We start from the raw sequence: 57,671 nt of genomic DNA on the forward strand, positions 1-57,671 counted from the left end.
TCATTCTTTTTAAACGACGAAAAAGAACGAACCAAGAAAACGTCGCCCCAGCATCACACTTAATCCTCAAATCCTAAGCCGATATAGTGCAACCGTCTTGTAAGGCACATCCCTGTGCCAGACAAGACTTAGCCGACATCCTGTCGGCACATTGCATATCGACTTATGCCTTTCGGGTGTGATGGAGGGGGAATAAGTTGTCTGTTAGCTGTCCACAAAGCCATAAGCAACATAGATGTTTGAAAATATTGCAAAAACTATCAGCGTAGAGTGTCCCTAGTCCACAGTACAAATAGTGTTGTGGGAGGCGGTTCACCCGCCGAGAAGTATGTTTTTCGGGTGATGAGAGAGTGCCTTGTCATTAGGCATCAAAGAAGCCCATGGATGGGGTAGAAACCTGTCTGGAGGACGATCTGACTTAACTCATAGTCTCGAGTTAATGTTGAACTTTTCTGACTGTGGAGCAATCGTATATTGCTCCACACCAAAGTTATTCAGCTAGTCATCTAGCTTTACGGCTCCAGCTATCCTATCTATTTTCACCGAGCCTGAACCTGACTCGGTAATGGTCAAGGAGCCGGCATTTACCACACGAATATTTCCAGCACCGTCTTCTATTTGAACGTGGCCCTTCACTGCTTCGATATCCGTATTGCCCGAACCATCCACGATAGTGACATCGCCTTGGGCGTGACGAACTCGAATATTACCGGACTCATCATCGATTTTAATATTGCGTCCGCCTTCAACAATCAGTGAGCCAGAGCCATCGATGATATCAGCGTTGCCGCTAAAACCGCGAAGGGTTAGATCGCCAGACTCATCTTCTATTTTGATATCCGTGCCGCCAGTCACATCAATATTACCCGAGCCATCCTCCAACTCTAGTGTATCGACTAATCCCTTTATGGTTATGTCGCCAGAACCATCGTCGATAACAAGTTGCTGGACGTTAGTGATATGGATATTGCCACTGCCGTCATCAATTTCAGCACCTTGAATATCTTCTAATGTGATATTGCCAGAGCCATCATCTAGTTTGATAAAACCTTTGATATTTTTGATGGCTATATCGCCCGAGCTGTCATCAAGCGTTAGCGCAAGTTGACTTGGCATGGTGATGGTTAAGTCAATTCTAGGGCTATTATTGCGATACCACTGTACACCAGAACTTGTATCTGAATCGGCCACCAACATGGCGGTGTCACCGGATTTTTCCAGTGTAAGTTGGTAGTTCTCTGCTTCTGTGGTTAACACTGAAGCTTCCACTTGGATCTCTTGTTGGTTATCGTATCCAATGATCTGGATATTACCCGAGGTGGTATTTGCATCAAGTTTGCTTAAGTCTGCAGCGTTGAGTTGCAGAGATTTATGGAGTGTTTTGGTGGCGGCTGCGCTTGGAGAGATATGTACGACACAGCCAGATAAAAGGCTAAGTGCAGTTAAACAGGTGAAGAGCGTTTTCATCGTTGTTATTTTCCATAGTAGTGATGACATAAGGTTACCATTCAGCAATAGTTATACCAGAGTGAAGTTATAAAAAAATCAATAGATTAAGCAGGTAGCGAACCTTAGGGTGGTCAAAATAGCGAAATCAAATAGTGAGCTGAACCAAAAGTTTGCAGATGTGATTGTCATATGGCTGTAAATCCGACAATGTAGTCTGGCGCTATTGTTTGTTGATTTCTTTGGCTGTGCAATGAAAGACATAACGAAGACAACCGAGCTACACGCTGTCAATCCGAAATCATTCGTCGACAGTCACTGTAAACCAGATGCTGCTGTTTTTTTGGGAGTAGGAAGTGCCGCCAGCGCTGTAACTCTAGGGTGTTCTGCCTGTGTATTGACCCATAAAGGCCTACCTTGGTTATTGATAGATTGTGGCTTTGATACGGTGTCGCGTTATAAAAGGCATTTTTCGTCATTACCCGATGCTGTGTTTATCACCCATCTTCATTATGACCATGTTGGTGGATTGGAGCAGCTTTACTTTCAGGCTGCATTGAGTCAGCACCAAATCACGTTATATGCTCCAGCAGAGCTAATCGTTGGGTTGTGTAATATGCTTGCTTACACCGGACTGAGCGAAGGGACTTGCGGCGTATGGCAGGTTTTTCGTTTATTTCCAATCTCTGAAAGCTTTCTTCATCGTGGGCAGCGTATACACAGTTATGCCGTTCGTCATCATGAGCCCAACAGTGCTTTTTCGTTACATCTCCCAGGTCACCTGTTTTACAGTGGTGATACAAAGGCGATTCCTGAGCTGCTCCATCACCACGTCAGTAACGGCGAGGTTATTTTTCATGACTGCGGTCTTGCAAATAATCCCAGTCACTGCTCCCTTAATGAGTTGTTGATGAGCTATCGTGAAGACATCATTAAAAATATTTGGGTCTATCATTACCAGCATCAAGAAGATGTTGTGAAGTTTGAACGCGTAGGACTCAAAGTGGCTATCGCTGAGCAGCCGATTGCGCTTTAATTTTGCGACTGAGAGGTTAAATAGGCTTTTAATTCTCGAACAAACTCGCTGCCGATCTCATGGTGTATCGCTTTTATTTTTTCGGCGCACTCAGTGGTGTTGTTATCAAGTGCTGAATATTCTAACGCCTGCAGATGTTCAGCTAGTACCTCTGCCCCCACTGCTTTGGCGGAGGTTTTGAGGTAATGCGCTTCGTCTTTTAAAGCTTGAAAAGCACGAGTTTGGTATGCAGTTTTAATTTTTGCACAACTAGATTTCGATTGCACTAGAAAGTCGGTGTAAAACTTTTTCGCCGTAGCAAAATCATCACCGATTAAATCGATAAGCACCTGAGGGTTGAGAGTTTTGCTCATTGTGTAAAGTCCATATCTAACCATTTACCTAAGGTGTTTTTAAGCTCTTGTAGTCGCACCGGTTTGCTAACATAGTCATTCATGCCACTATCTAAACAAAGCTCTTTATCCCCTTTCATAGCGGCGCCTGTGACGGCAACAATAGGAATGGCACTGCGCTCTTCTGTGGACTCAAATGCGCGAATTAACTTAGTTAATTCATAGCCATCTATCTCTGGCATATGGCAATCCGTCAACAAAAGCTGATATCGCTGGCTTTTATACATCGCCAAGGCTTCTTTGCCGTTATTGGCAATATCACAGGAAACTCCAAGTCTAGAAAGCTGTTTGACGATGAGTTTTTGGTTAAAGGGATTGTCTTCTGCAAGGAGTATATGTTGCTTACCACTCGTATCCGATTCATCATCGGTAGGGCTAGATACTTTATCGTCTAGTGAAAGTAGCGCATCTAGTTCACTGAGATCGTTTAATTCACCTAAATCAGCCTCGTCACTTTGCTGACTTGCTTTAAGTTTACTCAGTAATTGACCGATGGCGTATTGAGTCTGCGGTGCAATTGGTTTTGGTTTTTGTGTGGTTAACGCTGTACTGTTCAAGTTAGCAAACGCCTTTTCATCAACAAATACTAACTCTGGAATAGGTGAGCGTATTTGCTCTGCAAAGGGGGCTGCTTGCGTTGTGACAGCACGAACAAGTGCAGTATCGTCAGTCTCTTTGATTTCACTGGGTGACTCGATGACTTTGATCTCATTGCAAAAATGCGTGCAGGCATTGTACAACTGAGTCAGCGCCAACGAACTTTGCCAAGGGATATCACTTAACCAATAGAGTGTATTAAATAGAATATTGGGTTGATGTTGTGTTCTTGGGCGCCAAATAGGAATGGTAATGGTAAAAGTTGAGCCTTCACCGGATTTACTTTTTAAGACGACCTTGCCGCCCATTAAGTCAATAAGCTTGCCACATATTGCAAGCCCTAACCCCGTACCACCGTATTTTCTCGTGATAGAGCGTTCGGCTTGTGTAAAGGGGGTAAACAGTTTTTTTTGTACTTCTGGTGCAATGCCAATGCCATTGTCTTCTATCTTAAATATCAAGTGAGATAAGGCTACGCCTTCACATGCCCAGTGCACATTGATGGTGACTTTCGCGCCGCCTTCTCTATCTGCAACGCTAAATTTGATGGCATTGCTGACAACGTTAAAGATAATTTGCCGCACTCTATTTTCATCGCCAATCACTTCTAGCGGTAGTTTTATGTCCTCATGCACCGTTAATTTTACTGATTTGTCGCGCGCGTGGGCTTCGAAGGTTTTGATGATGTTATTGAGCATTTTAGAAGGGGAGAAAGGATAGCTCTCAAGCTCCATTTTCCCTTGCTCAACTTTGGCTAAGTCTAAAATATCATTTAATATTGAGACTAAATTATTGGCTGAAATAGACGCGGTTTCTAAAAGCTCTTGATTGTCTTCATCAAGCTCTGATAACGCCATGAGATCTAAGGAGCCGATAATGCCATTCATGGGGGTTCTGAGTTCATGGCTCATCATGGACAAAAAGTCTGATTTAGTGCGATTGGCCTGCTCAGCTTTAATAATAGCAGCCTCAAGATCAGCGGTGCGCTCTGCGACGCGTTGCTCTAATTCTTGATTAATGTGCTGGAGTTTTTTCTGGGCAATATATACATCGGTTTGATCGATAACAACGCCGTCAATACGTGCTGGCCGACCCTGTTCATCAAGCCCCACAACACCTTTGGCATACACTACAACAATATCTTTATCGTTGAGCAAGCCGCGATAACGCTGCTCAAAGGTTTCACCTGAGTTTAGCGACGCTTCTAGCGCTTGAGTAACACGTGCTTTATCGTCGGGGTGAAGGCTTGCTTCCCAAAGATGCAAATTGCCAATATCGTCTTCCGAAAGCTTAAAAATTTCATTCGCTTGATGATCCCAATTCCAGATCCATTGATTCGCCACTCGTATTGCTCGCCAAGTGCCTATTTTCCCCGCTTGCATGGCAAGTTCTTTACTTTCTTCTGCATCATGTAACGCAACTAGCATGTCTTTTTCGTGAGTACAGTCAGCTAAAATCCCATAAACACTGTGTGTGCGAATACAATACTTAACTTGTTCTCCCTTAAATTCAAACCAATGAATTGTTCCCCTTACCTCAAGCCGGAACTCAAAATGCAGCATAAGACCTTGTTCAATATGGTGAGCGAGTAGCTCGGCAAATAGTGGCTGATCTTCGTGATAAATCATGCTTTTTAAGGTGTCCCAGTCTAGTTCTGCCGAGGCTGGGAGGCCTATCAGTGATTTGAATTTAGGAGAAAAATACGCTGTCTTATTAAGGAGATCGTAGCACCAAACCCCTAGGTTTGCGCTGTTGACGGCGTGGCGCAAAATTCGAGTTTGTTCGTCTTCCAAAGGATTTTGACAATAATACGTAGAGAGCTCGGCAATATGTACAAATATTTCGTTGCTGCGAACATCATAAAATGACAGTAAAAATTGTACATTTGGCGATGTGCGCAACGACACTTGTACCAAAGAGCCGTCAGCAATTGTTTTTTGCTGCTCTTCTACGCATAAAGGAAAGATAAATAAGTCTTCAAGGTGCTTATTGATGACGTTATCGACAGGTGCGAACAGTTTTTCCGCAACGGCGGTTGTATGACTGACATACCATTCAGATGTAACAATCAAAATTGGCATACTGTCTTTAAGCGCAGTTAGCATCGTATCCCCCATAATATCCTCATAAAACAATATAGCAGTTCATGATTAACTTGCTGGATTTATGGTCAATCTAGTGATGTTTAGGAAGATGGGTAAAGGTTGTAAATTGTAGATACTGAGGTTATAGAGTTTTGCCTAATGCGTGATGGTGAGGAATATAAATCAAAGTAGAAAGCCATCGCAACCTATGAAGTCGTCGATGTATTGATTAAGAGAGTCTTATTCTTAAAAGAAAAATAGTCAGCAGTGTAAAGCAATATTTTGCTTTCCTCTAACCGTACGAGTACCACATACTCGGTGGTTTACACCGCCTCTACATTGAGTCTTTCTGCGAGTAGCTGGCGCTCAGTATTTAGTCCTCTGTAGTCTCGAAGTCCTGCGAGAAGCGCCCTGATTAATACTGTATCTGGGTTTTCACCTTGTAGTTGAGCCTCCAACAGAGCGATTGTATGGTCTACGATCTCACGCTTTTGTGGTGCAAGCTTTAGCTTTTGAGATTTTTCTTGGAGCTGTAAAAAAGCTTGTTGGACTTTTTGTTCGTGGAGTTGTCTTTTTTTAGCTTCGATCTCTTTTTGGGACGGAAAATCCTGTTCGGTTAACACCGGCAACAGTGTTTGATTTGGTAGCGCTGTACAAATTGAGTCCATGCATGATACCACCCAATTAACCAGCTTTTCAGTGTCGAAATCAATACCTTCGATCACGGGAAGCGAAAGGTAGTTAGCTATAATGCCATCAAGCGTCATCGCGAGATCGGTTTTCCATGGACGAACTTGCTCGCCATAGTTTTCAAGTAAAAAGCCTTCTTGTAGCGTAAGCCACGTCAAGCGAAACTCTTGATAGAACATGATCAAGTTATTTGAAAAGCTCAGTGACTCCTCCTGTAATAAGAGTTGAAACATCGCTTGGTACTGCTGTAAATCTTCGTGCTGGAAGCGGATTTGTTGTTTTAGCTTAGCAATTGGTGTCAATTTATCACTTTCTAATATTGCTCTTATTTTATCTAGCAGATCCGCTGTTTGACGCTCAAAAACGGCTAATAGTAGTTCGTCTTTTGACTTAAAGTGTAGGTAGATAGCACCTTTCGAAATGCCCACTTTATTGGCGATGGTTTGCATGCTAAAGGCACTATCGCCCTCTGCTAAAAGTAACTGCTCCGCGCATGCCAGTATTAATTTCCGCTTATCAGACATAGCTCCTCCTGTTCACATTGCAGTATACAGTCAATTCAAAAATGACCAATAGGTCAGTTTTAAATTGACTAAATTTAAATTGTGGTCAATTATTGTATTATCTATTCAACGGGAACATCATAATTATGAACAATACATCATCTTTAATACAGCTAGTCAGGCGCACGCGGCCAAGCCGCCTATTACTATCCACTTTGGTTTTATTTACGCTTATCTCTAGTGTTTTAGGTTTGTTGGTGCCTTTGCAAACGAAAAAATTACTGGAAGAACTTGGAGAACATGGTCATTTTTCAAATGAACAGGTAGTCATATTAATTATGGTATTAGTATTTTCCGCTGTGCTAGCAGGGTTAATGACTTATATCATGGGTAAAATTGGCAATGAGCAAAAGCTTAAATTACGCGGAGACCTTTTTCAGCACCTCATTCGTTTGCCTGTTTCCTTCTTTGATAATACTAGGGCTGGGGAGCCCGCGAATCGCATCGTAAAAGACACTGAAATTATTGAAAACCTTGTGAGCGAGCAGTCTGTGTCTTTTATATCTGGTGTGGTTTCATTATTTGGCTCTTTTATTATTCTATGGTTTTTAGACTGGCAAATGACACTTGTAATGCTTGGTGCAGTGACGGCTAGTTTTCTGATTATCTTACCGTTTTCCGTGAGGCTAACGGATCTGTCTAAGTCATTACAAGATACTGAAGCCTCTATGCTAGGAAGGTTAACCGAACTGTTTGCCAATATCCGCTTAATAAGAGCACAAGGTGCAGAGAAAACAGAAGCTAAAAAGAATGACAATGAATTGAAGTCACTCTATAAAACCGCAATGTCAGAACATACGCTTTTAGCTACCATGGGCGCATTGGTGAATTTAGTGATCATGGCTTCTATAGTGTTAGTTCTAGGGTTTGGCGCATCAAGGGTTGCCAACGGTGCGATGACGCTAGGCGCTTTTGTTGCGTTTATTATGTTTTTACTGAACATTGTGTTGCCGATGGGGCAGTTAAGCATGGTGGTAGCCGCGTTTAATAAAGCAAAAGGAGCGGCCGTTCGTATTAATGAGATCTTAGCAACGGCACCAGAAAATGAAAGTGGTCATACAATTAGCCTGACTGATAAGTCAATTTATGTTCGCAATTTATCTTTTAGCTATGTTGATGATAAACCGGTATTTAAAAGCTTGAGCTGTGAATTCTTAAGTGGAAAAACGACCGCGATTGTTGGGCCATCAGGAGTTGGTAAGTCTACACTTTTCGCTTTGTTGCAGGGCTTTTATCAGGCGAGGCGTGGTTACATTGAAATTGCTGGGCTTAATGTTGAAGAGCTAGACCGAGCCAATTTAAGAGCGCAAATCGGTTACGTTGCGCAAGAGAGCCCGCTGTTGTGCGGCACCTTATATGAAAACTTGGTCTACGGTGCTTATGAGACAATAGATGATGAACAATTACAGCATGCCATTGCCACGGCCGATTTAGCAGAGTTTATCGCGACACTACCTGATGGGTTGAGTACTCAAATTGGTGAGCGTGGCATTACTCTGTCTGGCGGACAAAGGCAACGAGTTGCATTGGCGCGAGCACTATTAAAAGACCCTGCATTGCTGCTGTTGGATGAAGCAACGGCAAGCCTTGATTCACAAAGTGAAGCCGCTATTCAAATTGCCCTGAGAAATGCAAAAAAAGGTCGTACTACTATAATCGCTGCGCATCGACTCAGTACGGTTATGGATGCTGATAAGATTATCGTTATAAACAAAGGTGAGATTGAATCACAGGGAGATCATCAGTATTTGATGCAACACTCTTCGCTTTACCAAAGCCTAGTGAACAAACAGTTCAGCCTTCAAACTGCAAGCTAATAACTTTGGTTGAGGTCTGTCAGTTGGGTAGGTGGAAAGTGGATGAACGGTAATGTCATTGGTAAAAGATTAAATTAGGGCCTGTTGACCTTTGCTGTTTAATTTTTGTTCTTCTGAGTGTGTTTTAGTCGCGACGCTCGACTTGCCGCCTAGTGATCTAGGCAAAAGTTGAGCAACAATGAACAAAGCGCACTCAGGTGAACCCAAAGGGCAGCGCTTGATTGGCATTTCTTCTGTGTTGCCCCACAAGGATGTGGGGTAAGGTGACTTTGCAGGAGCACAAAGTCTTTATCGCCTGACTCACATAGAACAACTATGCTACGCAGGCTCTGCCTTGTATAAATACCAATCAAACTGCTGCAAAAAAAACTTGAAAGATAAACCGGCCCTAATGCTTTTTGATGTTTTTTAAAAATGATATAGCACTAAAAGTTTAGATGTGATAGAAAGTAACCATATTTAACTAAGTGCTATTTTAGTTATTGGTTAAAAAGGATTGGTTTTTAGGGAAGACAAATTAATTTTCGTAGGTTTGTTTATGCCCCATAGAGCATCACACACAAGTTCGCATACCTCTATCCCGCTGATTGTAGCGCTAACAAGCGTGTTGTTATTACTGACTTTACTGAGCTTTCCAAGCAAGAGCAAACAGCCTGTAGCAACCAAAGTAGCAGTTCATAAGAGCGGCGCGATAAAGCATGAAGTCCGCCCGACAGAATTAGAATGAAAAATTCGTATTTACCTAAAAGTATCTAATTCACACCATCACCTTACACTTTGTAACAGTTCTGCTTTACTAATTTTTATTTATGTAAAACATATGGTTAGTATCTTTGGCTAACCCCACCATAAAGTTTCCGTCGGCATTCAGCCTATCATCTCACCTCTATAATTTGCTTATTATTTCTAACTCGGTATAGTTTGACGTCGGCCAGAATAGTAATAATATTGCTCGGTTTATGGGCGCAGGACAAATTGGCCTTACTTCTCAGAGGCAGGTATGCAATTAATTCAGTTAAAGTCAGATGACCCACAAGTAGTCGCGGTGTTTTCTGAAATCGATAAGCTTATGAATAGCTTATATCCAATCGCAAGTGCACAGTCTTTATCAATAGAAGAAATTAACCAACCTAACGTGTATGCCGTTGGCTTACAAAATGAAGAGGGCATTGTAGCGTGCGGTGCGATTGTAAAGCAGTTTGATAAAACCTTATACGGTGAAATTAAACGCTTGTACGTAAAACCTAGCTATCGAGGTAAAGGGCTTTCTAAACGTATTATGCAAATTTTGCTTCACTACGCGGGTGAAGCGCAGATCCCACTTATTCGGCTTGAAACCGGCTCTAAGCAAGCCAGTGCGATAAGTCTTTATGAGAGCTTGGGATTTGAGCGATGTGAACGCTTTGGTATGTACCGTGACAACCCGTTAAGTGTCTTTATGGCGTTATCACTGAAATCTTAACCTAGCAAAATAGGGATTGTCGGTATCGGCAGAGATACTGGCAATCTCTGCAAGTACCACAGTGACCGTTTGATTTTCTCGCTCTAAAACTAAACACTCCTGTTTGCCGACTATAGCCGTGTTTTCGCAGCTGCCATGCACAACTTTACCACCTTTCATCTCAATAGTAACTGCTAGGCGCTTTAAGCACGCCAGTTCGATATAATCATACTGTTGGCAACTGAGCATAGATACGTCCTTATTGAATAAAGCCACCTCTACTCACAGGTGGCTTTTCGAACTTAACTTTAAAGAGACTTAATTCCCATATTGTAAAGCGTAAAGCCATAAATATCGGCATACTGTTCAATCGTCTTGCTTATCGGTGTGCCTGCGCCGTGTCCAGCATTGGTTTCGATACGAATAAGCGTCGGATTAGCACCTGTGTGTTTGCTTTGTAGCTCAGCTGCAAACTTATAAGAGTGTGCTGGTACTACGCGGTCATCGTGGTCACCTGTTGTGATCATCGTTGCTGGATAATTTACACCAGCCTTTACGTTATGCACAGGTGAATAACCTTTCAGGTATTCAAACATCTCTTTGTTGTCTTCCGCCGTACCGTAATCGTAAGCCCAGCCGGCACCAGCAGTAAACGTGTGGTAACGCAGCATATCAAGTACCCCTACCGCAGGTACAGCCACTTTGAATAGGTCTGGACGTTGCAACATTGTTGCACCTACTAACAAACCACCGTTCGAACCACCGTTAATTGCAAGCTTTTCACTTGAAGTATAATTTTCAGATACTAAATATTCGCCTGCAGCAATAAAGTCATCAAAGACGTTTTGCTTTTGCATTTGAGTACCTGCTTTGTGCCATTTTTTACCATACTCACCGCCGCCACGTAAGTTTGCTACTGCATAAACCCCACCCAGCTCTAACCAAGCTGCACGTGTCGGGCTAAAGTAAGGCTTAAGACTGACATTAAATCCACCATAACCGTACAACAGCGTTGGATTGTTACCATCCAATTTCAGTCCTTTTTTATGGGTGATGATCATCGGTACACGGGTACCATCTTTTGACGTGTAAAAAACTTGCTTAGACACGTAAGCATCTGAATCAAAATCTACTTTATCCGAACTATATAACTCGCTACGGCCTGATTCTGCATCGAAAGCAAAGATAGATCTCGGGGTGTTGTAGTTAGTGAATGAGTAATAAAGTACCTTGTCTTCCTCCTCACCGCTAAAGCCACTTACAGTGCCTACACCTGGAAGCGTAATGTCACGGATCAGTTTACCTGTGAAGTCATACTGTTTTACCAATGAAATTGCATCTTTGATGTAAGTCGCAAATAGGTAACCTGACCCTGTTGAAACCGATAGTACATTGTCGGTTTCTGGGATCACATCTTGCCAGTTTTCTGGTTGTGGCTGCTTCGCATTGACTTTAACGATACGGCGATTTGGCGCATCTAAGTTAGTGCTTAAGAACAATGTGTCGCCTTCACTGTGGATCACGCTGGTATCAGAGTTGGTATGATCTAAAATCGTTACCCAGTCACTATTTGGCTTGCTTAAGTCACGAATAAATAGCTTGTTACCTGAGGTTGATACCGCAGCAGAGATCACCAAGTATTTTTTATCGTCTGTTACACCACCATAAACATAACGGTGCTTTTGCGCATCAGTGGCACCAAAAATGACCTTATCTTGATCTTGAGGTGTGCCAATCTTGTGGTAATACACTTTATGTTGGTCAGTTTTTGCAGAAAGTTCACTGCCTTTAGGTTTGTCATAGCTTGAGTAGTAAAAACCTTCATTACCAAACCAAGAGATACCACTAAACTTCACGTCGACCAGCGTTTCACCAACCTGCTCTTTAGTCTCGGCGTTTAGTACAATCACTTTACGCCAGTCACTCCCACCTTCGGAAATTTGATACGCTACTAATGAAGCGTCTTTACTAAAACTTAATCCTGCAAGCGATGTTGTGCCATCGTCACTCATGGTGTTTGGATCTAAAAATACCTCAGCTTCACTACCTTCTTTTTGGCGGTACAAAACACTTTGGTTTTGCAATCCATCATTTTTGTAGAAATAGGTATAGTTGCCGTGTTTAAACGGTTGAGAAACACGCTCGTAATCAAGTAGTTCAGTGAGGCGTTTTTCGATGTCTTTACGATATGGAATCTGCGATAAATATGCTTGAGTAGTCTCGTTTTGTGCTTTTACCCACGCAGCGGTTTCTGCGCTTTTATCGTCTTCTAACCAGCGATATGGATCCGCCACTTGCGTACCAAAGTAGTTGTCTACCACGGTGCCTGTTTTAGTCATTGGATATTTCACAGATTGCGTCAATGCCGCATTATTAGATTGTTCATTTTCGGTATTAACACATCCGACAAGCGCAAGAGCAATGGCTCCAGCTAGTATCTTCTTTATCATTGTGGGGATTCCTATTGGTTCTTATTCGCTACTATCTCGCCGCAGTTTCTTGCGTCTTACTCAGTAATAAAACTTTTCGATACGGCATTTTTCGTTAAGCATTTATCAGTGTTGGACATGATTATGCTACTAGAATTGCTGTGGATTGTAGTGAAGCTGGTGTATTTGTCTACAAATTGTAGACAAATACACGAGTAAGAAGGTTAAATTGAAGTTGATTTGGCGTAATTATTATTGCCTTTGCATAAATATTGTGACTTCAGCCATTACAATACCGAACTTTTCAATATAAGAGCGGTTCATGAGAGTGGTTTGGTCAAAAGACCACATCCAATCATCAAAGTGTACTTCGTAGCTGGTGTCGTCAACGGGTAAGTCCATTCTATACTGCCAATTCATCGCATTGCCGTAGGTTTCACCGGATGCCGAGTTGAGAATATCGTCGGCGCGGCCTGAATACTGGTTGCCTGATGCCTTTGTAATAGTCCAAACTCGTGTTTTGACGCCATCACCGAGCAAATAGTTAAAGGACTCATCTAAGACAAGCTCTGACTTGTTGTTAATCGAGCCCTTAATATCGACAGTAAACTGCTGCACTAAGTTGCCATCTCTGTCTTGGACTATTCCCCATGCTTTTACATCACCAACAAAAAACTCATAGGGGTCAAATTGCGGTTTAAGTGTCGAGTATTTATTACCGTCAATGCCCGAACTGCATGCCGACAATAAAAATAAGGTGAGTACTGCAAGAGTGATGCGCATTGTTTTCTCCTTAGGCTTGAGGCCACTTTGAGTGCTATTGCTTTTGATATGTGAGCCAAATAGCGAAGATGAAATTAATTGGGAAAAAACCATATGCTATTTCCGCTTTAGACCTAGAAGCTCGGCTCGCATGGTTGGTTCGGATGTTTTTTCACCGAGCCAAATATTGAAAAAACGGGTCGTAAATTCCGAATCTTTCACTTCGCCAATAAGGTTTTTATCTTGGTAAAACTGTGTAGTTCCTTCGGGGGTCCTCACGCCAAAAAGCACGGTCCCTTTAGAGACATTGGGGAAGATTTTTTTCATTTCTGCGAGCCATCGCTCACCTTGACTCGAATTATTAAACCCTTGCTTTTCCATCTCTTTTAGTGAGCGTTTTGCTATCTCTTTGCCGTCAAGCGCGCGTAAATAATGTAGTGCCAGTACAAAAGGCTGGTCTTGAGAGTACGCTCCTTGGGGGGCATAAAGGCTGGCATCATAAACATCCCAAAACAAATAGGTCATTCGACTTGTTTTGCCGACCTGCTTCGGGTTTTCGATAAATTGATTTACAAGATCACTGGTGCTTGCGAAACCCTGAGTGCTGAAAAGCAAAATCAAAAAGGCAAAGATGGCCCTTTGCATACTAACCTCTTCCTATATAAAAACGGTTAGTCTCTTATACGAACGAGCTGGAGAGTTTGTTCACTTTGCTGCTGCCTGAAAGGTGCTGTCATCCCCCTTTACAATTTGTTAAGCTGACTAAAACCTACATACAGGAGCCATTATGAGCCTTTCAATTCGCCCAGCAGAAGTAGCTGATGCCGCGACAATACTGCATTTTATCAACGAACTTGCAATTTATGAGAAAGAGCCAGATGCCGTGCTCAATACCGTGGAAGAAATAGAACAGAAATTGTTTGGTAAAGAAGCCAGAGCGCACAGCGTTATTTGTGAATTAGATGGTGAAGCAATTGGGTTCGCAGTATATTTCTTTAATTATTCTACTTGGCTTGGCAAGCACGGGCTGTATCTTGAAGACTTATATGTGTCACAAGACAAACGCGGTGTTGGTGCAGGTAAAGGGATCATGAAGTACCTCGCAAGACTTGCACTACAAAAGGACTGTGGTCGCTTTGAGTGGGTGGTGCTTGACTGGAACAAACCATCAATCGATTTTTATGAAAGTATCGGTGCTAAAGCACAAAACGAGTGGATTATTTATCGCTTATCAGGGCAAGAACTCATCGATTTTGCTGAGTAAGTATAGTGGATTGAGAGGGCTATTTAGCCCGCTCAATCTCATGTTTTTTTAAGTTATGGTTACTTATCTACGTGGCCTAAATCACGCTCAGGATCTAATAAATCTCTCACTCTTCTTTTGAGCACCTTGGCTTCTGGAAAACCACCGTCGACTTTTCGGCACCAAATTAACGTATCATTGTAGTAAATTTCGAATACGCCTTTACTTGCTGGTGCAAGTGCAACTTGCTTTAAATCGTCGGAGAAAGTTGAAAGCAACTCTTGTGCAAGCCAAGAAGCTCGCAGCATCCATTGGCAAAGCACGCAATAATGAATTGTAATGATCGGTTTTTGCATGAATTTACATAAACTTGAAGGTTGTGATTGGATTTTAGCACTGTGATTTATGATGTGGCTAGTATGAAAAAAACGGGGGTTACCCCCCGAAATTATCCAGGGAGACCTCAATCATAAGGTCAGACTTTAAGTTACGGGTTATTCACATAGTAACAACCCTTTTGTGGTAAGTTGGGGGGGAGACGTGATGAAAATTAGGATTCTAGTGATCGTTTCTATATTGATCCAAAGCTGCGTTCAAATTATCAATCCAGCGTTGTCTATTTTTAAATTCTGATTGGATTGCTTGGCGTTGAGTCGATGTTAGATCAGGATGCCAAATTGAGAATATAAGTACAATTCGGTCACGGTCGCTGCCATTATGTGCCATATGCAAATAGGAGTCATCAAAGATGGTGAGTTGATGCTCTTGCCATGAAACACGCTCGCCATTGACGTCTAGGTAACAGTCATGGGGAATATCTATGGCTAAATGCACTGTTAAGCTGTGGTTCGAAAGGCCGTAATGTGGAGTGATGGTTTGGCCTTTGGCTAATTTAGAGTAAAACACTTCGTATGGAGATGCTGTTAAGCCATAACAAGGTACTTTCTCTAAGGCTTTTTTAAGTATAGGAAAGTGCTTTGACACTGAAACGTTTTCCACTCCCTCTTTAAAAAGGGATAACGCTTGCCAGTTGTTACTGTTTGCGAGCATTGGAAATGCGCTTTCATACTCTTTACCCGACAAATAAGGCGTAAGGTGTGAAGATGCGGTATTAAACGTAGTGTGAAATTCTTTGATGATGTCGGGGATCGTAGCGTTAAAGCTTTCATACCATGCAAATTGTTCCGCAGGCCAGATAGGATGAGCACTTAGATTCGCAACGTAAAAAAGGTGTGGTGCTTGGGTTGTTTCGAAGGGTTTACTACTATATTGCACCCAGCGACCGGACTCAATGCTTGGTGCTGTACCAAGGTTCTTCTCCATACACTGCCAAGCTTTTTGGAATCGCTCAAGTGTTTGAGGGGCGGTGCTATTGGCGAGTTGAAGGCGCTTAAAGCTACCTGTGAGTGCTTCACATAGGGTGTAACATACGAGTGCTGTACTGTCTTCTCCCTTCTTCTCTAATAAATGTCCAAGGTAGAGATACACTAAGTAGTTTTTAGGTGCCAGAGTAAGGCAGTGAAAGTAGGCCTTTTCACTTTCAGGTAACGCGCCAATTTGCTCTAAAATTACAGCAACCCGATAGCTTAGTTCAGCACTTTGAGGATAACTATCGATTAGCTTCGATAATAGTAATGACCAACTATTTTGTGGCTCGCACTCGAGAATTGGCTGTAAAAGTGAGTCTATATTTAGTGGTTGTGTCTCTTCGTTTGTCATTAAAGTGGTTTCTCTTTCTATTTATTAACAACGCCAATATCGAGTGGCAAAGTCATTCGATAGTTATTACCGGTAGGGTTAAATGGCTGTGTTCCATGCCAAAAATAAGAGGGGAAGATCACGATTTGCCCTCGTTGAGGTTTTACGGTTTTGAATGGTGGAAAATCGTAGGGTGGTGCCAGTGGTGGCCGCCCAAACTCAATGACACCATTGTTGCTATCGTCATTTGGCGTGTTGATATATAGAACTACACTAATCCAACCTGCGGGGTGAATATGGCTTACGTGGAAACCTTGCTCCGTCAGTTTGACAGACCATGAGCCTGTAATGCATTTCTCTTTGCGTAAATGAGCTAAAAAGGGATGCTCTGGATCTAAATCTAACTTATTAAGGCATTTATCTATATCTCGCAGCAGTTGAGTTCGAGCTTTGGAGATGATTTCGATATCTCTATTAAGCAAGCCTCCTGAAATTTGTGAGCCATTTACTAAGGTTTGTTCACTTGGTGCTTGTTTGCCTTGATGAAGTGTTAGTAAGCATGACTCCAACGCTTTAAGAAAGTCTTCAGTGTCTTGATAGCCGCTCGGAGCACCTAAGGTTGTGGTCAGAATAAAATCAGGGTTGCATAGAGCGTGGTGCTTTTTTTTATCGGTAGCTTGATATACTGCGCTTAGCCAAGCTAATGCAAGTTGTGAGTTGGGCTGTGCTTGCAACACTTTTTCGAGCAGGGATTGTGCGGTACTGAACTTTCCAAGCTGGATTGCAAATTTTGCTTGCTCACATATCCTGTCGTAATTAACGACTATCTTATTGGCATTATCGAAATGCTCAAAGGCTGCATTTAGCTCATTGTTTGTGGCCGCTAGACGTCCTCTTAACGCGAGTAATGTTGCTGAAGTATCTGCGTAACCCGACGCCTGTATACATTCCTCACATAACCTGTACTGATTGGTATTCCAGTACAGTTCAGCTAGGCACTCTATGAGTTCTAGGCGGTTATTTGCTGACTCCATCACGGTTAGTAAACTGGTAGCAAAAAGCTGATGCTGCCCACTTTGCCAATAAAGCTCGTTAATTGCTTTATGTATGATTGGATTGTATGGGGCTTGCTTCAATGCCAGATTGTAGGCTTGTTGTGCTTGTTCAAATTGACCATTAGCAAAAAAGCAGTCACCGAGGTTGTAAAGCGGTTCATAGTGCTCTGGTGCTTTTTGATGTACAAATTTAAAGCATTGAATTGCTTGGTCAAATTTAGCCTGTAACTTATAGCAAAGGCCTAAATTGTGTATTGCCCGAAAGACAACCGGAGAGTGTTGGGGAACTTGTTGATAGTAACTGATCGCCTCACTAAGGTTTCCTCTTGTTTTTTCAACGTCCCCGAGTATTTTGGTGAGTTGTCCTGAATCATCTAGAGATTGTCCTTTGAGTGCCCATTGACTTGCCATGTCGAGCCGGTTTTGTTCAAGATACAGCAGCGACAAGTTTTTAAGTAAATCTAGATTTTTGGGCTCAGCTTCATACAGCGCAAGGTAATGGGCTTCAGCTTGGTGTAAATCACCCGATAGCCAGTAACATTTGGCTAGATGAGTTAAGATTTCAGTTTTAAGTGGGGCGAGTTTCGCGGCATCACTTAATGAAGTTATTGCGCTTTGCCACTCGGCTAGTGATTTATAGCAAATTCCCAAAAGGTAATGCAGATCGGGGTGAGGCGAGTCAATAAAAGGCTGTAGCTTAGTTAACGCTAGTTGATATTGTTTTTGTTGGATCAATTTAAAAGCATCTTGAACTGCAATAGTAATTTCGGGCGCTTGCTTCATATTATTTTTTCTTAAACGGACAATTTGACTGAGCTGCATACTTTTTATTTTAGCCAAATTCGACTTAGTTGCGAGTAGGGTGTTGTTATTTTTAAGTTTTGTTGGTTTTGATCAATTTTTTAGTAAACGCGATGGAAAACTTAGTAACTTACTGTAGATTAAGGGACTTATACAGCAACAACAGAAAAGGGAGCCGAAGCTCCCTAGTCTTTCAGTATCAACTGATTAGAACGTGTACACAGCACTCACGAAGTAACGTGGGCCAATTACGTCATACAACTCTGGGAATGTATTTGCTTGTTGCTGAGCATCACCTAGAGCTGTTGGTTCGGTGTCTAGCGCATTTTTAACACCAAATGTTGCTTGTACATGGTCTGTGAAGTGATAGCTTGCGCTAAGATCAAGGTACCATACAGCTTTAGATGTAGGCACAATTTCGTTTTCGCCAGTGTCATCATCAACTTCGCTCATATATCGCACTAGTGCTGACACGCTTAAGTCACCTGAAGTCCAAGTGAAGCGGTTATTACTCTGAAACTCTGGTCGAGGGGTAAGACATGTGTTACCGAATTTACCTTCACAGTAATTAGTTTCTGTAAAGCCAACACTTGCTGTTTTAAAGTACTCATCAAGAATGGTGTTCTTTGAATTAATACTCAATGTTGATCCATTTTCGCCGATACCAAAGTCAAGCTCAGTTCTCCAATTGAAGTTAACATCATAACCCTTAGTACCTAGTTCAGCTATGTTAGCATTGAGTGCCGTTACAAGGTCTACGTTGCCATCAGGACGACGAGTAATCGCTTGACAGAACTCAGAGCTTGGATCTTTAAGCTGGTTGTAACAAACATCCAGAATATTGTTTACGCCACCACCTAGTACATCGATAGCATCATCAATTTGAATATCGAAGTAATCGATAGTCACGTCAAAGTTTTCTGTAGGTGTAATAACAAGACCTAGCGTGACCGTTTCCGATGTTTCTTCCTTCAGCTCTGGGTTTCCGCCAAAGCTCCCCTCGATTTGCGCGTTTGCTTGCTCGAATACACCGACTTGAGAAGATGCAACACCGTGAGCTTCACAAAGTGATCTATCTGTTTTTCCTTCTACGAAACCATCAACGCTACATGGATCGGTTGCGCTTGGGAAGCCATTTGCTGCGCCTTGGAATAGTTCTGAGATGTTAGGTGCACGTACAGATTCTTGATAACCCGCGCGGAACGAAACGTATTCATTCACTTTCCAGTTTAGCGTTGTTGCAAATGAAGAGACGTTACCAATGTTTGAATAGTCAGAAAGACGCCCTGCAAACCATAGTGTAATGTCTTCAGCAAATGCCGCATCTGTCACTAATGGAATGTCGATTTCTGTGAAGATTTCATCAACACTATAGCTACCAACGGTTGGCTCACCAGCGTTAAAGCCCAAAACATCACCAGATGCTAAGAATTCATCAGGACGGAAGCTCGAATCATCAAAGCGGCTTTCGTAGCCAATTACGAAACCTACCGGCAAATCAGCAGATGGCACGGTAAATGGTAATTCACCAGCAAAATCGACGTGGAAGATCTCTTGTTTGATATTTGTTACGTTAGATGCACCAACGTTGATAAAATCAATCGCCGCTTGTGAAATATTACCTTCACCGAATATGTTCAATGGTGCACAACCGCCAGATGTATCTTGACATGCGCTACCGTCATCAGTAACTAAAATTGCTTGTCTGAAGCGTGTTTCAGAAACGTCATTATTAAGTAGATTAGAGCGATCTAGTTCAGAGCGGCTGTAGTATGCGTTGTAAGCCCAATCACCAATAAAACCATCAACACCTACTAACACTCGCATAGCGTTACGTGTATCAATTGATTGACGTGGCCCGTTTTCAACCATACGGCGACCAATTGTAGCGAATGTAAAGTTACCATTAGCGTCAAGTTGACTAACCATGTTACCTGTTGGTTCACCTTCAGCATCAAGTTCAGGTACTAACGCTTTCATTGCGGCTTGAACATCTGCACCAAAGAATGGGCTGTCAGGGTTAACCACCAAGCCATTTACGAACGCTGGAGTTGGCGCTAGCTGTGATGGTACTTCGTTGCGAATAAATGATAATTCACTATATAAGCGAGTTTCATCATTGATGTAATAGTGTGCAAAAGAGTTAAGCGTTAAGCGCTCTTGTGGAAGTTGTAGGTAGTTATCAGGGGCATAGTTAAATGCATCGGCTGATGTATACGGTAAGCCTTCACCATTAGGACCAAAGCGGCCTAGAGTTGTACCGTTAGGAAGCGTAGGGCCGGAAAATATACGAGTGCCAGGAATACCTGATGAGCCACCAGGCACTAAACCTGTATCGCCTTCCGTGAGCGTTACGTTAGTAAAGTCTCTATCACCCTGAAAGATTGACTCACGTTTGGCGTAACCAATATAAACAGTTGCATTACCTTTACCGTCGGCAAAGTTTCCACCTAAGGTAAGGTCAGTGTTGAACTTTTCACCATCGCCCTCTTCTGTGATGTCGTATAACGCAGAAATTTCTGCACCTTCAAAGTCATCTTTCAAACGGAAGTTTACAACACCAGCCAGAGCATCAGAACCGTATACCGCACCTGCACCACCAGTGATGATGTCTACGCCTTCAATAAGAGACGCAGGGATAGTGTTTAAGTCGACAACACCTGTTTGTGTTGCTGGGACCCAGCGACGACCATTAACAAGAACAAGAGTACGCTCATCGTTTAAACCGCGTAAGTCAACACGAGCAGTACCATCACCCGGGTTATTTGAGCTTGGGCCAAAAGAAGGAACTGTCAATGGTAGCTCGGCAAGCTTTTGCTCAACGTTTAAGTTACCCGACATGGCAAATTCAGAACCGTCTAGTTCGATAACTGGTGTTTTAGCAGTTAAAGCAACACGTTGAATACGAGAACCTGTAATAGAAATTCTTTCGACTTCTTCATTAGCACCATCAGCTGCTTCTTCGGCTGATGCTTGGATGCTTAAACTTCCGCCGATTAGGCACGCAGAAGTGATAAGCATACTTAACTTAGAACGCTTGAATTGTTTCATGATATCCCCTGATAGGTTTGTTTTAGATACCCTCGGCAAGTTTAATAACTCATCACAAAGGCTTATTAGTATCACGACGAAGTTATGACGGAAGCTTGGAATATGCCAGTTGAGATACGTAAGGCGATGGGAATCAGTGACGACAGGCGAGAAAAAAAAGATCAAATTTAATTTGCAGATTACATAGTGACAATCTATAACAATAATATGTTAACTATTGTGAAATAGGATACAAAGTATTAGTATCCTTGTGAACCTGTTGATGTGTTTAAGGTGATGAATGAAAAGAGTGACGATCTCTATTCCTAGCTATTTGTCTGAGCTTGGCGTCGAAATAAGTACAAAATTAAAAGAAGTCGCAGTTTGTTCCCAGTTTGTTTATTATCAATCTATTGTTGATGTTTTGGAAACTATTTCGGCGGGTGAAATCGACTGTTTGTTAATTGATATTTCACATGATATTGACCTGGGAAAGCAAGAATCAATCATAAAAAATTTTGACTCTGTGCCAACTATTAAAATAACGACAGATGTTAAATTAAATGCTTCTACAACAATGAGTGTTGATGGGAAAGATACAGAAGGTGCTCTGATCACCAATATTCTTCAGCTAGCATTCTTGGATTCTAAAGAAGCTTCATCGGAATTTGTCCCGAATCAAAGATTGATTGTAAAAGACTCGGGGCATATTCATGTGATAAAAGTGGAAGACTTAGCTTGGGTTGGTGGGGCGGGAAACTATGTTGAACTTCATATGATCAATCGGCAGCGTTCAATCTTGCATAGGGACACGATGTCATCAATGGAAAAAAGTCTTAAAACCTTTGGCTTTTCTAGGATCCATAAGTCTTCACTCGTTAATTTAAATGCTATCAGTGAACTTAAGACAAGAGATAATGGAGATTACGACGTTATTCTAGAAAACGGAGATTCACTCCACCTTTCGAGACGTTATAAACAAAACTTGTCCTCTCTTTTGCAGCCAACATAAGCTGACTGTAGTGTCAGCTTACTCCTTTGGCAAAATGGACGAATTCACTAAAGATAGAGTCTTTAATTAGTCTGTCAGGTGTGAAGGCGTAATAGTTTTGATACGTACTTTCGATAGTGCCAATGAGGCAGACATCATAGTGCCGTTGCAATTCTGATTTTATCGAAAGTGGGGCAGGAAAAATGCCAAACCCCTGTTGACCTAATGCCTTCATCAAGGCACTGTCATCCACATGACCTGCGACTTTTATTTCTATATTTTGCTCTTGCAGCCAGAATTGAATCGAGTTTGTTACTGGGCTGTGTTTCGCGGGAAGAATGATTGGTTGCGCTTGTAATGACTTTGGGTAGTTTGCCCTAAGTGCGTCACAACTAGAAATTGAACCATAAAAGCCAATCTGGCTTTTGCCTATCTCGTGACAAAATACCTTAAATGGCATATTACTATCAAGTGGTTTGTCCGCAAGTACGATATCGAGTTTATGCATCGCCATCTGAGCCAATAATTCCGACTGCTGACCATCGATACAGTGCAAGTTGGCAACTTGCTCATTTTCTATCAAAGGCGCAAGCCACTTTGATACTAACGATTTTGGAATAGCATCTGAGATACCTACTTTTAATGTGCGATGTATGGCTGTTGCACCATCTTGTGTTGTTTCTAACCATTCTTTGGCAATCGAAAACATATCGTCCGCATACTGCTTGGTCAAAATGCCGAAGTCAGTCAACCTGAGTCCTCTTCCTTCTCTTATAAATAAAGGTTTCCCTAGCCGATCTTCTAAGCTTGATAGTTGCGCGCTGATGGTTTGAGGCGTCAAATGAAGGACTTTGCTTGCACCTGCGATGCTGCCTTCATTGCTTACTTGCCAAAAATAGTAAAGGTGGTTGAAGTTTATGTTCATACTGTTCGTAAAAATCTTGGGTTTAACCGGGGAGAATCAGGAATTTTCTGCGTTTAACAGTAGCTAATTCGAACATTTTAAGCAAGTATAAGTTCTTTTGTAATCGCCTTTCGGAAGGTGAATAGAAAAACAGAACTTGACTTGTGGATGGTGTAGGTATTGAAGGCTATTAAACGTTAACTGTAAGGACCAGCTCGACGTCCACAAAAATATGAAAGGTTTATATTTGATGTAAAGAGCATCGTACTATAATGCTCTTTGGTTTCCAGTTAGTCTAGTGAATTTGGCAGCTTGTGATATACAGCGTTTTACAGTTCGACGACGGCATCCCACCTGCTATGTCCTTTGTCTTATTCTGCGGTAATATTTTGTCAGTATCTAATTCTTTTAGTTTTTTGGATTTTAGACTTAGTTTCACTTTTTACTCCTTTCGAATAGTTGGTTAGCAAACTTAGATTCGTTTGTTTTTTGAACAATGTCAACTCAGCTTACTGTAAAAATCATCCAAAAATATAGAAATATTATCAATCGGATAAAAATTAAAGCGAATTTTAGTTCGTAAAAATCTTACTTTAAGTTAGATATAATCAGCTTTTTTCTTTTTTTGAACATTAGTAGATTTGATCTCACGGCACAAACAAGTAGTAGTTGAGAGAATGTACCGGATAGCGTAAGCGTTTTTAGTTCGAGTCATTCTCAGTTTCAACAAAGTTATATTTGATGCGATTGTCTGAGGTAATGATGAAATTGAACCTTGTTGGTGTAAATGAGCCGATAGCGGTGTCTAGTAAAGTCACTTTTTCTAAAGCAATAAATGAAGCGTTGTGCGGCTATGCAAACAATATTCGAAAAATAAATGTACGAATTGAAAAACACGTGGACAAGCAGATTGGCAAGTTTACCTTATGCCAAATTGAGCTTTTATTACCCGGATTACCAACATTAAAGGTCAAGGCAAAAGGTAAAACTTTGCTGCAGGCATTAAATCGGGCATTACGCAATTGCAAGCAAATTTTAAAACAGAATTATTTTAAACTCGGTTAGTTTTCAGTACCGAGTGATTCCATTCCCAAGCACTTGCAGCGGCAAGGAAGCCGCGCAATTTTTCTTAAAGATCCTTGATAAATTACCGATATGTAGGTCAAAGGAAATCATATTGGCCAAAGATAATGAACGTGAACTTTTTAATTCACTCACCAGCTCAATCAACCACGAGTCAGATGGAGCAGAAAACCAAGGTTGAAGAAACGACAGAATCTAAACCACTCAGACTATCAGAAAAAGATATGTCTAAGTTATCTGGAGAAGAGGTAAGAGAGGAGCAGGAAAAAGCAGCACTACCACCTCACATTCAAAAAATGGTTGAGAAGCTAGAAGAGCTCAGAGAGAAAATAAAAGAAGAGCAAAAATTACTCGAAGAGCTAAAAGCAAATAACGCTTATTCAGATGAAATGAAAGCGGAGCTAGTTACACAAAAACTTGAATATATTTTACGTATGCAGAATCAAGTTATTGAATTAACCCAAAATATCCAAAAAGCTTTAAAAGAAGCTGGGATAACTGATCCTGGCATCTTGCTTAAAGCGTTAGCTTAAAAACCCAACCAACAATATTTTACCTTGTGCCATATTTGGACGTTGGCAACATAAATCTATGCGCATGTTTGCGGCGGACTTATACAAGCGTTTTAACTTAGGAAAAGGCTTAGTGACCAACTGTAGGGTTTTTACTCTAAGGCTCCTTCTGGTTATGCCGTCTAGAAATGCATAAGACGTAGAGTTTAGTGCTGAGTGGCAGGCGCTTAACATGTCGTCTGTTATCTGATGTTGATGAATCGCTTCAAACCCAGCTTGATCAGTTAAATTCCCTGTGGATGCGGCAAGCACACAGACAGAGTACACATCAAATATTCCGATTGCGCGAACTTTCTGGCTGCTCGGATCTTCGTATGCGACCATGACACACGGAAGGTTATCGGGATTATATTCCATTTGATGCACCTGATAGAGTCTCAGCTCTGTATCAATATGTTTGTTCATTAGCTTTTCAAGTTGCCCAACTTGAGGCAAGGGCACGCCTTTATGTAGCGTATGAATTTCTCTCGTTTTGCTGCTTTCTTCTGCGGCTTTGACCAGCGGCATGATTTTGTTATGAAGGTCGTCGTCAGCAAACGGCTTTGACAGTACAAACGCCGCTCCATAGTCAAGGGCGAGCTTAATTTGCTCACGATCGTCGACAGTCGTTACCATCGCCATAGTGACATCAAGCTGTTTTTGTTTAATTGCTTTGACGAGAGCGAGTCCTGAAATATCGGGCATATGCCAGTCGGTCAATACAATATCTGGATGCCAAGAACCGATAATCTTTAATGCTTCTTTTGCGCTTTGTGCTTTCTTTATCAACAGCTTGCGATATCTAAAACGCACTAAACCGCGACGAATAATCTCAAGTGTTGCTGCACTGTCATCCACGAGCAATATCTTCACACATTACCACTTTATTGAAAAATATAGATTTATTATAGGCACGATTTTTAACCAATACTAAAATGAAAGTAAGAAAATAATGAGTACGTAATATGTTTCTAGGCAAACTACCAGTTGATGTATTTATCTATATGGCGGTGAATATCGGGCTATTGATATTAGTTTTTTGGTTTTATATTTTGCTGTTAATCCTTCGAGAATTTAGATTGTTTGCAAAGACGGCTGGTGGAGCTGGGACATCCAACGCAGAGCAACAGTATCTACTTCAGCATTGTCGCGATGCAATTAACAAGTCAATGAAGTTTGTCGAAGATAACCAACACACCATTCAAGAATTGGCTAGCTTACAAGTCCACTTAGAACAACAATTAGCTGAGGTTAAACGTTCAACACAGGATCATATCTCGCCAGAAGAGCAAACTCGCATGGATGATTTAAACAGTAAGTTGCTTAAATCGCATCGGCTAATAAAAAAACTTCGAGGAGATTTGTCGAAAAGTTTAGAGCGACTTAAACAAACGAGAAGAAAGCTCTATGACCAATATGAGTCTACAGAGGAACTACAAAAAGAAAATGACACATTAAAGCAGCAGCTAGAAGCTTCTAAGTCTGTGGGAGGTACGTCCGAGCAAGAACTGGAGCAACTGGTCGCAACCTTTGAAAAAGAGCGCCAAGATATGTCTCAAACTATCAATGAATACAAAAGACAAATAGCCGAACAAAGCCAGGCTCTGCAGCAGCTAATGGTTCAAGAACAAGAGGTTGAAGATGGTCCAAAGTTGCAAGCTATTCAAAAAGAGTTGGAGCAAACCCGAGAAGCACTTGATCACTTGTCCAAAGAGAAGAAATTTATAGAAAGCCGATATTTGGAAGTCGTCAAGAATCAAACCAAATAGTTAACAAAGTGTTTTATTTCTCGTGACATTAGTCTTGAGTTTGTGTAAGGTTTAGGCACTCACATTACCTGTTTTGCTTTTTATTTTTTGAGATTTGCTTCACTTGAAAAGTGACGAGAAAGAGACACATACTCGGTTCCAAACTCTACCAAGTGACGTTAACGCTAGTTGAGTGAATAGCTGTGAAAAGTACTTGTAAAGTGCATATTTCTCAATAACTAAGGCAGTGGTAAAAGGATTATTTCATGGCCTATATTCCAGATACGAGTGCTCAAGACTCTGAGGTTGAAAGACCTAAAAAAAATAAAATATTGATAGCGGTAGTAAGTATTCTGATATTAATTACTGTTTTCTTTTTTGCATCAATTGTTGAGCAGTGGGCAAGTGGTCAAACAGCAGTTTCAAGCGATAAAATTCATATTTCAGCAGTTAAACAAGGTGACTTTGTTCGCGATATTTCTGTTCAGGGAAAAGTCGTCGCAGCACGGCGTCCGACAATATATAGCCCTGCTCAAGGGACTGTTACCTATTTGGTCGAATCGGGAGATAGCGTTATTGAAGGCCAAACCCTTGCCGTAATAGATAGCCCGGAATTAAAGAGCGAGTTTGCACAGCATCAAGCTAAGCTAAATCAGTTAGATACTGAACTTCAGCGACAGATCATTCAGGCTAAAAAACAAGACTTAGCGCAGGAAAACTATTTAGGTAAGGCTACCGTTGTATTGAATGCAGCTAAGCGTGAAATGCGTCGCTCTGAAGATGGTTTAAAAACTCAAGTTGTCAGCGATATTGATTATCAAAAAGCCAAAGATGATCTCGAAAATGCGCTGCGGGAATATCGCTTAGCAATTAAAGAAGTTGAATTGCAAAAAGAAAGTCAGAAGTTTGAGATTCGGACCAAAGAGCTTGAACTTGAGGCACAAAAAGTCAAAGTAGCTGAGCTTGAAAGGCAAGTCGATGCGCTTAAAGTTGTCTCACCAGTAGGGGGGCTTGTTGGTAATTTAGTAGTCGAGCAAAAAAATTCTGTGGCTAAAAATCAGCCACTATTAAGCGTAGTCGACCTCTCTAAATACGAAATAGAGGTACAAATACCTGAGAGCTATTCAGATGATTTAGCTTTAGGAATGTTAGCCGAGGTGAACCTCAATGGTGATGTTTATAGTGGTGAAATCGTTGCCATTTCGCCTGAAATTGAAAATGGCCGCGTTGCCGGAAAAATCCGATTTAGAGACGACACAATTCAGGGATTAAGGCAAAACCAAAGGTTAACAAGTCGAATTGTACTCGAACAAAAAGAAAATATTGCCTACCTACCACATGGTCAATATTTGGAAGCATACAATGGCCAGTTTGCTTATGTGGTAAAAGAAGGCACGGCTGTCAAAACGCCAATAAAGATTGGATTGAGAAGTATTGGACAAGTAGAAGTACTATCGGGGCTTAATATCGGCGATCAGGTTATCACCTCTGATGCACGAATCTTTAAAGATGCCCCTAGTGTGAAAATAATTCAATAAAGGAGCTGCAACATGCTATCCATGCGCCACCTATCAAAAGCTTACTATACAGACACAATAAAAACTCAAGCTTTGCAGCCATTTGACTTGAGTATAGAGCAAGGAGAATTTGTCGCCGTTATTGGTCCTTCAGGCTCGGGCAAAACAACCTTTTTAAATATCACCGGCTTATTAGAGGACTTCTGCGATGGCAGTTATGAGCTGGATGGTGTCAATGTTGAAAAGTTAAGTGATAAAGCCAAGTCAAAGCTGCGTAATGAAAAAGTCGGCTTTATTTTCCAAAGCTTTAATTTAATTCCTGAGTTAAACCTTTACGATAATGTTGATATGCCCTTACGCTATCGCAAATTATCATCAAAAGAGCGCCACGAGCGGATCATGGATGCGTTGAATAAAGTGGGTCTTGCATCTCGTAAAGCGCATTACCCATCGCAACTGTCTGGAGGTCAGCAGCAACGGATAGCAATTGCTCGAGCGATTGCTGGTAAACCGTCCTTTCTACTCGCCGATGAGCCAACGGGCAACTTAGATAGTAAAATGGCCGATGGTATTATGGAACTGCTCAAAGATATCAATGCGCAGGGAACAAGCATTGTGATGGTGACTCATGATGCTCAACAGGCGGCAAAAGCTCAGCGTATTATTGAAATCCGTGATGGTATGTTGAGCGAGAGAAAGAACTTCGATAAGGCCATTGCTTAAGGATAAGTTATGCTTAGTTACTATCTCAAATTAGCGCTTATCTCATTACGGAAAACGCCTTTTTTATCGTTGTTAATGATTATGACAATCGCGATTGGAATTGGCGCAGCAATGACAACTTATACAGTGAGTTATCTGCTACAAAAAGATCCGATCCCTACAAAAAGTGATCGCTTGTTTAATGTTCGATTGAATAGCTACGGCCCAGATAAGCCGTTCAATATTTCCCAAGGGAAAGAAGTTCCACCTTTTATTCTTACTTATCAAGATGCAGTAAATCTACAAGATGCGAAACAGGGCGTTAATCAAACGCCTCTTGGTAGTTTCAAAATGATGACTCGCACCACAGAGCAGTCAATCAATGAAGCGAAAATGACCCCAATTAGAAGTGCATACCGTGATATGTTCAACATGTTTGAGGTGCCGTTCAAGTTTGGTGGTGCATGGGATGAGATTGCCGATCAGGATGGGCTGCAAGTTGCAGTGATCAGTAGCGAGCTGAATGATAAGTTATTTGGTGGAGAAAACTCCGTCGGTAAGTCATTGCTCTTAGGGGACTTACAGTACCGAGTGGTTGGTGTTACCGACGATTGGTATCCCATCCCCAAGTTTTTTGATTACAGAACTCGTGCATTCAACAAACCTAGAGACGTTATTGTCCCATTTCAAACGCAAATCAATAACGAGTTGTGGACTGGCTCAGACGTGTCTTATCAGTGCTGGAAAGAACCCGCTGATGACTCATTTTCGGCAATTTTAGCATCTGAATGTGTGTGGGTTTCGTATTGGGTGGAATTAAGCTCCGCGTCAGAGCGTGATAATTACATGGACTTTTTGGTTAATTACTCGATGGAACAAAGAGAGTATGGTCGCTTTTTACGAGAGCCTTTACATCAGTTATTTAATGTGAAGGAGCAATTAATTGAAAGAAAAATTATCAAAGATGATGGCAATGTAGCAGTGTGGCTTGCATTTGCATTTCTTGCGGTTTGTCTGCTGAACTGTATGGCAATGATGGTCGCAAAGTTTCATGGTAAAGCAGGTGAAGTTGGGCTTCGTAGAGCGGTTGGGGCTTCTAAGCAAGATATTATCGCTCAGTTTACTGTTGAGACCTGTATTATTGGGCTCTTGGGCGGGATACTTGGGCTGCTACTTGCGCAAATTGGCTTGAGTGTCACTGCGCAATTATACAGTCATCTTTATGCTGAGATGCTTGAGATGACCGCAGGTATCGTCATCATGACGATTGTATTGGCTGTGGCGAGTGCTGTAACTTTTGGTTTGCTACCGACTTTACATGCGGCAAAAGTACAACCATCTAGTCAGCTAAAAAGCCTGTAGGAACATGACCATGAGAGATTTATTGCCAATTTTAAAAACCTTAAACAAAAATAAGGCTTCTCCGCTACTACTGATATTGCAAATTGCGCTGACATTTACAATTTTGGTTAATGCCATATATATGATGGTGCTTAAAGAACAAGAATTGGTGCAACCTACAGGGTTGGCCGAGAACCAGTTGTTCAGCTTTAGAACTAATTTTGAAGGTAGCGATGAAGAAAAAAATGCAGCTCTTGATACCGACCTTGCCGATATCCGTGCACTAGCCAGTGTTGAAAGTGCTAGTACGATAACCAGTTTGCCACTCATTAATTGGGGGCGTTCACTCAATGTCGCGTTGACGCCTGAAAAGGAAGCTCGGATTACTCATGCTGGCTATTATGGTTCTGACGACACCATTATAGATACGCTTGGACTAAGGGTGGTTGCAGGTAGAAACTTACAACATAACGATGTGGTGCATACGTATTTTGACGGCCATATGGAATCAGCCAGCGTGTTAATTTCGCAGGATTTGGCTCATAAAATCCGTCCTAACGATTGGCGCAGCGTTGTTGGAGAAACCATTTACGTTGCATTTGTGCCGCAGAAAGTGGTGGGAATAGTAGAGACAATGAAGTCACCTTGGCGGTTTTGGTACGCTTACGATATGACTGTAATAAGTTCGGTTAGAGAACATTATGAAGAAAGCATCATAGTAGTAAAAGCAAAGCCTGGCCAAAGAGCTGTGGCAATGGAAGAAGTTCAAGCCTTAATGCTTACAAAGCCTGGTCGTCAACTTGATGCCTTTAAATCCTTCGAGCAAATAAAAACGGAAAACTTACAAGCGGATTATGCGGTGAGCCAAACGCTAAAAGCGGTGATCGCAGCTCTGGCGTGCGTAACAATGCTGGGTATATTTGGGCAGGCAAGATACACCGTTTATAAACGTCGTAAGCAAATCGGTACTCGTCGTGCACTTGGGGCAACTCAGGCCGATATTCTACGTTACTTTATGATTGAGAATGCGGTGGTGTCTTTATTTGGCATTATACTGGGCATAATCATCGCAATCACTGCGAATATTTATTTGGTTAATTACTTTGGGCTCACCAGTGTACCCAGTGATTATTTGATTGCAGGTGCGGTAGTAATGTTGCTCGCAGGTCAGTTGGCGGTGACTTACCCTGCTATGGTTGCTGCAAGAGTGCCGCCAGCTATCGCAACTCGAACAGCATAGCTACACACTCCGCGCTTACCGCTGCTATTTCAAGCCCTCTGTTACTTTGCTAAAATGGCAAACGGAGGCTTGAAATTACTATGCTTAAAATCTCAAATAATGTCACTCTAGCAGAGTGGGAAATCGATATTTCCGCTATTCGCGCCCAAGGTGCGGGTGGACAAAACGTCAATAAAGTCTCCAGTGCCATTCATCTTAGGTTTGATATCAACCGCTCAACACTGCCTGATTTTTACAAAGCGCGCCTGCTTGCACTTAAAGACTCTAGAGTAACCAAAGAGGGTGTCATTGTGCTTAAAGCACAGAGCTTTCGTACTCAAGAGCAAAATAAGGAAGATGCCTTGGAGCGGCTAAAAACACTGATCCTAGAAGCCACTAAAGTTGAAAAAGCACGCAGAGCAACCAAGCCAACAAAAAGCTCGCACAAGAAACGTCTGAATCAAAAGACCAAACGTGGCCAAACCAAATCACTGAGGGGGTCAGTGAACTGGTAAAGTGCCTAATTAAATTTCATGTTACTTCTTTTTTCAATTCAAAGTACCTAAATAACCTGAGGTTTGGATAAGGAATGAGTTCTCTCATTGTTTTTAACTCACGTTAAATTATTTCCCTATCTAGCCGGGGATAACTCCGCTCTCGTGTACTGTTACTGCTCTGGTACCTACATTCGGTAGGTAAGACGAATTTACACAGCGATAGCAGGCTATTGGATGTGAATTCAACGCAGTTAACGCTAAAGCTGGCTGCTAGAAAGGCATCAATTATCCGAAGCTCAGATTAAATGGCAAAGCTGGAGGCGATGAATAAAGCTGCAAGTTTAAGGAAGAATTCATCATAATGTTATAACTAAAACTCCTAAGCTTACGGCTATGATTACACTAAGATGAAATTTTTTAACTTTATCGTGAGGTATAGGTGTAATTGAACTTACCTCTAATTCCACTTTAAGAGCACATGAGCGTGCAATCGCTGCGAATTGTTCTAGTTGCTTTTGACCTGCAACAAGCGCTTGATGATTTCCAATACAGAAAACGAGATATGCTAAAACTATTGCGATAGCCTCTACATGTGTTGAACTCGATGGTATTTTACCACCTATAGCGAATCCACACATCGCTAACGTTACGACGCTAAAGTAGCCCCAAAGTTTGTCGACTTGAGAATATTGTATTTGGTAAATATTTATTGCTTCAAATGCATGTTTTAGGTCGCACATAGTAGGTTCCGAATAATGATAAAGCCTGTAAAGGTAGCATAGTTCATGAGGCTGTTATCTACTGTATTTTTTGTTCATAAAGCTCCAAGTCTGAACCACGAAAAATCATTTTATTTTCTCTAATTAGTTAAGCATTTGCGTTTTTAACCTATTTTAAGTGTGGGTTGTAACTAATTTTAATTCCTTATATTTCAAAGTTATAGTCTACACATCCAAATTTTTCACAAAAAGTGTTTGCTTTTTAGTCTGTAATGTTAAAAAGTAACAATGTCATCTTGGTTTTTTGTTAGTAAGTAACATGTGATGTGTTGGGGGCGTTTAGAGCACGTCGCTGTGTGGTAGGTTTTTGGGCTGTGGTGCTAGTGATGGCATTGCTGGCTTTTTCACTGGTTTTTAAAAAGAAGAAAGGAACAATAAAATGTCAAAACTAGTCACCGATATTGGTAAACATAACCCTAAACGAAGCAAACTGAGCCTTGCGGTTTCGTCTGTACTTTTTGGGCTTTCTCCACTTTGGGTTGCCGCTGAAACTGTGGGTCAGAATGACAGCGATGTCAAAGTCTCAGAACAGAATGAAGCGGTTGAAGTCATTGAAGTTCGCGGGATCCGAGGCAGTATCAATAGCGCTCAAAACATTAAGCGCTTCGCTGATACGGTCAAAGACGTAATTACGGCATCAGATATCGGGGCATTACCAGACAAATCGGTGACTGAAGCGCTACAGCGTGTGCCGGGTGTTACGATTGAGCGATTTGCATCATCCGATGACCCTAAACATTATGCCGATGAAGGTACCGGCGTGCTGGTTCGTGGCCTAGACAGGGTTCGCTCTGAGGTGAATGGCAGAGACGCTTTTAGTGCAAATCCGTCAGGCGGTTTGAGCTATGAAGACTTTCCTGCTGAATTGCTAGGCGCAGTGGAAGTGGTTAAAAACCAAACTGCGGATCTTATTTCAGGCGGTATATCCGGGACGGTAAACCTCATCACCCGCAAACCATTTGACTCTGATGAGAGGCTTATTTCGTTCAATGTAAAGGCCAACTATGGCGACTTTAGAGAAGAAGTGACGCCTTCGTTTTCAGCGTTGTTTTCCGACAGTTGGGAAACCAGCGCAGGTAAGTTCGGATTTTTAATTGCGGCTTCTTCATCAGAATATCAGACTCGAGGAGATGGTGTTGGCCTTGGCAATTTCCACTCTCGAGGCGATTCCTTTATTCCTACCTTGGATCAATGGGGTGGCATAACAGGCGTTGATCCGTCGTCGCCTGTAGATGGCCCCGCTTTACCAGGGCAACCAGCTGGCAGTGTATGGCATGTGCCTGTTGCTATCCATATGAGCACAGCAACTAATGACCGTGAACGTACCGGCTTAACCTCTTCACTGCAGTGGGCAAATGCCGATGAGACCATAGTTGCGACATTAGAGCACATTCGCTCAGAAGCGTCTCTTGAGTGGAACGAGCGCCAAATAGGACAAGCAGCTCAAGGCTTTAAAGGTTTTATGGGGTCTTCACAAAATTGGACTGAAAGTACGGAAAGTGGCCATCCACTAACTACAGATGATGGTTTTGTGACTTCCGGTATCGCTCTTGGCGTGAGCCCAGAAACACCGTTCTTTTATCGTAGCCGCTGGAATTACAACGAAAATACCGTGAAGGACACTTCATTTAAGCTAACGTTAAAACCAATAGATAGGTTGACTGTCGATTTTGATTACCAGCGGATCGACTCCGACAAAGAGGTGCAAAACTACAGTATGTCGGGTCAAACACGGGGAAACCATGTCCATGTTGTCTCGCCTTATTTCCTCGATATGCGTGGCTCAAGGCCGACAGTAGAGTTTCTCAGTGACAATATTCTAACGGCAGGTTGGTCACCCAATGAAGATTGGAATGGACCTGTGCCTAACCTGTTTTTGGGCAGCGGTATGGAGCAGGTTGAGCGCAATACCGCAGAATCAGACAGCGTTAAACTGGATTTTAAGTATGAGCTAGACGGCCATTTCACGAGTGTTAGTTCCGGTTTTTATATGTCAGATAAAGACCTAACCGTACGAGATACGGCTTACGAGGGTTGGTCTGCAATTGGCACCCCATGGATCCAAGATGACCGAAATGCCGCCGCGGCGGTAAATCGTCCAGAATTATTTGAGCGCGTTGATTTTTCAGATTATTACAATGGTCAAGTGTTACAGGGGCCGGTCAATAACTTTTTGTTCCCAAGTATGGAATTGGTGAAAAACTACGCCGAGTCTTTGCGCCAAGGTTGTCGTGATGGTTGGCACAATGCTACCAACAGTGCGGCAAACAACGGCACATGCTCTGGCACTTATGTACCTTATGAAGACAAACCCAATCGCGTTGAAGGCCCATTCGCTGCGCATAATATAAGTTCGACTAACGAGAAGCGTACTGAATTTTACATTCGCGGTGATTTTGACTTCGAGTTTCAAGACATTCCTGTGGTGGGCAACGTTGGTCTGCGCTACGTAAACTATCAACTTGAGTCTACGGGCGCTTTGGTGCAACCCGCTCTCATCAAACGTGGTGAAGAGGGGACATCACTCAATAATGTGATGCAGCAGGCAGAATATAAGCGATATTACGACATTGCAGGGGGAGAGTCCGAACTCAGTACCGTTGATGGCACAGATTACACTACTTTGCTTCCGAGCTTGAATTTGAGTTTTGGTGTATCAGAAGATGTAGTGGTGCGATTTGGTGCATCAAAAGCGCTTTATTACCCAAGCTTAGTTGATGCCAGAAATATCAGTATTCTTAACTTGGATTATACTCGCGTGCTAAAAACTCCCGGCGCTGATTACGACGAGGCAACTAACCCCGTTGTTGGGCTAGACGATATCAGTCTAACGGCGCTTTCTGGGAATCCTTATTTAGAGCCTGAAGAAGCAATCAATACTGATTTAACTACCGAATGGTATTTCGCGTCCGCAGGTTATGTGACGGTAGGGCTATTCCACAAAAAGCTAGATAATATAATCCGTAGCCGCGCCTTTGATCTTGATGTGTCTTATGGCGGCGAAGATTATGATGTCTCGGCTTATGGCCCTGCTAACACGGGCTCTGGTACCATTCGTGGGATGGAGTTTTCCTACTCACAATTCTACGACATGTTACCGGGTGCATGGAGCGGTTTAGGTTTGCAACTTAACTTTACCTATATCGATCAAGATGGACTTGAAGATCCAAATGAAGTCTCTAAAGGCACGCTTGGTTTCGATGAAAATGGTAACCCGCTAACCGATAATCGTAATACCTTCCGAGTATTTGGAGGTTTGCCGCTACAAGGTTACTCTGACCAAAACTTTAATGTCATTGGTATGTATGAGTACGAGGATATTTCTTTTCGCCTTGCATACACTTGGCGCTCTGAGTATTTGCTCACACTTAGGGAATCTGAAGAGTATGTCCCCGCCTATGCAGAGGCTTCAGGTATGATGGATGCAAGCTTGTATTACACCATCAACGACCATTGGAAAGTGGGTTTTGAAGCCAGCAATTTATTGGATACGGAAACCAAAACCAAGTATCAGATGGACCAAGCTGGGACAAAAACGCAGGCACTCAACTTTACCACGGATAGACGTTTTGCATTGAGCGTCCGTGCGACTTTCTGATGTCAGCAAAGGCCAAGTGCAGCTTGGCCTGATACCAATCGCAGTGAGTCAATGTGCTATTTTGACGTGGGGAATTAATGTTTAAACTCAAGGATTTGAATATACGATGGCAATATTAGCGAAAGGCACTGGCGACCCACTGCAACTAGAAGATGGCGGCTGGGATATTCTCGCAGAGCAGGTAAGTTTGCCAGTTGCAGTGATAAAGCAAGACGCCATCAGCCACAACGCGAATTGGATGGCGAATTTTGCAAAGGAAAGCCAAGTGTTATTGGCACCCCACGGCAAGACGACGATGTCACCAGCGCTATTTAAACTACAGCTTGAACATGGCGCATGGGCCGTCACGGTAGCGACCGTGCCACAAGTATCCGTAGCCATTTTCGCGGGCGCAAAACGCGTGATCTTAGCGAATCAACTTGTTGGCGAATATCATCTGAAGCAAGTTGCTAGCATGCTTATTGATACTGACGTTGAGCTCTATTGTTTTGTTGACTCTATTGCAAATGCGCATGCTTTAGGCACATTTTTTACCCGGCATTCGCTGCGTATTTCCATTTTTCTCGAGGTGGGGGTTGAAGGCGGTCGCGCTGGTTGGCGCAATCTTGCAACGTTAGTGCAGCTAGTCAATGTATGCCAACAGTATGCTAGCTTAGAGGTAGCAGGCATTGGATTTTATGAGGGCGTGATCCACGCTGATAATGCCGAGCAAAGGATCGCCACATTTGTTAGCTCAGTAATAAAAACCGCGGCAGACTTACTACAAAAAGACGCATTTTCAAAGACCTTACCTATTATCACGGGGGCGGGTTCCGCTTGGTACGATGTTGTGACAAAGGAACTAAACAAAAGTGAACAGGCTCAGCAATTTCGTTTTGTGATCCGTCCCGGCTGCTACCTTATTCACGATACCGGGATCTATCAGGATGCGCAGCAAGCGGTGTTATCACGGAGCAACCTCGCATGCGATTTGGGGGAAAGCTTAGTGTCGAGCTTAAGCATATGGGCTTACGTGCTTTCGACTCCAGAGCCGGGCGTCGCGATAGTTGGTATGGGTAAAAGGGATGTCGCATTTGATGCTGGCATGCCCACACCAGAGCTGATTTACTCTCCGCTGTCAAAGCAGCTGTGCTCATTAGGCAGCGCGGTAAAGGTCGAAACAATCATGGATCAACATGCTATGGTAAGTATTGCATCTGGGTGCGAGGTACAGGTTGGCGATATGATCTGCTTTTCGACTTCTCATCCTTGCCTGACCTTTGATAAGTGGCGACAAATTGGTGTTGTCGAGCAAGATTGGGTGATCACCCAAACCATTTCTACCTATTTTTAATTGAGGCGAAGCTGTGGACATTATTAGCAAAATTAAGGAAGGTTTGGGGCATTTTAGCCCAGCGGAAGAAAAAGTCGCTCGGCTTATTTTGGCCGAGCTTAACTTTGCTGCAAGCGCATCTATTAGCGAGCTAGCTGAAAAAGCACAGGTCAGTCACGCCAGCATTACGCGGTTAGCGCGTAGCTTAGGCTGCACCAATGTACGTGACCTTAAGTTTCAGCTAACACAATCAGCCGCAATTGGTGAGCGTTTTACAAATCCTGAGCCAATTGAAAAAGAAAAGATTTCTCATGTTTATACCTCTATTCAGGAGATCCTCACGCTCAATGCGGGATTAATCGATGAAGCGGTTGTGGAGCAGGCGAGTGAAGTGATTTGTGCCACACGTCATTGCTTAATTTTTGGGGTTGGTGGTGGTAGCAGCCTGATGGCACAAGAATGTCAAAATCGCTTATTTCGCTTGGACGTACTTAGTAATGCTCACTCCGATCCCATGATGATGCGCATGGTTGCCGCAACGGTGAATAAAGGGGATGTGGTGATTTGTCTCTCGCTTAGTGGTGTTTCTCCTGATGTGAAAGCGGCGGCGCTTATCGCCAAAGAGTATGGTGCAGAGGTTATTGCTATTTGCCCAGTGAGCGACTTGGCGGACATTGCCGATCACCACTTACCCATCAAAACTCAAGAAAGTGATTACATCTTTAAGCCCAGCGCTGCGCGCTATGCCATGATGGCTGCAGTGGATATCTTGTCGAGCGAAGTCGCCATGCGTAATCAAAAGCGCTCAAGAGAAAAGCTCAGACGGCTTAAAACCCAGTTAGATCAGCATCGAGATAAAAACAGCAATATGCCACCTGCCGATAAACGCTTTCCTTTGGGGGATTAATGCTGAGCTCATCTCTTTATGTTGATACCCTCATTCAAGGCGCGACGGTGTATTTTGAACCAGGCTCTGAAGCGCAAGTGGTGGATGTTGCGATTAGCAAAGACAAAATTGTTGCGCTTGGCAACTGCAACCACTTGCAAGCACAGCAATGCATCGATGCCACGGGCTTAGTGCTCGCGCCGGGTTTTATTGACGTACACACCCATGATGATCTTGAAGTGCTGCGAGGCCCACATATGCTGAGCAAAGTGAGCCAAGGTGTCACCACCGTCATTGCCGGTAATTGTGGCATTAGCGCAGTGCCTTATTGTACAAATCAAGCGCCGCTCGACCCCATTAACTTACTCGGGGAGCAATTAGAATTCGCCTATCGTGAACTACAGGATTATCAACATGCCTTTAGTAACGCCGCTCCGAGTGTGAATTTAGCCATGTTAGTTGGTCATACAACGCTCAGAGCGCAGGTCATGACGGATTTATCTCAAGCCGCCAATGCGCAAGAACTTGAACAGATGAAAACCTTGCTGCATCAAGCGATGGCGCAGGGGGCGATAGGATTTAGTACTGGTCTTGCTTATTACAATGCTAAGGGGGCAAATCAAGCTGAAGTGAATGCGTTGGCCGAGGTTGTTACACCATTTGATGGTATCTATACCACGCATTTGCGCACGGAATTTCAAGGAGTCATCCGAGCCATGGACGAAGCCTTTGCAACGGCAGAGCATGCCAAACTGCCGCTGGTTATTTCACATATAAAATGCGCAGGTAGAGAGAATTGGGGCAGAGCGCCTGAGGTATTAGCGCATTTTGAACAGCATAGGCAAACACATCCAGTGAGCTGTGATTGCTACCCTTACGCCGCGAGTTCAAGCACCTTAGATCTTAATCAAGTGACGGAGGAGACGGATATTTTTATTACTTGGTCGGAGTCTCATCCAGAACTTGCACAACAAAGCTTGGCAGACATTGCCACGCAATGGCAAGTGCCTCAGCTCGAAGCGGCAAAGCGCTTGCAGCCAGCTGGTGCTGTGTATCACTGTATGCTGGAAGATGATGTGCAGCGGTTTTTAAGTTATGAACACAGCATGGTAGGGTCTGATGGTTTGCCGTGCGATCCGCATCCGCATCCGAGACTGTGGGGGACATTTCCGCGGGTGCTTGGACATTATTGTAGAGAACAACAATCGCTGCCGTTGGCATTGGCTATCTACAAAATGACAGCGTTGCCAGCAGCGCGCTTTAAGCTGCGGCAACGTGGCAATATTCAAATTGGTTACTTTGCCGATCTGGTGTTATTCGACCCCAGCCGGGTGTTAGACCAAGCAAGTTACAGTAATCCAAAACAACTTGCCTCAGGCATTGTCAAGGTTTGGGTGAATGGCAAGCTCAGCTATGTTGAAGGCGCGAATGCAGACACTATTGTCGATTTCGGCCGAGCAGGACGATTTTTAACGCGTCAAAACTAATAAAAATCAAAATCATCAAGAGGTTAACATGACAATAAGAAGAATAGGTGCTGAGGGCGGCACGGGCACTGGTGGACAACACTTACCCTTTGCGCGAGCAGTTGAAGCTGGCGGTTGGTTAAAGGTCTCGGGGCAAACGCCAATGCGAGATGGTGAAGTGGTTGAGGGCGGCATTGTTGAGCAGTCGCGTCTGGCCATTGAAAATTGCATCGCGATTATGACCGAGGCGGGTTATAGCCTTGAGCATGTTACGCATGTCTCTGTGGTATTAACTGACGCAAGATATTTTCAGTCCTTTAATAAGGTTTTTGCAGAGTATTTTTCAGCGCATCCTCCTGCGCGAATTTGTATGGTGGCCGACTTAGTCGTGGACTGTAAAGTTGAGGTTGATGTCACCTGTTACAAAGGCGAATAGACGTTATACGAACAACAATGTTCACAGGAGGAGAGGCATGACGGATAGTCAGCAAGTGTATTTGCTTATTTTTCTGTTGTATTTGTCTGCCATGATATTGGTGAGTTGGCTGGCATCTCGGTGGCAACGGTCAAATTGCGACTATTTATTAGCTGGGCGAAAAGTACCGCTGATGCTGACGCTAGGCACCACCGTTGCCACTATGGTCGGCACCGGCTCGTCGATGGGAGCGGTCGGCTTTGCCTATCAACACGGTTGGGCGGGCACGCTTTATGGCATTGGCGGCGCGCTGGGTATTTTATTGCTGGCTTGGTTGTTTGCGCCGGTTAGGGCTGAGCGCTTCGCGACAATGAGCGAAGAGTTAGCGAGCTATGTAGGCAATCATCAAGTCGTTAAAAAGCTCTTAGCAATATTGATTTACGCGGCAAGTGTCGGCTGGCTTGGCGCACATTTGATTGGCGGGGGCATGTATTTAGCTTGGCTCACTGGGTTAGATGAGATCAGTGCAAAACTGATTATTGGACTGGGGCTTGCGGTATACGTAACCTTAGGTGGATATTCGGCGGTAGTCTGGACGGATGCTATTCAGGCCGTTATTTTGTTTTCGGGCTTTTTGTTGATGACCTACTTTGTAGTCGAGGTGGTCGGTGGTTGGCAAATACTAACCAGTGCTTCGGTTGCAGCGGGAGCTGGGCTCTTTTCATATCATAATATTGGTTTGTTGCCTGCTATTTCAATGGTGCTGGCAGTGCTGGTGGGCGTATTGGCAACACCATCGTTTAGGCAGCGGATCTACTCCGCCAAAAGCATAAGCAGTATTCGTATGTCGTTTATTATCTCGGGATTACTTTATTTAGGGTTTTCATGTATTCCTGCGGTGATTGGTATCGGTGCTTATGTAGTTAACTCGAGTTTAGATAACCCTTCATTCGCTTTTCCCTATTTGGCGTTAACGGCGATGCCGGTGTTGATTGGTGGCTTTATTTTATTGGCGGGTATTTCCGCAACGCTTTCTAGTGCCAGCTCCGACGCCATTGCTGGAGTGAGTGTGTTGGTTGCTGATATTTATCTGACTTGGTGTAAGGGAAATATTGCGCCACACAATCCGCTTTTGGTCTCTCGTATTGCCATGTTGACTACCGTATCGCTGGCATTATTTATGGCGGTGTTGTCGAGCGACATTATTAGCTATATCACCAAAATGATTTCCGTTGTATTAGCGGGGCTTTGTGTGATGGGGTTATTGGGGCGCTTTTGGCAAGGTTATACTTGGCAAGGCAGTTTAGTCACCTTGATGGCAGGTTCCTTTGCTGCCCTACTCGTTGGTATGCACGACGATTGGCTGGCTTATTTTGGTAACCCGATTATTCCTGCGCTGCTCAGTGCTTTGGTGTTTGGCGTATTGACGAGTGTGGTGACAAAGTGCAATGAAACCGCATCGTCCGAAAAAACGGAAGTGGCATCATGAAAAGCGCAATAAAACAGTTGGCGTGCTTTGGTGAGTGCATGGTGGAGCATAGAGCAGACGGGACTAGCTCGTTTGGCGGTGATACTTTTAACACGGCTTGGTACTTGGCTCAGTTACTCAAGCAAAGTAACGATAACCACATAGCAGTTAGTTTTGCCAGCGCCATTGGTACGGACAAGGCCAGTACAAACTTGCTTGATATGCTGTCAAACTCGAACGTCAGGCAAGACTATATTGTGCTTGAACCACATAGCGCACTTGGCGAGTACTGGATTACGCTCGATGAGAATGGTGAGCGACGCTTTACCTTTGCACGTGAGCACAGCCCCGTAAGGCAGTATTTTAACCGTGATGAAACCTTAACTCAGGCACTTCACAACAAGCTTATTGATGCCATTTATCTCTCTGGAATAAGCCTTGCTATCCTATGTGCGTCGCAGAGAAAGCACTTATTTGAGGCATTAGCTGCGTTTAAAAAGCGAGGTGGACTCATCTTTTTTGATAACAACTATCGTCAAGCCCTTTGGTGTAGCGATAACCCAGAATTGAGTTATCAGGCTGTAATGGCGCTGGCGGACATCGCATTTTTAACCGACGAGGACGAATATGCAGTGTATGGCACCGCAAATGTGGACGAAATAATCGCAGAGCATCAACAGCAAAGCTCACAACTTTTAGTTATTCGCCAAGGCGCTCAGCCATGCGTGCTCGTGTCACCTGATAATTATTCACCCATTTATATCGCGGCGCAAAACATAGCGCCGCAGCTTATCTTAGATACCTGTGGTGCAGGAGATGCATTTGCGGCAGGGTTTTTAGCGCATTGGCTGAAAGGTTGTGATTTGCAAACGGCTGCTTGCTTTGCACACCAAGTTGCCGCCGAGGTGATCCAGCATCACGGCGCGATTATATCCGCCGATTTTCTGCCAAAGCTTGTTACTCAGGAATAGTGCCATTATGAGAATGTACTTTAGTCTTTTTTTATTCATCGTGTTGTTGCCGATTTTAGCTGCAAAGGCCACGCCACTGTCGCTTATGCCTATGCCACAACATGTGAGTATGGCCGAGGGCTCGCTGGTGTTTGATAACGAAATCAAGGTTTCGATGCACGGCTTTAGTGCGCAAAGGCAGGCTTTTCTGCTCGCCAGAACGCAGCAATACATTGAGCGCATTACTGGAAAACCTATCCCTTTACGGGTAGTAAAAGATGGCAAAGCGGACTTAATCATTCGCGTGGAAAATATCGAAACCGAGTTACAGTTTCCTCAGCTGAATATGCCAGAAGACTACCAGCTTCAAATTGAAAAGGGTGGAATAGTGCTTAGCGCAACCTCCGTTTTCGGCGCGCAGCATGGTCTTGCTAGCCTATTACAACTAGCTCAGAGCAAAGTCTTGGGTCAGTTAACATTCCCTTACACGGCTATCAGCGATAGTCCCCGTTTCCCTTGGCGTGGGCTACTTATTGATAGTGTTCGCCACTTTATGCCAATCGCGACAATAAAGCGCCAACTCGATGGTATGGCCGCGGCAAAGCTAAACGTTTTGCACTGGCACTTAACTGATGACCAAGGCTGGCGAATGGAAAGTAAGGTGTTTCCTAAGCTGACTCAACTGGCCTCAGACGGATTGTATTATCGTCAATCAGAAGTGAAAGAAGTGATTGAGTATGCAAGCCTTTTAGGGATCCGCGTGGTGCCTGAATTTGGTATGCCGGGGCATGCAAGCGCGATTGCCGTCGCTTACCCAGAGCTGATGACTAAAGCGCAACCTCATAAGATGGAGCGCCATTGGGGAGTATTTAAGCCACTGCTCAATATCGCAAGTCCTGATGTGTACACCTTTATCGACGATTTACTGGCTGAGATGACGAGTTTATTTCCAGATGGCTACCTGCATATTGGTGGTGACGAGGTAGAGCCTGAGCATTGGTTGGCAAACTCTGAAATACAGGAACTAATGGCAAAACATGCGTTGAAAGACGGTCATGACCTGCAAAATTACTTTAATACTCGTGTACAAAAGATTATCGCTAAGCACCGACGTGTGATGATGGGGTGGGATGAAATTTTTCATCCGGCGTTGCCTACGGATACTGTCGTGCAGTCTTGGCGTGGTCATGATTCGTTAAATGCAATTGCAGAAGCAGGTTATCAAGGCATTTTATCAACCGGGTTTTATATTGATCAGCCGCAGTATTCATCATTTCATTACCGTAACGACCCACATCCGGTGCTACCGACAGTGGATCTCACTCAACCGCGAGTATTAAGTTTAGCCTTTACGATCCCACGCCTAAAAGGTAGCGCAGTCAAAGGGGAGCTTGTGGTGTTGGGTGAACAAGTACTTATAAAGCTAAATAACAACCGCCATCAGCTAGCACAAACAGATAGGCCAATTACTAGCAAGACTCAGCAATTTACCGCTACCATGGATAGTTGGATGGGACCGTTACAGTTTGAGTTTGATACAGCGCAGCAACAAGGCGCGGCAATGATTGGTAATAGCCGTTATCCGCTCACACTTGAGGCGCTTGAAAAACCACAACCAGTCAAGGTTTCAACACCGTTAAGCCAAGAAAATGGTGCACGTATTTTAGGGGGCGAGGCGACCATTTGGAGCGAAATGGTCACCGAACATAATCTTGATGTCAGAATATGGCCGCGACTTTTTGTGATTGCTGAGCGTTTATGGTCCGCTAAAACGCTTACGGATAGCAAGCAGATGTACGCGCGATTGGATCATATGAGCGATTTTGCACATAACGTGATTGGCTTAGGTCATAAAACGCAGCAACAAGTGGGTTTTAATAGGCTTATCAGCACAACCTTGGATGAGCCAAAGCGTAAGGCTACGCTTGCATTACTCACTCATCTTGCTGAGCTTGTAGAGCCAAGTCACTATTACACGCGTCACCATATTAAGTTCTTAAACGACGAGTATCACCAGTTTGCAGCGCTTGATAAATTTGTCGACTATGTTGCGGTTGAAAGCCGTCAGGTGAGGCTGCTTGAGGAGCGAGTCGCAAGCTATATCGCTGGTGATAACACTGCCTTAGCGCACATTGGCGCGATATTGCAACGCTGGCAAGCGGTGCTTGAGGCGTTAACACTGTTACAGCAAAGTCCAAAACTTACAGAAGCACACTCAACGGCGTTAAAGGTGACGCAGTTTATTGCATTGAGTCAGCAAGTACTTGAAGTTTGTAAAGGGGCTTTACAAGTTCCGCACCTCGATAGCCAACTGCTAGCGCTGCAAAATTTAACGGATGAAGTGGTCATAACAGGAATATATCCAGTTCGAGCGCTTTTCCTTCATTGTAAATAGGAAACTCATGAGAAAGGTCATACTCAGTTTATTTTTGCTACAGAGCAGTGGTTATGTAGCTGCCAACACGGTTGTAGATACACAAGATTGGATAACGGATGGTGTTTTCACGCAAGGTATTGAGGGACCTGCGGTGGACGATGCAGGCGTGTTATACGCGGTTAACCATCAGCAGCAAGGCACTATTGGTAAAGTGACTGCACAAGGTAAAACCGAAACCCTGCTGACGTTAAAAAATGGCTCTATTGGTAACGGTATTCGCTTTGATATGCAAGGAAATATGTATATAGCCGATTACGTCAATCATAATGTGCTTAAAGTCACCAAATCGGCACTTGCACAAGGTGGTGATTTGTCACAATCCGTGACGGTGTTTGCTCACGATAATCGCATGGATCAGCCTAATGACCTTGCGATAATGGATAACGGAATTCTTTTCGCCAGCGATCCTAATTGGCAAGCTAGCAGCGGTAACCTTTGGCGTATAAATACAAGTGGAGAGGTAACCCTATTGGAAGCGGATATGGGCACCACCAATGGCATAGAAGTTAGCCCTGACAATAAAACGCTTTATGTGAATGAAAGCGTGCAACGTAAAGTATGGCGCTATGAGCTAGATGAACAAGGCAATATTAGTAACAAACAATTATTTATCTCGTTTACCGATTTTGGCTTAGATGGCATGCGCACGGACAACCAAGGCAATCTTTATATCGCCCGTTATGGCGCTGGTGTGGTCGCTGTGGTTTCACCTCAGGGCAAGCTAATTAAAGAAATTAAGCTTAAAGGCAAGTACCCGACCAACGTGGCTTTTGGCGGAGAGGAGGGTAAACGCTTATTTATTACCTTGCAAAAACGCGGCGCTATCGAGATGGCTGAGGTGGAGTTTGCAGGACGAGAAAAATAGTTCGGCTCAGTGTAAATTAGCCATCAGCAATTAAAGATAGGTAACTGGCAGCTCTAAGCTGAGCTGCCACATCTAACACGTTGCTAAATCTGCTTAGTCGACTTTCCTGCAAAATAAGCTTCTTTTAGCCGGGTAATGACCTCGGTGCTTACCCAATAAATGTTTGATACATTACCGGGTTCATTATATCTGCCAAAAAACAGGTATTTACCATCGGGTGTAATTCTTGGGACGGTTTCTGAATACGGGGTATTGACCCCTTCACCTAAATTTATAGGGCTCGACCAAGTGCCATCCTGCTCCTTAAAATAGACATATAGATCGTTATCTTTTCGACTTTTATCGCCTCTGTGACGACTATTAACCAATAGGTAATCGTTAGCGGGCGAAATAAAACCATGAAATCCAAACTCAATATCAATGGCTTTGGGAGTCGTAAGCGCGCCGTTTTTATTTTCAGCGGTATACATTTTGCGTTCTGACATATTTGAAAAAACAGTGTCGCCATTTGCGCTTTGGTTGAAGTCTGAAAACTTTCCCGTATTTATTGCTGAATCGAACCTTTTAGCCTCACTCCAGCCACCTTTGCTACGAGTAACGTACCAAATTCCGGACGCTTTGGGATCATCTGAACGCGCGGTAAAGTAAATCCGGTTGTCGTTCAGGCTTACATGGGGGACCAGTTCATAACTCATTCTTCCATCAGTAAAATTTGCTGCTTGAGGTTGAGTCCATTGTGCATTTTCCATCTTTGAGTACATGATCTGTGGGCTTGAATCCACATTTTCTTGCTCTTCAAAGGCAGTGAAATACACTTCTGTAAGGTCGGGAGAGAACGACACGCCGAATTCATAACGGCCGTCAATCGAGATGATATCGGGGGCAAAAAGCTGCGCGGTTAACCCCGGCGGTGTCTGGCCGAGCCAAGGTCCTTTTAGCGTTGGAAAGGCTTCGTTAGCATGGACATGATTGATGAGCATGACGGCTGCAAAAAGTAAGGGGGTGGCGGGTTTTATAATATTCATGCTGTTTTCCTTAAGCGCTAGATAAACCTGCTTACAGTAGCAGGGGGTAAGCGATCTACATTATTCTTTTGAACAGAGAACACTGTATCATCTTTGAACTAACTCCGTGTCTAACCTAGTGTAAAAAATAGCTAAGTTGGTTTAAGGACCTCAGAGCTTTTTTGTAATGGTTATAACAGTCATTGTGTTTGTCGTTAGATTATTGCATTTTCAACCATAAACTATCTAAGTCTAGCATCAGTGCACCAGACTTTTTGCTAGATTTTCAATCAGTAAGAGTTGTTTTGCTATGTCTTCTGCCCAGCTGGGAGCGTACTCTTTTTGCAGCTTTTTTGGGTTAAATAAGTTGGCGCCATAGTCAAGAGAGAGCAGTATATCGCTACCTTCAATAAACATTTGGGCTTTTACTTCGGGGATTTTTAAACCTTTTGGTAGATTACCGGATGAAAAGAACGTTTTGACTTGCGATAATTTCGCCATATATTCTGGCGTGAGTACTTCGCGACAGGTTTCTTCATCTTTAGCATAGACTTGATACTCTTTTTCAAAGTCTCTTTGTTCAAATTTAACTCGCTGTAATCCTTTTAGAGATTGACGTCGATTTATCAGCATATTCCAAAGCCCCGCATCTTGTAACACCACGATTGGATTATCTATAGGTTCAGGCATACTCAGTTTTATAACTGCACCATTAAACAAACGTTTACTGTCATTATTCTGATGATGTGTGCGTATATGTACTTCAGTAAAGTAAAAATGAATGCCATTTACTTCGCCGTTAAATCCATCTTCAGCTACAGCTCGTCCTCCTTTGGTTAATATACCTGCACTAATAGCTTCCTCGCAGATAAGTAAATTACCGCCGGCTGAATACTCTAAGTTAAGCGCCGAAGCAATTGGCACCATCATGTAAGCTCTAGTTAACACACCCTTAGTGAAAGACTTAAGAGAGTGTTTTAACAAAAAGTAGATAGGAATTATTGAGATTAAGAGAAAAGGCGCAAGAAATAGTAACGGGATTGCAATACCAATTGCCCACCACTTATAGCGTTTAAGCGGCTTCAATTTATTGTCAAGATCGCTATCAAAACTGGATGTGGTTTTATCTAAATTGTAATAGGCCTCTTTTAATTGCATCTCAACACCAGCTAGGCGTGGATCAATATGATGGAGAGACCTTTGATCTAATAAAGCCATAAACTTTCCTTGTAAGTCATGTTTAAATACAACTGGTATAAAAATTTTACTCAAATAAAATGGTAAAGGTAAAATCTTTGTTTTATGCGGTATCCACCGCTATACATACTTCTAGATAAACTACTTTGCCAGTGGCAAAGTCAGAGTGAACTTAGCGCCGCCAAGTTCGGAGAACCCAACATGGCAACTGCCGCGATGCCAAGTGGCGATTTTACGCACGATAGCCAACCCAAGGCCATAACCACCGTTATCTTTGCTGCGACTTTCATCTAAGCGTGAGAAGGGAATAAAAACCGACTCCCACTGAGATTTAGGAATTCCATCACCGTCATCCTCAATATGGATATAGGCATTGCTTTTGTCACACTCAATATTAATCGCTATGGTTGAGCGACCATATTTATCAGCGTTTTGTACAATATTTTGCAAAGCCCGAGAAAGATAATGTAGGTTGCCAGAGATGATGACTGTATTACTCATTTTCTTGAACGTTATTTTTTTAACGGTAAGCTTATTGAGTTTGCTTATCTGATCGCTGACAAGTTCACAAAGGTCAATTGGCGTTATCTCAAGTTTCTCTACTTCAAATTCAAGCCGTGCGTAAGCTAGCATTTCATCAATCATTGCCTCCATTTCGACCACATCGTCCGCCATATCACTTGCTTGCTCACGACTTTGCTCCGGCAGCATAGCTAAAGCAAATTTAAGTCGAGCAAGTGGAGTGCGCAGGTCGTGAGAAACCGCATTAACGAGTAGTTTTTGGTTTTCAATGAGCCTTGCAACTTGAGATGCTAAGTCGCGGATCTGCTCGGTTAAATTTGAAATGGCAGAAAATCGGGAATGTCGGGTCGCTTTAGGTAGTTGACCTTGAGTGAGGTTTTCGGTGATATATCTCAGTTGCAATAAATCAAGCCACAAGGGTCTTATCCACAGCATCAGTAAAAACGCGAGCACGGCATAAGAAAGCAACTTGATGATCCATTGTTTGTTGGCAGCAGAAGCCGCCGGTGCTAATGGCCCTAATTGCAGCAGCAACGTTGAATCAGGTACTTTGAAAGTCAGCCAAGCGCGGCCTTCATCGTCAAAACTCGTTAAAATACCTCCTTGTATTAATGTACCAGCTTGCTCAGGCAGCCAAGCGACATCGTCCATGTCGAGTACTTTCACGGTTTCTGACTCTCGGGGTAACTTGTTTGGGGAAATAGTGGATTTGAGTGTGTTGGCAACCGCTTTTGCGTGTCGCAATTCATCGGGCGCGGAGTGCACCCAATGAGACCAAATCGCTTCGCTTACTTGATTGATAACGACAATACTGGTAAACACAGCCAAATAGAGGCTGAGTAATAGTTTTAGCACAAATACACTAGCCCCAAGCAGATTTAGAGCAGAGGTAGCCTTTACCCCACACGGTAATAAGCCTCGCGGGTTGCTCTAGATTGTCGCCAAGCTTTTTACGCAAACGGCTAATACGTACGTCAACGCTTCTATCTAATCCGTCATATTCGCGGCCAACAACATGTTTATAGATATAGTCTCGACTCAGCGTTTCGCCCGCATGGCCTGCCAATGTCTTTAGTAAATCAAATTCATAACTTGTGAGCTCAACCTCATCTCCAGCCAAATAGACCTTACGGTCCGATTTATCTATCTGTAATTCGCCTAAGGTAATGGAGTCAGACTGAACTTCATCATTTTGTGTACGTCTTAATAGCGCATTCAAACGGGCAAGTAGTACGTATGGCTCAACAGGCTTGATAATGTAATCATCAGCACCGATTTCAAGCCCTTTTACATGGTCGAAGTCGCTGTCTTTGGCGGTAAGAAATAAAACCGGCCCTTTAAACTCACCGCGCGCAGCTTTGCAAATAGAAAAACCATCAAGTCCCGGTAGCATAATATCTAAAATGAGAATGTCGGGTTTTTCTGCTTCAATGGCTTTGATTGCGTTAATACCATTGTGTAATTGAACGACTTCAAAGCCATTATGGATTAAGAACTTTGCGGTTAACTCCGCTAGTTTTACATCATCTTCGACAAGTAATACCTTGGCCATTAAAACACACTCCAATCGCTTCTGAGTTTGCGTCTATATTGTTGGTTGACGCTTGTGTGTACTTCAATATTTTGTTTTGCAACAACGTTATTTTTAGCATCTTTTAGGGTAAAGAGCATGGACTTTGAGAGTTGGATAATTTGTGTTGATTTTGCCTCCTTGGCCTGCTCCCAGCATTGTAATTTTTGTTTTTCCTGAAATAAACATAAGTTCATTTTTGAGGGCGATTGCCAAGCAATTTTTGCCGTCATTTCGCAGCGTTGCCCCGCTTGTTTCACCATACAGGTAATCGGTTTTATTTCTAATTTAATGCCACTGTTGGGTTTGGTTAAAGCTTTACTTGGTGCGCTGAAAATTATAATTATGATTAAGTACAGCCTAAAATTCATATTTTCCCCCGACAAAGACCGTCGCGGTATAGCTATCCTCGACTATCGGGCTATCTGTCATTGTGCTATCAAGCTGCTGATATTTTGCGTTAAATTTAAAGGTCCAAGACTCACTTACGGGATAAGAGTAAGCAAAGCTAACATAAGGCTGGAAGCTTGAGCTGCCTTTATACCATAGCTCACTATTCGGTGTATCTGCTTTGTCTATGCCGTAGTAATAGTCCACCAGTTGTCGACTTTTCCATTTTAGCCCCGCTTTAATAAACACATAAGTGTTAGGTGAACTATCGAATCTAAAACGATAGCTAACTCCAACATCAGCATTGTAACCTTGATAAGTGTTGGTGATATCAGTGAGCCATGATGCGCTGATTTTTACGCTATCACTCATTATCCAGTGGGCTAAAACGCCGCCATCTATGGCCCATTTTCTCGACTCGATTTCATCCAAAGAGATAGCGGTTTGCTCTGCGGCAAATTCACCGCCAGGCAGCTCATTGCTGGCATCAAACCCCATTTTTTGCACGAATATATTACTTGGGTGAAATTTCTCGAAATAAGCCTGCTCGGTATTAAATGTGCCGATCAAGCTAAGATCAAATTTATCAGTGTAGTGAAAGGTATAGCCCAAAGTCCCATTATCAAGAAAGAGGTGTTCACCGTAATAACTAATATAGGGCACAACAACCAAGGGAATATTTTCACCGTCATGGAGTGGGTTGGAGATCACACCGCCGCCAAGGGCAATGCCAAATCGCCATTCATCGACTGGCGTACACTCGCTGTCATTGGCGTCACATGGCACCGCCGTGGCATTTACCTGAGTGGTAATCAGCAAGGTTAAGGCCATTAATAACTTATTCAACTTGGAACTCCAGTTCTGAATTTGGGCTTTGCACTGGCTTTTTAGAGGTGTCAATCAAAGCGCATTATTACTACCAGTGTAATTTACCAGTCGCTGTACAAATTACCAGAAAGGGTAACATTAAATAACAAAACAAGTAGCGAAGATAACAGAAATTTTAGTGTGAAAGTTTAGGCTTACGTTGGCACTTAACTTACAAGGAAACATATCATGAGATGCAAAATTTGGCTCAGTCTTCCGCTTGCCGCTAGCCTTTGCGCATGTGGTGGTAGTAACGACAATGATGAAGATAAATTACCAGAACTTAACGCACTTAATAATAGCTCTGCGCCGTTGAAGTCAGCTTCATCAGCTCAGTTTAGTCAGTTTATCAAAAACGGTATTTTCGTTGCCAGCGGTGGATTGAGTAATGGCGATGATTTGGAAAACCCATCAGCAACCACAGATAATGCACCTTACTCAGGCACCAATCAACTGGTTGAAGGGGTATCAGAAAGTGACCGGATTAAATTCGATGGCCGTTACTTATTTATCGGCGGCTCGACCAGCGTTGCATATGCGGATACTGACAGCAAAACCTTCGTTAGGATCTTAGATACAGAAGCTACGGATGTCCCTACACAAGTTAATGAATTAGCGGTATCAGATTCAGAGTTTGCAAGCCAAAATCTTTACCTTAAAAACAATCAACTCATCAGCGTGTTAATGGACTATGAGTATGATTTTGCTGATGATATGTCATCGCAAGAAGTGCAATCTGAGATCAATTATCAAGGCGTGATTGAGCTTGCCTTTAGTAACGTATCCCTACCTGCACAGGCTGAGGTCGAAAAACGCTTTCAAATTGATGGTTCATTAGTTGGCAGCAGATTAATCGGTGACAAACTCTATGTTATCGCTGACCACACTTTACGCTACAGTGGTTTTAATAGCGCTGACAAAGTAGCAAGCTACAATCGCTTAATGGACACTAACATTAACGATTTATTACCCCAATTTAGAAATTTAAAGCAAGGAAGTGTAGCGCCACTGGTTACCGCAGATGGCTGTTATTTGCCAGCAGATGCTACCGCGCAAGATGGATATAATGGCTTAACAACAGTGACTGAGATTGACATTCGCAATCCTGATGAGGTGAAAACAACTTGTGCCAGTACGCGTACCTTTGGCTTTTATATGTCTGCAACAGCAGTGTATCTTTACAATTACTCGTTTAATGGCAGTGATGGTGATGTCAACACATCAATCTGGGATCCATCAGGCATAGTATTACATAAGTTATTGTTAACGGATGAAGGGGTGACATACCAAGCAACAGGTGAGGTGGAAGGTCAACTTGCTCGTGTTAGCGATACGATGGCTGCGACTCGATTTGATGAAAAAGATGGCGTTCTGCGCGTAGTAACGAGTCAGTATGATACAGATATCGGTAATAGTCATAAGTTGTATATGCTCAAACCACAAGGGAATGAACTCAACACCGTGGCGACGCTACCAAATAGCCAAAATCCAACCCCTATTGGCAAAATTAATCCGGATACGGGGCTTGTGGATGAAGATATTTATGCGGTTAGATATTTTAACGATACTGCCTATATCGTGACCTTTAGACAAATAGACCCTCTCTACGTTCTGGATTTATCTGACGCATCACAGCCTAAAATTGCGGGAAGTTTAGAGATCCCCGATTTCTCTTCTTATCTGCACCCTGTTGGTGACGGTTTGCTTCTTGGGGTAGGTCAGCACCTTGGAGACCCTGATGGAAACGTGCTGCCTGGCACCAAAGTGAGCTTGTTTGATGTGGCAGATCCTGCTGAACCCAAGCTATTAAAAGATCATACGTTTGTAGGGGGATTTACACCGCTGGAATATGATTATCGCGCTTTGGCCATGCTAAAAGACAATGCCTCAGTAACCCGGTTCACTTTGCCGATTGTTTACTGGAATACAGAGCAAGTGAATGAAAGTAGTTATAACTGGTATAGCCAAAACGATCTCGCCGCATTTGAAATTATCCAAGGCGTGGACTCAACACTCACTTATCGCGGGAGTAGCCGTGCTGAGGTAGCAACGCCCATAGCGAGTGACAAAGCACTTGGGTATACAGAAGCTGATAGAGGGCTTATTCAGGCTGATAAACTGCTTTATATCCATGGCAACTACGTGTGGCAGAGTAATTGGCAAACGCCCGCTGACAACAGTGGACCACATTAACCTAGCTCCCTTTGAATAGTAGGTTGTTGTACATTGTTTCGTTGCCAAGCGGTGAACTGTAGCACTGCTTACCACAGCTTCAGAGTTAACGTTACTTTTGCTGAGTCTGTATCAGCGAAACAGTGATTTTGGCCCCGCCCAGCGCGGGGCTTTTTTGAATTACAATAGTACCGCCAAAACGAGTGACTATACGCTGCACAAAGGCCAAGCCAATACCATACCCTGATTGCGATTGAGAATCGTCGCGATAAAACGGTAGTAGCACTTTGTCTCGAACCTCGTTACTTATACCTATCCCGTCGTCTTCAATAATAAGCTTAACCTTGTCATTATCGACTCGGGTTTCTAGTGATATTTTAGCGTTGGCATATTTTATCGCGTTAGATAATAAGTTATTGATTAGCATGCGTAAGTACTGACCATCACCAATGGCCCAGCAAGGTTTTGACGACAGTTTTAGTGTTAAGTCATGATGGTGGGCGTTATTGGCTAACTGGTGAGCCATCGCATTCAAGTCAACAGGCTGAAGTTCCACGTCTTCAAGGCGGTGCTGCAATCTTGCGTAATCTAAAATAGCATCAATCACTTGCTCCATTTCATCAAGGTTTTGGTTGATCCTATCTTCGTACTGTGCCCGCAGCTCATCATCATGAGTTTCAACCAGTGTGTCTAGCCCCATTCTTACCCTTGCAAGTGGCGTACGTAATTCATGAGAAAGTCCGCTGCTTAATAGCTTCATGTCAGTCATTAACCCGGCTATTTGTCGTGCCATTTGATTAAATGCTTGCTCAATATCCTTTAAGTACCATACAGTGCCGACTTGCACGCGGGCGTTGAGTTCGCCCTTACCCAGCTGATGTGCGGCATTTTTGAGCTTTAACAGCCTGGCAATAAATGGGGTTAAAAAGGCGACGACAACAACGATAACGATAGCGTAAAATAACAAGGTCATGAGCAGGCCATATTTAGTCTGCAATTGCTTCTGCATTGTCAAAATATAGACATTTTCTTTGCTTGTAAGTATGCAAGCGCTTACTGATGATTCGCTTTCGAGGTAAATAAACCGCTGCTGAGAGAGTTTGCGGCTTAAGCTCACAGGAAGTGGATAGTCGGCTCTTGGTACAAGTTGAGCGGTTAGTGTTTGGTGCAGTGGGATCGCAATAATTTGTGATTCTGGTATGTTGTCTTTAGCCATTGCGGCAATAATTGGTGCGGTTGTGCTCAGTGGATCGTAGTGGGCTTCATTATTCTCTGAGGATGAGGCGATAAGCGAGTCAAATATCAGCCCTGTGATAACGCTTGCGAGCGTTAAGATGGTAAGCAAAGCAAACACGAAGCGCCACATTACCACACGTCCTTCGCCAACTGATATCCTTTACCCCATACCGTCTTTATTTTAAATGGGTTTTGGCCATCATCACCTAGCTTCTTTCTCAGTCGCGAAACACGCAAATCTATAGAGCGGTCAAACCCATCATAATCAAATCCTCTGAGTGCTTTAGTAAGCTCATCTCGGGTAACAATTTTTCCGGCTTTACTGGCAAGTACCCAAAGCGCATCAAACTCATTGCTGGATAAGTTAACGGGCTGCCCAGCAAGAGTAACGCTTCTGTCTTCTTTATTGATATAGAGATCGCCAAACTCAAGTGTTTGTTTGGGAGCTGTATCTTGAGGATGATGGCGCCTTAATAGCGCTTTTATGCGAGTTTCTAATAACCTGCCTCTTACTGGCTTTTTGAGATAGTCGTCAGCACCCATCTCTAAGCCGATAATTTCATCAATTTCCTCATCCCTTGCTGTTAGCATTAATATTGGGATGCTTAGCGACTGACGAAGTTGCTTGCAGACTTCAAAGCCATCTAAACTTGGCAGCATGCCATCTAAAATCACCAAATTGGGAGGAGAGGCTAAAACGTGCTCCAGCCCGTCTTGACCATCATGATATAGCCGCACTGAAAATCCCTTGGTAGAGAGGTAATCACTCAGCCACTGGGCTAATTCTTTATCGTCTTCTATTAGGACTAACTCGGCTACCACAACTACTCCTAGAAAAGTCGCCAACGCACGGCGTTACTTTTTTGTTGTTTAAACACCCAAGCATATTGCAGAGCATAGCTTGCGAGAATATCCTTGTGATCTTCTAGGGTAATGAGCAAATCTTTCTCAACTAAAATCTCGCCTTGCCAACTTGCGGTTCTTTGCTGCTGCCAACAAACCAGCTCTTTTTCATCGGCATGGAGACAAAAGTTACCGGTCACAGAGGTTTGCCAAGTCACTGAGAGGTCGATAAAACATTGCTGACCTTGTTCGAGCGCAACACATTGCCCTGGTTTTACGGTCCATACGGGGACGTTAATTTCTTCTTTTGCTTGAGTTTGCATTACCAGTAGGGCTAAGCCAAATAGTCGTATTTTCATATTTAGCTCCTTAAAATATGTAGCTAAGTGACAAGCCAATGCTTTCACCATGCTCAATTCTATCGTTAAAACTGACAATTGCTTTAGTGATAGGACTATCCATAATACCTGATGCATATTTGGTGTAGCTGACGTGGCCATCGACTATCCAATTTTCTGTTAAAGCGCGTGAAAACCCGAGCTTTACCCCAAGATTAGCCCCGCCTTTGGCATCGTAACCTTTAAATGGTGCGCCACCGTAGTAATAATCTAACATGGCCGAGTTTCGGTATTGTGCACCGACTGCGGTATAAAAGTGCCAGTTTTTGTATTGCCAAGGTTTAGAGATCCATAATGAAGCGTAGCGACCATCTGAATAATCTGAGTTAATCACTTTTGGTGCAACAATAGCTCTAATTTGTAAGCCAAATACATTCCCTGTAGCTCTTACCCCAAGATAAGACGAAGTGTTTAGCTCATAGCGAGTCCCGCCAAAACGGTAATTTATTCGCCCATGAGCGGTTGAGAGTAGGGCATCAAATTCCCAATTTTCTGTTTTATAAAACTGATAACCGAGTGCAAGTGCTGGATCAAACTTCTCAGCGCGGCCTGGAAACTCGACAAATAGACCATTACTAAAATAGTAGGCACCATGTACAGTGGGCGAAAGCGAGGTCTCGGCATTATTGTAAATATCGCTGTTGTAATTTATCCCGTAACCAATGGCCAAATAGCCGTGACCTTCTTTTTTTGCGTCAGTGCTTTTGGCCTGCGCTGCACTTGCGGCCATAAGCACGGCTGCAATCAATAAATGTGTTTTCATAGCAATTTCTATTAGTTATTAATTTGCTAGTTACTGTAGTGAGTGTAAGCGAGTATAGCTGTATCGACTTTCTGCAAGTTGTATCGAATTGTATCCAGCTTGTTCTGGCTTTCCATAATGGTCTGACATTATGCATGAAAATAAAGGAAGTCGTTACTGTTTGATACATTTTGAAAAAGTCAGAGACAGCATGGCATGCATACCTTAGTTATTGTTTTATCACTTAAACTAAACGAGGTATTTCTCATGAGAACACTAAAACTGGTCACATTATTGTGTGGTGGACTGTCGTTATTTGGCTGTAATGATAGTCAGCCGACGTCGAATGATAACCCGAACCCTGTCTCTCCTTCTGTTGCGGTAGTTGATTTTCAAGGAATGCTTGAACAAAGTGTTGAAGCGGGTATTCCTGGTATTGTGCTTTATATCGATTCACCTTCAATTCAATTTCAAGGTGCTGCAGGGTTAGCAGATAAAGAAAATACGATACCCATGACCACGGACGCTAGGATCCCAAATGGCAGTGCGGGGAAAAAAGTAACTGCGCTCTTAATGGCGATGTTGCATGAACAACAGTTATTAGATTTAGATGCACCGATAAGTGATTATTTGTCTGACGAACTTTTACAACAGATAGAAAACAGTGACGAGATGTATGTTCGGCAGTTACTGAATCATACGGCTGGATTATATGATTATCTCAATGATGCTAACGGTGAATTTTTTGCTGCAGTATTACAGCAGCCAGACTTAATAAAAACGGACAGCTTTGCACTGCAATTTGCTCTCAATCAAGACGCCAATTTCAAACCCGGAGCTGCGTGGAAATATTCTAATACCGGGTATTTATTGGCGGGCCTAATTATGGATAAAGTTTTGGGGGAGCATCACTCAAA

49 protein-coding genes (1 of these 49 running past the window's edge) are annotated in these 57,671 nt (G+C 43.1%); 24 read left to right on the forward strand and 25 right to left on the reverse strand.

The genetic code is table 11. The features are described 5' to 3' along the window. Positions 1-498: 498 nt before the first annotated feature. Positions 499-1,497, reverse strand: coding sequence for a hypothetical protein (locus NO992_RS17545; RefSeq protein WP_371379388.1), 999 nt, complete (start codon positions 1,495-1,497; stop codon positions 499-501). A 202-nt stretch (positions 1,498-1,699) separates the two neighbouring features. Between NO992_RS17545 and NO992_RS17550 the strand changes: the two genes are divergently transcribed. After that, positions 1,700-2,482 carry an MBL fold metallo-hydrolase gene (locus NO992_RS17550; protein ID WP_371379392.1) on the forward strand — a complete coding sequence of 261 codons (783 nt, stop codon included), beginning with the start codon at positions 1,700-1,702 and terminating at the stop codon, positions 2,480-2,482. Here the strand turns inward: NO992_RS17550 and NO992_RS17555 are convergent. From NO992_RS17555 to NO992_RS17565, 3 genes are all read right to left on the reverse strand, one after another. After that, positions 2,479-2,835 carry an Hpt domain-containing protein gene (locus NO992_RS17555; protein ID WP_010603970.1) on the reverse strand — a complete coding sequence of 119 codons (357 nt, stop codon included), beginning with the start codon at positions 2,833-2,835 and terminating at the stop codon, positions 2,479-2,481. The genes NO992_RS17550 and NO992_RS17555 overlap by 4 nt on opposite strands. After that, on the reverse strand, positions 2,832-5,576 hold the full coding sequence (locus tag NO992_RS17560; protein ID WP_371379395.1) for an ATP-binding protein: 2,745 nt from the start codon (positions 5,574-5,576) through the stop codon (positions 2,832-2,834). The genes NO992_RS17555 and NO992_RS17560 overlap by 4 nt, the downstream gene beginning before the upstream one ends. A gap of 302 nt (positions 5,577-5,878) precedes the next feature. Beyond that, positions 5,879-6,769, reverse strand: a complete 891-nt coding sequence (locus NO992_RS17565) for a TetR/AcrR family transcriptional regulator (RefSeq protein WP_371379398.1) — start codon at positions 6,767-6,769, stop codon at positions 5,879-5,881. 125 nt (positions 6,770-6,894) lie between these two features. Between NO992_RS17565 and NO992_RS17570 the strand changes: the two genes are divergently transcribed. Then, on the forward strand, positions 6,895-8,625 hold the full coding sequence (locus NO992_RS17570; protein WP_371379400.1) for an ABC transporter ATP-binding protein: 1,731 nt from the start codon (positions 6,895-6,897) through the stop codon (positions 8,623-8,625). Between the two features lie 1,000 nt (positions 8,626-9,625). Then, positions 9,626-10,087, forward strand: coding sequence for a GNAT family N-acetyltransferase (locus NO992_RS17575; RefSeq protein ID WP_010603965.1), 462 nt, complete (start codon positions 9,626-9,628; stop codon positions 10,085-10,087). Here NO992_RS17575 and NO992_RS17580 read toward each other — a convergent pair. The 4 genes from NO992_RS17580 to NO992_RS17595 form a co-directional block, all read right to left on the reverse strand. Continuing rightward, the gene (locus NO992_RS17580; RefSeq protein WP_371379402.1) at positions 10,073-10,315 is read right to left on the reverse strand and encodes a Rho-binding antiterminator; all 243 of its coding nucleotides are present in this window, start codon (positions 10,313-10,315) and stop codon (positions 10,073-10,075) included. The genes NO992_RS17575 and NO992_RS17580 overlap by 15 nt on opposite strands. Positions 10,316-10,374: 59 nt before the next feature. Beyond that, entirely contained in the window at positions 10,375-12,516 is a 2,142-nt protein-coding gene (locus tag NO992_RS17585; RefSeq protein WP_371379405.1) for a prolyl oligopeptidase family protein, read from the reverse strand. Between the two features lie 231 nt (positions 12,517-12,747). After that, entirely contained in the window at positions 12,748-13,278 is a 531-nt protein-coding gene (locus NO992_RS17590) for a DUF3833 domain-containing protein (RefSeq protein WP_371379408.1), read from the reverse strand. A 96-nt stretch (positions 13,279-13,374) separates the two neighbouring features. Next, positions 13,375-13,902, reverse strand: coding sequence for a chalcone isomerase family protein (locus tag NO992_RS17595; protein ID WP_017218801.1), 528 nt, complete (start codon positions 13,900-13,902; stop codon positions 13,375-13,377). A 142-nt stretch (positions 13,903-14,044) separates the two neighbouring features. On the opposite strand from NO992_RS17595, the gene NO992_RS17600 reads away from it, so the two are divergent. After that, a complete protein-coding gene (locus NO992_RS17600) occupies positions 14,045-14,521 on the forward strand; it encodes an N-acetyltransferase family protein (RefSeq protein WP_371379411.1) in 477 nt (158 codons plus the stop codon). A gap of 59 nt (positions 14,522-14,580) precedes the next feature. Here the strand turns inward: NO992_RS17600 and NO992_RS17605 are convergent, their stop codons facing one another. From NO992_RS17605 to NO992_RS17620, 4 genes are all read right to left on the reverse strand, one after another. Next, a complete protein-coding gene (locus tag NO992_RS17605; RefSeq protein ID WP_010375604.1) occupies positions 14,581-14,856 on the reverse strand; it encodes a SelT/SelW/SelH family protein in 276 nt (91 codons plus the stop codon). A gap of 202 nt (positions 14,857-15,058) precedes the next feature. Next, positions 15,059-16,219, reverse strand: a complete 1,161-nt coding sequence (locus NO992_RS17610; RefSeq protein WP_371379414.1) for an aspartyl/asparaginyl beta-hydroxylase domain-containing protein — start codon at positions 16,217-16,219, stop codon at positions 15,059-15,061. A 17-nt stretch (positions 16,220-16,236) separates the two neighbouring features. Continuing rightward, positions 16,237-18,036 carry a 2OG-Fe(II) oxygenase family protein gene (locus NO992_RS17615; protein WP_371379417.1) on the reverse strand — a complete coding sequence of 600 codons (1,800 nt, stop codon included), beginning with the start codon at positions 18,034-18,036 and terminating at the stop codon, positions 16,237-16,239. Positions 18,037-18,261: 225 nt separating this feature from the next. Beyond that, complete coding sequence (locus NO992_RS17620) at positions 18,262-21,105, reverse strand: TonB-dependent siderophore receptor (protein WP_010375611.1); 2,844 nt, start codon at positions 21,103-21,105, stop codon at positions 18,262-18,264. A gap of 280 nt (positions 21,106-21,385) precedes the next feature. On the opposite strand from NO992_RS17620, the gene NO992_RS17625 reads away from it, so the two are divergent. Further along, complete coding sequence (locus NO992_RS17625; RefSeq protein ID WP_371379420.1) at positions 21,386-22,096, forward strand: LytR/AlgR family response regulator transcription factor; 711 nt, start codon at positions 21,386-21,388, stop codon at positions 22,094-22,096. Positions 22,097-22,109: 13 nt separating this feature from the next. On the opposite strand, the gene nhaR is transcribed toward NO992_RS17625, so the two are convergent. After that, a complete protein-coding gene (nhaR, locus tag NO992_RS17630) occupies positions 22,110-23,000 on the reverse strand; it encodes a transcriptional activator NhaR (protein ID WP_010375614.1) in 891 nt (296 codons plus the stop codon). Between the two features lie 780 nt (positions 23,001-23,780). Here nhaR and NO992_RS17635 point away from each other — a divergent pair. Both NO992_RS17635 and NO992_RS17640 read left to right on the forward strand, forming a co-directional pair. Next, positions 23,781-24,044 carry a hypothetical protein gene (locus NO992_RS17635; RefSeq protein ID WP_371379424.1) on the forward strand — a complete coding sequence of 88 codons (264 nt, stop codon included), beginning with the start codon at positions 23,781-23,783 and terminating at the stop codon, positions 24,042-24,044. A gap of 125 nt (positions 24,045-24,169) precedes the next feature. Beyond that, positions 24,170-24,595, forward strand: coding sequence for a hypothetical protein (locus tag NO992_RS17640; RefSeq protein ID WP_371379427.1), 426 nt, complete (start codon positions 24,170-24,172; stop codon positions 24,593-24,595). Here NO992_RS17640 and NO992_RS17645 read toward each other — a convergent pair. Next, positions 24,587-25,486, reverse strand: a complete 900-nt coding sequence (locus NO992_RS17645; RefSeq protein ID WP_130127548.1) for a response regulator — start codon at positions 25,484-25,486, stop codon at positions 24,587-24,589. The two genes, NO992_RS17640 and NO992_RS17645, sit on opposite strands and share 9 nt — an antisense overlap. A 92-nt stretch (positions 25,487-25,578) precedes the next feature. Here NO992_RS17645 and NO992_RS17650 point away from each other — a divergent pair, with 92 nt between their 5' ends. From NO992_RS17650 to arfB, 6 genes are all read left to right on the forward strand, one after another. Beyond that, the gene (locus NO992_RS17650; RefSeq protein ID WP_371379430.1) at positions 25,579-26,382 is read left to right on the forward strand and encodes a chromosome partitioning protein ParA; all 804 of its coding nucleotides are present in this window, start codon (positions 25,579-25,581) and stop codon (positions 26,380-26,382) included. 245 nt (positions 26,383-26,627) lie between these two features. Next, positions 26,628-27,899, forward strand: a complete 1,272-nt coding sequence (locus NO992_RS17655) for an efflux RND transporter periplasmic adaptor subunit (protein WP_371379433.1) — start codon at positions 26,628-26,630, stop codon at positions 27,897-27,899. A gap of 12 nt (positions 27,900-27,911) precedes the next feature. Beyond that, on the forward strand, positions 27,912-28,601 hold the full coding sequence (locus NO992_RS17660; protein ID WP_371379436.1) for an ABC transporter ATP-binding protein: 690 nt from the start codon (positions 27,912-27,914) through the stop codon (positions 28,599-28,601). 9 nt (positions 28,602-28,610) lie between these two features. Next, on the forward strand, positions 28,611-29,942 hold the full coding sequence (locus NO992_RS17665; RefSeq protein WP_371379439.1) for an ABC transporter permease: 1,332 nt from the start codon (positions 28,611-28,613) through the stop codon (positions 29,940-29,942). A 10-nt stretch (positions 29,943-29,952) separates the two neighbouring features. Beyond that, a complete protein-coding gene (locus tag NO992_RS17670) occupies positions 29,953-31,161 on the forward strand; it encodes an ABC transporter permease (RefSeq protein ID WP_371379442.1) in 1,209 nt (402 codons plus the stop codon). Between the two features lie 80 nt (positions 31,162-31,241). Further along, positions 31,242-31,655 carry an alternative ribosome rescue aminoacyl-tRNA hydrolase ArfB gene (gene arfB / locus NO992_RS17675; protein WP_371379445.1) on the forward strand — a complete coding sequence of 138 codons (414 nt, stop codon included), beginning with the start codon at positions 31,242-31,244 and terminating at the stop codon, positions 31,653-31,655. Between the two features lie 338 nt (positions 31,656-31,993). Here arfB and NO992_RS17680 read toward each other — a convergent pair whose 3' ends face one another. After that, positions 31,994-32,377: a hypothetical protein gene (locus NO992_RS17680; protein WP_010375625.1), complete on the reverse strand. Its 384-nt coding sequence runs from the start codon at positions 32,375-32,377 to the stop codon at positions 31,994-31,996. A 418-nt stretch (positions 32,378-32,795) separates the two neighbouring features. Between NO992_RS17680 and NO992_RS17685 the strand changes: the two genes are divergently transcribed. From NO992_RS17685 to NO992_RS17725, 9 genes are all read left to right on the forward strand, one after another. Next, complete coding sequence (locus tag NO992_RS17685; RefSeq protein ID WP_371379448.1) at positions 32,796-36,014, forward strand: TonB-dependent receptor; 3,219 nt, start codon at positions 32,796-32,798, stop codon at positions 36,012-36,014. A gap of 106 nt (positions 36,015-36,120) precedes the next feature. Further along, positions 36,121-37,347: an amino acid deaminase gene (locus NO992_RS17690; protein WP_371379451.1), complete on the forward strand. Its 1,227-nt coding sequence runs from the start codon at positions 36,121-36,123 to the stop codon at positions 37,345-37,347. Positions 37,348-37,360: 13 nt separating this feature from the next. Next, complete coding sequence (locus NO992_RS17695) at positions 37,361-38,233, forward strand: MurR/RpiR family transcriptional regulator (RefSeq protein ID WP_349196085.1); 873 nt, start codon at positions 37,361-37,363, stop codon at positions 38,231-38,233. Next, complete coding sequence (locus NO992_RS17700; protein ID WP_371379455.1) at positions 38,233-39,699, forward strand: amidohydrolase family protein; 1,467 nt, start codon at positions 38,233-38,235, stop codon at positions 39,697-39,699. Before NO992_RS17695 ends, NO992_RS17700 begins: the two co-directional genes overlap by 1 nt. Positions 39,700-39,727: 28 nt before the next feature. Further along, complete coding sequence (locus tag NO992_RS17705; RefSeq protein ID WP_371379458.1) at positions 39,728-40,114, forward strand: RidA family protein; 387 nt, start codon at positions 39,728-39,730, stop codon at positions 40,112-40,114. A 37-nt stretch (positions 40,115-40,151) separates the two neighbouring features. Continuing rightward, a complete protein-coding gene (locus NO992_RS17710; protein WP_371379461.1) occupies positions 40,152-41,582 on the forward strand; it encodes a sodium:solute symporter family protein in 1,431 nt (476 codons plus the stop codon). After that, positions 41,579-42,532, forward strand: coding sequence for a sugar kinase (locus tag NO992_RS17715; RefSeq protein ID WP_371379464.1), 954 nt, complete (start codon positions 41,579-41,581; stop codon positions 42,530-42,532). Before NO992_RS17710 ends, NO992_RS17715 begins: the two co-directional genes overlap by 4 nt. 7 nt (positions 42,533-42,539) lie before the next feature. Then, a complete protein-coding gene (locus NO992_RS17720) occupies positions 42,540-44,906 on the forward strand; it encodes a family 20 glycosylhydrolase (protein ID WP_371379467.1) in 2,367 nt (788 codons plus the stop codon). Between the two features lie 7 nt (positions 44,907-44,913). Next, complete coding sequence (locus NO992_RS17725) at positions 44,914-45,813, forward strand: SMP-30/gluconolactonase/LRE family protein (protein WP_371379470.1); 900 nt, start codon at positions 44,914-44,916, stop codon at positions 45,811-45,813. An 83-nt stretch (positions 45,814-45,896) separates the two neighbouring features. Here NO992_RS17725 and NO992_RS17730 read toward each other — a convergent pair whose 3' ends face one another. The 6 genes from NO992_RS17730 to NO992_RS17755 form a co-directional block, all read right to left on the reverse strand. Further along, positions 45,897-46,838, reverse strand: coding sequence for a hypothetical protein (locus tag NO992_RS17730; RefSeq protein WP_371379473.1), 942 nt, complete (start codon positions 46,836-46,838; stop codon positions 45,897-45,899). 237 nt (positions 46,839-47,075) lie between these two features. Beyond that, positions 47,076-48,035: a DUF3137 domain-containing protein gene (locus NO992_RS17735; protein ID WP_371379476.1), complete on the reverse strand. Its 960-nt coding sequence runs from the start codon at positions 48,033-48,035 to the stop codon at positions 47,076-47,078. A gap of 120 nt (positions 48,036-48,155) precedes the next feature. Beyond that, the gene (locus tag NO992_RS17740; protein ID WP_371379479.1) at positions 48,156-49,391 is read right to left on the reverse strand and encodes an ATP-binding protein; all 1,236 of its coding nucleotides are present in this window, start codon (positions 49,389-49,391) and stop codon (positions 48,156-48,158) included. A 7-nt stretch (positions 49,392-49,398) separates the two neighbouring features. Further along, complete coding sequence (locus NO992_RS17745) at positions 49,399-50,088, reverse strand: response regulator (RefSeq protein ID WP_010375648.1); 690 nt, start codon at positions 50,086-50,088, stop codon at positions 49,399-49,401. Next, entirely contained in the window at positions 50,088-50,477 is a 390-nt protein-coding gene (locus tag NO992_RS17750) for a DUF3019 domain-containing protein (RefSeq protein ID WP_088532790.1), read from the reverse strand. The genes NO992_RS17745 and NO992_RS17750 overlap by 1 nt, the downstream gene beginning before the upstream one ends. Next, positions 50,467-51,342: a MipA/OmpV family protein gene (locus tag NO992_RS17755; protein ID WP_371379482.1), complete on the reverse strand. Its 876-nt coding sequence runs from the start codon at positions 51,340-51,342 to the stop codon at positions 50,467-50,469. The genes NO992_RS17750 and NO992_RS17755 overlap by 11 nt, the downstream gene beginning before the upstream one ends. Before the next feature lie 210 nt (positions 51,343-51,552). Here NO992_RS17755 and NO992_RS17760 point away from each other — a divergent pair, with 210 nt between their 5' ends. Further along, positions 51,553-53,556, forward strand: a complete 2,004-nt coding sequence (locus NO992_RS17760; protein ID WP_371379485.1) for a beta-propeller domain-containing protein — start codon at positions 51,553-51,555, stop codon at positions 53,554-53,556. 91 nt (positions 53,557-53,647) lie between these two features. Here the strand turns inward: NO992_RS17760 and NO992_RS17765 are convergent, their stop codons facing one another. Genes NO992_RS17765 through NO992_RS17780 form a run of 4 tightly spaced genes read right to left on the reverse strand, consistent with a single transcriptional unit; the run spans position 53,648 to position 56,775 of the window. Further along, positions 53,648-54,901 (reverse strand): ATP-binding protein, encoded by a 1,254-nt coding sequence (locus tag NO992_RS17765; RefSeq protein ID WP_371379489.1) that lies wholly within the window; start codon positions 54,899-54,901, stop codon positions 53,648-53,650. Beyond that, entirely contained in the window at positions 54,901-55,593 is a 693-nt protein-coding gene (locus NO992_RS17770; protein ID WP_371379492.1) for a winged helix-turn-helix domain-containing protein, read from the reverse strand. Before NO992_RS17770 ends, NO992_RS17765 begins: the two co-directional genes overlap by 1 nt. Before the next feature lie 8 nt (positions 55,594-55,601). After that, positions 55,602-55,973: a DUF3019 domain-containing protein gene (locus tag NO992_RS17775; protein WP_371379496.1), complete on the reverse strand. Its 372-nt coding sequence runs from the start codon at positions 55,971-55,973 to the stop codon at positions 55,602-55,604. A gap of 10 nt (positions 55,974-55,983) precedes the next feature. Beyond that, positions 55,984-56,775 carry a MipA/OmpV family protein gene (locus tag NO992_RS17780; protein WP_371379500.1) on the reverse strand — a complete coding sequence of 264 codons (792 nt, stop codon included), beginning with the start codon at positions 56,773-56,775 and terminating at the stop codon, positions 55,984-55,986. Between the two features lie 246 nt (positions 56,776-57,021). On the opposite strand from NO992_RS17780, the gene NO992_RS17785 reads away from it, so the two are divergent. Continuing rightward, positions 57,022-57,671: the 5' portion of a serine hydrolase domain-containing protein gene (locus NO992_RS17785; protein ID WP_371379503.1), read on the forward strand. It continues 508 nt past the right edge of the window; 650 of the gene's 1,158 nt are visible here — the first part of the coding sequence; the start codon lies at positions 57,022-57,024; its stop codon lies off the right edge, out of view.

This window comes from Pseudoalteromonas sp. DY56-GL79 (genome assembly GCF_041414765.1).
In the GTDB taxonomy this organism is placed as follows: domain Bacteria; phylum Pseudomonadota; class Gammaproteobacteria; order Enterobacterales; family Alteromonadaceae; genus Pseudoalteromonas; species Pseudoalteromonas piscicida.

Coding starts and splice junctions, on each gene's coding strand:
- NO992_RS17545 (WP_371379388.1), bottom strand. CDS start 1,497: ATGTCATCACTACTATGGAAAATAACAACGATGAAAACGCTCTTCACC.
- NO992_RS17550 (WP_371379392.1), top strand. CDS start 1,700: ATGAAAGACATAACGAAGACAACCGAGCTACACGCTGTCAATCCGAAA.
- NO992_RS17555 (WP_010603970.1), bottom strand. CDS start 2,835: ATGAGCAAAACTCTCAACCCTCAGGTGCTTATCGATTTAATCGGTGAT.
- NO992_RS17560 (WP_371379395.1), bottom strand. CDS start 5,576: ATGCTAACTGCGCTTAAAGACAGTATGCCAATTTTGATTGTTACATCT.
- NO992_RS17565 (WP_371379398.1), bottom strand. CDS start 6,769: ATGTCTGATAAGCGGAAATTAATACTGGCATGCGCGGAGCAGTTACTT.
- NO992_RS17570 (WP_371379400.1), top strand. CDS start 6,895: ATGAACAATACATCATCTTTAATACAGCTAGTCAGGCGCACGCGGCCA.
- NO992_RS17575 (WP_010603965.1), top strand. CDS start 9,626: ATGCAATTAATTCAGTTAAAGTCAGATGACCCACAAGTAGTCGCGGTG.
- NO992_RS17580 (WP_371379402.1), bottom strand. CDS start 10,315: ATGCTCAGTTGCCAACAGTATGATTATATCGAACTGGCGTGCTTAAAG.
- NO992_RS17585 (WP_371379405.1), bottom strand. CDS start 12,516: ATGATAAAGAAGATACTAGCTGGAGCCATTGCTCTTGCGCTTGTCGGA.
- NO992_RS17590 (WP_371379408.1), bottom strand. CDS start 13,278: ATGCGCATCACTCTTGCAGTACTCACCTTATTTTTATTGTCGGCATGC.
- NO992_RS17595 (WP_017218801.1), bottom strand. CDS start 13,902: ATGCAAAGGGCCATCTTTGCCTTTTTGATTTTGCTTTTCAGCACTCAG.
- NO992_RS17600 (WP_371379411.1), top strand. CDS start 14,045: ATGAGCCTTTCAATTCGCCCAGCAGAAGTAGCTGATGCCGCGACAATA.
- NO992_RS17605 (WP_010375604.1), bottom strand. CDS start 14,856: ATGCAAAAACCGATCATTACAATTCATTATTGCGTGCTTTGCCAATGG.
- NO992_RS17610 (WP_371379414.1), bottom strand. CDS start 16,219: ATGACAAACGAAGAGACACAACCACTAAATATAGACTCACTTTTACAG.
- NO992_RS17615 (WP_371379417.1), bottom strand. CDS start 18,036: ATGAAGCAAGCGCCCGAAATTACTATTGCAGTTCAAGATGCTTTTAAA.
- NO992_RS17620 (WP_010375611.1), bottom strand. CDS start 21,105: ATGAAACAATTCAAGCGTTCTAAGTTAAGTATGCTTATCACTTCTGCG.
- NO992_RS17625 (WP_371379420.1), top strand. CDS start 21,386: ATGAAAAGAGTGACGATCTCTATTCCTAGCTATTTGTCTGAGCTTGGC.
- nhaR (WP_010375614.1), bottom strand. CDS start 23,000: ATGAACATAAACTTCAACCACCTTTACTATTTTTGGCAAGTAAGCAAT.
- NO992_RS17640 (WP_371379427.1), top strand. CDS start 24,170: ATGAACGTGAACTTTTTAATTCACTCACCAGCTCAATCAACCACGAGT.
- NO992_RS17650 (WP_371379430.1), top strand. CDS start 25,579: ATGTTTCTAGGCAAACTACCAGTTGATGTATTTATCTATATGGCGGTG.
- NO992_RS17655 (WP_371379433.1), top strand. CDS start 26,628: ATGGCCTATATTCCAGATACGAGTGCTCAAGACTCTGAGGTTGAAAGA.
- NO992_RS17660 (WP_371379436.1), top strand. CDS start 27,912: ATGCTATCCATGCGCCACCTATCAAAAGCTTACTATACAGACACAATA.
- NO992_RS17665 (WP_371379439.1), top strand. CDS start 28,611: ATGCTTAGTTACTATCTCAAATTAGCGCTTATCTCATTACGGAAAACG.
- NO992_RS17670 (WP_371379442.1), top strand. CDS start 29,953: ATGAGAGATTTATTGCCAATTTTAAAAACCTTAAACAAAAATAAGGCT.
- arfB (WP_371379445.1), top strand. CDS start 31,242: ATGCTTAAAATCTCAAATAATGTCACTCTAGCAGAGTGGGAAATCGAT.
- NO992_RS17680 (WP_010375625.1), bottom strand. CDS start 32,377: ATGTGCGACCTAAAACATGCATTTGAAGCAATAAATATTTACCAAATA.
- NO992_RS17685 (WP_371379448.1), top strand. CDS start 32,796: ATGTCAAAACTAGTCACCGATATTGGTAAACATAACCCTAAACGAAGC.
- NO992_RS17690 (WP_371379451.1), top strand. CDS start 36,121: ATGGCAATATTAGCGAAAGGCACTGGCGACCCACTGCAACTAGAAGAT.
- NO992_RS17700 (WP_371379455.1), top strand. CDS start 38,233: ATGCTGAGCTCATCTCTTTATGTTGATACCCTCATTCAAGGCGCGACG.
- NO992_RS17705 (WP_371379458.1), top strand. CDS start 39,728: ATGACAATAAGAAGAATAGGTGCTGAGGGCGGCACGGGCACTGGTGGA.
- NO992_RS17710 (WP_371379461.1), top strand. CDS start 40,152: ATGACGGATAGTCAGCAAGTGTATTTGCTTATTTTTCTGTTGTATTTG.
- NO992_RS17715 (WP_371379464.1), top strand. CDS start 41,579: ATGAAAAGCGCAATAAAACAGTTGGCGTGCTTTGGTGAGTGCATGGTG.
- NO992_RS17720 (WP_371379467.1), top strand. CDS start 42,540: ATGAGAATGTACTTTAGTCTTTTTTTATTCATCGTGTTGTTGCCGATT.
- NO992_RS17725 (WP_371379470.1), top strand. CDS start 44,914: ATGAGAAAGGTCATACTCAGTTTATTTTTGCTACAGAGCAGTGGTTAT.
- NO992_RS17730 (WP_371379473.1), bottom strand. CDS start 46,838: ATGAATATTATAAAACCCGCCACCCCCTTACTTTTTGCAGCCGTCATG.
- NO992_RS17735 (WP_371379476.1), bottom strand. CDS start 48,035: ATGGCTTTATTAGATCAAAGGTCTCTCCATCATATTGATCCACGCCTA.
- NO992_RS17745 (WP_010375648.1), bottom strand. CDS start 50,088: ATGGCCAAGGTATTACTTGTCGAAGATGATGTAAAACTAGCGGAGTTA.
- NO992_RS17750 (WP_088532790.1), bottom strand. CDS start 50,477: ATGAATTTTAGGCTGTACTTAATCATAATTATAATTTTCAGCGCACCA.
- NO992_RS17760 (WP_371379485.1), top strand. CDS start 51,553: ATGAGATGCAAAATTTGGCTCAGTCTTCCGCTTGCCGCTAGCCTTTGC.
- NO992_RS17765 (WP_371379489.1), bottom strand. CDS start 54,901: ATGTGGCGCTTCGTGTTTGCTTTGCTTACCATCTTAACGCTCGCAAGC.
- NO992_RS17775 (WP_371379496.1), bottom strand. CDS start 55,973: ATGAAAATACGACTATTTGGCTTAGCCCTACTGGTAATGCAAACTCAA.
- NO992_RS17780 (WP_371379500.1), bottom strand. CDS start 56,775: ATGAAAACACATTTATTGATTGCAGCCGTGCTTATGGCCGCAAGTGCA.